The sequence below is a fragment of the Nocardia rhizosphaerae genome (genome assembly GCF_042650365.1).
In the GTDB taxonomy this organism is placed as follows: domain Bacteria; phylum Actinomycetota; class Actinomycetes; order Mycobacteriales; family Mycobacteriaceae; genus Nocardia; species Nocardia rhizosphaerae.
Window position 1 is genome coordinate 397196 of the sequence record NZ_JBHSBA010000015.1, and the last position, 42786, is coordinate 439981.

General features: G+C 70.4%; 42 protein-coding genes and 1 pseudogene (1 of these 43 running past the window's edge). 27 read left to right on the top strand and 16 right to left on the bottom strand.

Annotated features, from left to right (window positions below):
- The 3 genes in view from ACFOW8_RS23985 to ACFOW8_RS23995 are tightly spaced (at most 5 nt apart) and all read right to left on the bottom strand, a layout consistent with a single transcriptional unit that may run on beyond the window.
- A protein-coding gene (locus tag ACFOW8_RS23985) for an ABC transporter permease (RefSeq protein WP_378553711.1) crosses the window boundary here: on the bottom strand, positions 1-990 show its 5' portion. The gene continues 171 nt to the left of window position 1, outside the view; only the first 990 of its 1161 coding nucleotides appear in the window; the start codon lies at positions 988-990; its stop codon lies off the left edge, out of view.
- On the bottom strand, positions 987-2570 hold the full coding sequence (locus ACFOW8_RS23990) for an ABC transporter ATP-binding protein (protein WP_378553712.1): 1584 nt from the start codon (positions 2568-2570) through the stop codon (positions 987-989). The genes ACFOW8_RS23985 and ACFOW8_RS23990 overlap by 4 nt, the downstream gene beginning before the upstream one ends.
- Positions 2571-2575: 5 nt before the next feature.
- Positions 2576-3568, bottom strand: a complete 993-nt coding sequence (locus ACFOW8_RS23995) for a BMP family protein (RefSeq protein WP_378553713.1) — start codon at positions 3566-3568, stop codon at positions 2576-2578.
- A gap of 135 nt (positions 3569-3703) precedes the next feature.
- Between ACFOW8_RS23995 and ACFOW8_RS24000 the strand changes: the two genes are divergently transcribed.
- Positions 3704-4450 carry a GntR family transcriptional regulator gene (locus ACFOW8_RS24000; RefSeq protein WP_378553714.1) on the top strand — a complete coding sequence of 249 codons (747 nt, stop codon included), beginning with the start codon at positions 3704-3706 and terminating at the stop codon, positions 4448-4450.
- 188 nt (positions 4451-4638) lie between these two features.
- Here ACFOW8_RS24000 and ACFOW8_RS24005 read toward each other — a convergent pair whose 3' ends face one another.
- The gene (locus ACFOW8_RS24005) at positions 4639-5523 is read right to left on the bottom strand and encodes a LysR family transcriptional regulator (protein WP_378553715.1); all 885 of its coding nucleotides are present in this window, start codon (positions 5521-5523) and stop codon (positions 4639-4641) included.
- A gap of 71 nt (positions 5524-5594) precedes the next feature.
- Between ACFOW8_RS24005 and dapA the strand changes: the two genes are divergently transcribed.
- Together dapA and ACFOW8_RS24015 are read left to right on the top strand one after the other, a co-directional pair.
- Positions 5595-6488 (top strand): 4-hydroxy-tetrahydrodipicolinate synthase, encoded by an 894-nt coding sequence (gene dapA / locus ACFOW8_RS24010; RefSeq protein WP_378553716.1) that lies wholly within the window; start codon positions 5595-5597, stop codon positions 6486-6488.
- 65 nt (positions 6489-6553) lie between these two features.
- Positions 6554-8080 (top strand): DHA2 family efflux MFS transporter permease subunit, encoded by a 1527-nt coding sequence (locus ACFOW8_RS24015; protein WP_378553717.1) that lies wholly within the window; start codon positions 6554-6556, stop codon positions 8078-8080.
- A 53-nt stretch (positions 8081-8133) separates the two neighbouring features.
- Here ACFOW8_RS24015 and ACFOW8_RS24020 read toward each other — a convergent pair whose 3' ends face one another.
- Positions 8134-8565 (bottom strand): type II toxin-antitoxin system Rv0910 family toxin, encoded by a 432-nt coding sequence (locus ACFOW8_RS24020; protein ID WP_378553718.1) that lies wholly within the window; start codon positions 8563-8565, stop codon positions 8134-8136.
- 279 nt (positions 8566-8844) lie between these two features.
- Here ACFOW8_RS24020 and ACFOW8_RS24025 point away from each other — a divergent pair, with 279 nt between their 5' ends.
- The 6 genes from ACFOW8_RS24025 (at position 8845) to ACFOW8_RS24050 (ending at position 13352) form a co-directional block, all read left to right on the top strand.
- Entirely contained in the window at positions 8845-10230 is a 1386-nt protein-coding gene (locus ACFOW8_RS24025) for an ATP-binding protein (protein WP_378553719.1), read from the top strand.
- Entirely contained in the window at positions 10208-10618 is a 411-nt protein-coding gene (locus tag ACFOW8_RS24030) for a roadblock/LC7 domain-containing protein (RefSeq protein ID WP_378553720.1), read from the top strand. The genes ACFOW8_RS24025 and ACFOW8_RS24030 overlap by 23 nt, the downstream gene beginning before the upstream one ends.
- Complete coding sequence (locus ACFOW8_RS24035) at positions 10618-10968, top strand: DUF742 domain-containing protein (RefSeq protein WP_378553722.1); 351 nt, start codon at positions 10618-10620, stop codon at positions 10966-10968. Before ACFOW8_RS24030 ends, ACFOW8_RS24035 begins: the two co-directional genes overlap by 1 nt.
- Positions 10943-11545: a GTP-binding protein gene (locus tag ACFOW8_RS24040; RefSeq protein ID WP_378553723.1), complete on the top strand. Its 603-nt coding sequence runs from the start codon at positions 10943-10945 to the stop codon at positions 11543-11545. Before ACFOW8_RS24035 ends, ACFOW8_RS24040 begins: the two co-directional genes overlap by 26 nt.
- 32 nt (positions 11546-11577) lie before the next feature.
- The gene (locus ACFOW8_RS24045) at positions 11578-12747 is read left to right on the top strand and encodes a cytochrome P450 (RefSeq protein ID WP_378554654.1); all 1170 of its coding nucleotides are present in this window, start codon (positions 11578-11580) and stop codon (positions 12745-12747) included.
- A 212-nt stretch (positions 12748-12959) separates the two neighbouring features.
- The gene (locus tag ACFOW8_RS24050) at positions 12960-13352 is read left to right on the top strand and encodes a hypothetical protein (protein ID WP_378553725.1); all 393 of its coding nucleotides are present in this window, start codon (positions 12960-12962) and stop codon (positions 13350-13352) included.
- Positions 13353-13404: 52 nt separating this feature from the next.
- On the opposite strand, the gene ACFOW8_RS24055 is transcribed toward ACFOW8_RS24050, so the two are convergent.
- On the bottom strand, positions 13405-15942 hold the full coding sequence (locus ACFOW8_RS24055) for an ATP-dependent Clp protease ATP-binding subunit (protein ID WP_449289778.1): 2538 nt from the start codon (positions 15940-15942) through the stop codon (positions 13405-13407).
- 341 nt (positions 15943-16283) lie between these two features.
- On the opposite strand from ACFOW8_RS24055, the gene ACFOW8_RS24060 reads away from it, so the two are divergent.
- A complete protein-coding gene (locus ACFOW8_RS24060; protein WP_378553727.1) occupies positions 16284-18350 on the top strand; it encodes an AMP-binding protein in 2067 nt (688 codons plus the stop codon).
- A 150-nt stretch (positions 18351-18500) separates the two neighbouring features.
- Here ACFOW8_RS24060 and ACFOW8_RS24065 read toward each other — a convergent pair whose 3' ends face one another.
- Complete coding sequence (locus ACFOW8_RS24065) at positions 18501-19304, bottom strand: VOC family protein (protein ID WP_378553728.1); 804 nt, start codon at positions 19302-19304, stop codon at positions 18501-18503.
- Positions 19305-19604: 300 nt separating this feature from the next.
- Between ACFOW8_RS24065 and ACFOW8_RS24070 the strand changes: the two genes are divergently transcribed.
- Positions 19605-21596: a CocE/NonD family hydrolase gene (locus tag ACFOW8_RS24070; protein WP_378554655.1), complete on the top strand. Its 1992-nt coding sequence runs from the start codon at positions 19605-19607 to the stop codon at positions 21594-21596.
- A gap of 95 nt (positions 21597-21691) precedes the next feature.
- Positions 21692-22174, top strand: a complete 483-nt coding sequence (locus tag ACFOW8_RS24075) for a gluconokinase (RefSeq protein WP_378554657.1) — start codon at positions 21692-21694, stop codon at positions 22172-22174.
- Here ACFOW8_RS24075 and ACFOW8_RS24080 read toward each other — a convergent pair.
- The 3 genes from ACFOW8_RS24080 to ACFOW8_RS24090 form a co-directional block, all read right to left on the bottom strand.
- Positions 22165-22911, bottom strand: coding sequence for a M50 family metallopeptidase (locus ACFOW8_RS24080; RefSeq protein ID WP_378553729.1), 747 nt, complete (start codon positions 22909-22911; stop codon positions 22165-22167). The genes ACFOW8_RS24075 and ACFOW8_RS24080 overlap by 10 nt on opposite strands.
- 9 nt (positions 22912-22920) lie before the next feature.
- On the bottom strand, positions 22921-23526 hold the full coding sequence (locus ACFOW8_RS24085) for a pyridoxamine 5'-phosphate oxidase family protein (protein ID WP_378553730.1): 606 nt from the start codon (positions 23524-23526) through the stop codon (positions 22921-22923).
- Positions 23527-23594: 68 nt separating this feature from the next.
- The gene (locus ACFOW8_RS24090; protein ID WP_378553731.1) at positions 23595-24587 is read right to left on the bottom strand and encodes an LLM class flavin-dependent oxidoreductase; all 993 of its coding nucleotides are present in this window, start codon (positions 24585-24587) and stop codon (positions 23595-23597) included.
- Positions 24588-24808: 221 nt separating this feature from the next.
- Between ACFOW8_RS24090 and ACFOW8_RS24095 the strand changes: the two genes are divergently transcribed.
- On the top strand, positions 24809-25813 hold the full coding sequence (locus tag ACFOW8_RS24095; protein WP_378553733.1) for a hypothetical protein: 1005 nt from the start codon (positions 24809-24811) through the stop codon (positions 25811-25813).
- A 9-nt stretch (positions 25814-25822) separates the two neighbouring features.
- On the opposite strand, the gene ACFOW8_RS24100 is transcribed toward ACFOW8_RS24095, so the two are convergent.
- The gene (locus ACFOW8_RS24100; RefSeq protein WP_378553734.1) at positions 25823-26371 is read right to left on the bottom strand and encodes a hypothetical protein; all 549 of its coding nucleotides are present in this window, start codon (positions 26369-26371) and stop codon (positions 25823-25825) included.
- 108 nt (positions 26372-26479) lie between these two features.
- Between ACFOW8_RS24100 and ACFOW8_RS24105 the strand changes: the two genes are divergently transcribed.
- Positions 26480-27631 (top strand): sensor histidine kinase, encoded by a 1152-nt coding sequence (locus ACFOW8_RS24105; protein WP_378553735.1) that lies wholly within the window; start codon positions 26480-26482, stop codon positions 27629-27631.
- Complete coding sequence (locus ACFOW8_RS24110; protein ID WP_378553736.1) at positions 27628-28269, top strand: response regulator; 642 nt, start codon at positions 27628-27630, stop codon at positions 28267-28269. The genes ACFOW8_RS24105 and ACFOW8_RS24110 overlap by 4 nt, the downstream gene beginning before the upstream one ends.
- On the opposite strand, the gene ACFOW8_RS24115 is transcribed toward ACFOW8_RS24110, so the two are convergent.
- Positions 28261-28422 carry a hypothetical protein gene (locus ACFOW8_RS24115; RefSeq protein WP_378553737.1) on the bottom strand — a complete coding sequence of 54 codons (162 nt, stop codon included), beginning with the start codon at positions 28420-28422 and terminating at the stop codon, positions 28261-28263. The genes ACFOW8_RS24110 and ACFOW8_RS24115 overlap by 9 nt on opposite strands.
- Before the next feature lie 279 nt (positions 28423-28701).
- On the opposite strand from ACFOW8_RS24115, the gene ACFOW8_RS24120 reads away from it, so the two are divergent.
- Positions 28702-28983 (top strand): hypothetical protein, encoded by a 282-nt coding sequence (locus ACFOW8_RS24120; protein ID WP_378554659.1) that lies wholly within the window; start codon positions 28702-28704, stop codon positions 28981-28983.
- A gap of 30 nt (positions 28984-29013) precedes the next feature.
- Here the strand turns inward: ACFOW8_RS24120 and ACFOW8_RS24125 are convergent, their stop codons facing one another.
- The 3 genes from ACFOW8_RS24125 to ACFOW8_RS24135 form a co-directional block, all read right to left on the bottom strand.
- Positions 29014-30315, bottom strand: a complete 1302-nt coding sequence (locus tag ACFOW8_RS24125; protein WP_378553739.1) for a serine hydrolase domain-containing protein — start codon at positions 30313-30315, stop codon at positions 29014-29016.
- A gap of 35 nt (positions 30316-30350) precedes the next feature.
- Complete coding sequence (locus ACFOW8_RS24130) at positions 30351-30740, bottom strand: VOC family protein (protein WP_378553741.1); 390 nt, start codon at positions 30738-30740, stop codon at positions 30351-30353.
- Positions 30741-30847: 107 nt separating this feature from the next.
- The gene (locus ACFOW8_RS24135) at positions 30848-31522 is read right to left on the bottom strand and encodes a PaaI family thioesterase (protein WP_378553742.1); all 675 of its coding nucleotides are present in this window, start codon (positions 31520-31522) and stop codon (positions 30848-30850) included.
- Positions 31523-31659: 137 nt separating this feature from the next.
- Here ACFOW8_RS24135 and ACFOW8_RS24140 point away from each other — a divergent pair, with 137 nt between their 5' ends.
- Positions 31660-32142 (top strand): hypothetical protein, encoded by a 483-nt coding sequence (locus ACFOW8_RS24140; RefSeq protein ID WP_378553743.1) that lies wholly within the window; start codon positions 31660-31662, stop codon positions 32140-32142.
- Positions 32143-32191: 49 nt separating this feature from the next.
- Here ACFOW8_RS24140 and ACFOW8_RS24145 read toward each other — a convergent pair whose 3' ends face one another.
- Positions 32192-33199, bottom strand: coding sequence for a YeiH family protein (locus tag ACFOW8_RS24145; protein ID WP_378553744.1), 1008 nt, complete (start codon positions 33197-33199; stop codon positions 32192-32194).
- A gap of 107 nt (positions 33200-33306) precedes the next feature.
- Between ACFOW8_RS24145 and ACFOW8_RS24150 the strand changes: the two genes are divergently transcribed.
- The 10 genes and pseudogenes from ACFOW8_RS24150 to ACFOW8_RS24195 all read left to right on the top strand — a co-directional run.
- Entirely contained in the window at positions 33307-33891 is a 585-nt protein-coding gene (locus ACFOW8_RS24150) for a YdcF family protein (RefSeq protein WP_378553746.1), read from the top strand.
- Positions 33892-33898: 7 nt separating this feature from the next.
- Positions 33899-34840 (top strand): LysR family transcriptional regulator, encoded by a 942-nt coding sequence (locus ACFOW8_RS24155; protein WP_378553747.1) that lies wholly within the window; start codon positions 33899-33901, stop codon positions 34838-34840.
- Positions 34841-35133: 293 nt separating this feature from the next.
- On the top strand, positions 35134-35934 hold the full coding sequence (locus ACFOW8_RS24160) for a GntR family transcriptional regulator (RefSeq protein ID WP_378553748.1): 801 nt from the start codon (positions 35134-35136) through the stop codon (positions 35932-35934).
- Between the two features lie 21 nt (positions 35935-35955).
- Positions 35956-38621 (top strand): annotated as a pseudogene (locus ACFOW8_RS24165) (fumarate reductase/succinate dehydrogenase flavoprotein subunit).
- Entirely contained in the window at positions 38621-38848 is a 228-nt protein-coding gene (locus ACFOW8_RS24170; protein WP_378553749.1) for a 4Fe-4S dicluster domain-containing protein, read from the top strand. Before ACFOW8_RS24165 ends, ACFOW8_RS24170 begins: the two are co-directional and overlap by 1 nt.
- Positions 38849-38862: 14 nt before the next feature.
- The gene (locus ACFOW8_RS24175) at positions 38863-40284 is read left to right on the top strand and encodes an ABC transporter substrate-binding protein (protein WP_378553750.1); all 1422 of its coding nucleotides are present in this window, start codon (positions 38863-38865) and stop codon (positions 40282-40284) included.
- Positions 40285-40315: 31 nt separating this feature from the next.
- Entirely contained in the window at positions 40316-41176 is an 861-nt protein-coding gene (locus ACFOW8_RS24180) for an ABC transporter permease (RefSeq protein WP_378553751.1), read from the top strand.
- Positions 41173-41928 carry an ABC transporter ATP-binding protein gene (locus ACFOW8_RS24185; RefSeq protein ID WP_378553752.1) on the top strand — a complete coding sequence of 252 codons (756 nt, stop codon included), beginning with the start codon at positions 41173-41175 and terminating at the stop codon, positions 41926-41928. Before ACFOW8_RS24180 ends, ACFOW8_RS24185 begins: the two co-directional genes overlap by 4 nt.
- Positions 41925-42260 (top strand): ferredoxin, encoded by a 336-nt coding sequence (gene fdxA, locus ACFOW8_RS24190; RefSeq protein ID WP_378553753.1) that lies wholly within the window; start codon positions 41925-41927, stop codon positions 42258-42260. The genes ACFOW8_RS24185 and fdxA overlap by 4 nt, the downstream gene beginning before the upstream one ends.
- Positions 42257-42786: FAD-dependent oxidoreductase (locus ACFOW8_RS24195; RefSeq protein WP_378553755.1), on the top strand; the 530-nt coding region annotated here is incomplete at its 3' end. The genes fdxA and ACFOW8_RS24195, both read left to right, overlap by 4 nt.

Here is a 42786-nt window from a genome sequence, read left to right on the forward strand (position 1 = left end):
GGCCAGCTGCAGGTTGATCCCGCCGGAGACCAGGAATCCGAGCAGCAGCGACACCGCGACGACGGCGGCCAGTGAACCACGGGCGAGCAGGCCGACCACGAGGCCGGAGAAGCCGTAGCCGGAGGAGAAGCCCTCCGCGAGCACGAACGGTGCCGTCGCCACCAGCAACCCGCCGGCCAGACCGGCGAAGGCGCCGGCGCCGGAGAGACTGAGGAAACGCAGCCGCTGCACCGGAACGCCGAGCCGGGCCGCCGCGTCGGGGTTGAGCCCGACCGCGCGCAGCCGGGTGCCCAGGGCGGTGTGCCGCAACAGGATCGCGGTGCCGAGCGCCGCGGCCACAGCGATCCACAGCGCGATGGTCGCCGGTGACCGCTCGATCCCGAGCAGCGGCAGATGCGCGGCGGCGGTGAGCGGCTCGGACTGCGGCAGCGTCTCCGAGGAGGTGACGGGCTGGCGCAGTAGCGCGGGCTCGTGCACGACGAGCAGCACCGCCGCCAGCCCGACGAAGTTGAGCAGCAGCGTGGTGATGATCTCGCTGGTACCGCGCCGGACCCGCAGCCAAGCGGCGATCGCGGCCCACAGCCAGCCCGCCGCCGCGGCGCCGAGCAGCACAGCGGGCAGGGTGATGGCGGCCGACGCGCCGGTCAGGGTGGTGCCGATCGCGGTGGCGGCGATGCCACCCGCGCAGATCTGGCCCTCGCCACCCACATTCACCAGGCCGGCCCGGTGCGCGATGGTGAAGCCGACCGCGACGAGCATCAGGGTCGCCGCGACATTGAGCGAGGCGCCGATGGCGTAGTCGGTGCCGAACATGCCCTCCCACAGCGCCGTCATCGTCGCGCCGGGGGCCGCGCCCGCCGCCGCGGCGAGGAGCAATCCGATCAGCCCCGCCGCGACCATGGCCGCGACGGCGACGACGACCGGCTGGTGCGCCCACCGCCGCAGCTCGATCCGCCGCGGCGCCGGGCGTTTCACTTTCGTGGCGGTCATGCCGATACTCCCATCATCAACTCGCTGATCTGGTGTGCCGCCGTGGGATCGGCGGTCTCGACGGGTCCGGCCAGCGCACCACGGAAGGCCACGAGGACCCGGTCGCACAGGGCGAGCAACTCGGGGACTTCGCTGGACACCACGAGCACGCCGCAACCGTCGGCGGCCGCGCGCCGCAGCTGGGCGAGGACGAAATCGACAGCGCCGATATCCAATCCGCGCGTCGGCTGCCCGGCCACCAGACATCGCAGGTTCGCCGCGGACAGTTCGCGAGCCAGCACCACCTTCTGCTGGTTGCCGCCCGACAGCGACCCCATCCGCACCGTCGGTCCGGCCGCGCGCACGTCGAACCTGGCCAGCTCGGCGGCCGCGGCACGCCGCATCGCCCGCTTGTCGAGCAGGCCGAAGCGCCGGAACCGGCCGAGCTGTCCGAGGAAGAGGTTCTCGGCCAACGTCATCTCGGCGACCATCGCGTCGCGATGGCGGTCTTCCGGGACGACGCCGAGTCCGAGCCGGGTCCGGGTCGCCGGTGTGGCCGAGGTGATGTCGATGCCGTCGAGTGTCACCGTGCCCGCGTGTGCGGGGGCGCTGCCCGCGAGCAAGGCGAGCAGTTCGCTCTGGCCGTTGCCTTCGACGCCTGCGATCCCGACGATCTCCCCCGGTCGCACGCTCAGCCGCGCGCCGTCGAGGGCCGTGCTCCCGTCGCCGCGGCGCATGGTGACCGACTCGACCGCGAGAACCGGGGTGGCTGTGTGGTTCTCAGCCACCTCGGGTGCGGCGGCGCCGGGGGTGGGTGGCGTGGTGCGCGGTGCCTGCTCGGACTCGAGCCCGATGGTCGCGGCGACTGTCGGGTCGAGATCGGCGGCGGTGCGGCCGACCATCGCGGTGAGCAACTGGGCGATGCTGGTGTTCGACATCCGCCCGCCGCCCGCCACGGTGCCGCGCCGCAGCACGGTGGCGGCGTCGGCGACCCTGGCCACCTCGCCGAGCTTGTGCGTCACCAGCACCACCGCCTTGCCGTCGGCGGCCACCGCACGGCAGGTGTCGATCAGCGCGTCGATCTCGGCGGGATCGAGCACACCGGTCGGTTCGTCGAGCAGGACCAGCGATGGATCACGCAGCAGCGCCTTGACGATCTCGACCTTCTGCCGCGCGCCCACCGGCATCGTCGACACCTGCTGGTCGAGCTCGACGCGCAGCCGGTAGCGCTGCGCGATCTCGTCGAGCCGGGTGGTGAGCTCGCCGCGCCGCATCCGCGCGCCCCGCTGGGTGAGCAGCAGGTTCTCCGCGACCGTCATGGTGGTGACCAGGCTGAAGTGCTGATGCACCATGGCCACCCCGGCGGCCATCGCGGCGGCAGGGGAGTCGGGGGCGAAGTCGGTGCCGCGCAGGGTCATCCGGCCGGTGTCGGGGCGGTAGCCGCCGAAGACCAGATTGCACAGCGTCGACTTGCCCGCGCCGTTCTCGCCGAGGACACAGTGCACCGTGCCCGATTCCACGGTGACGTCCACATCGTGCAGGGCCGCGACGTCACCGAAACTCTTGCCCAGCCCCTGCAGGGTCAACGCGGGAGTGTTCATGGCGGTCAGTACGGCTGCACCGCGCCGGTGGCCAGCGCCGACTTCGCCTTCGCCAGTGCGTCGGCGACGGCGGGATCGGTGCTGCACAGCACGAAATCGGTGCCGTTGTTGGGCGAGGTGAGGCCGAACCGGACGTTCTCGGCCTGCCAGCTGCCGTCGAGCACGGCCTCGACCGCATATTCGAGTTCGGCGCCGATATCGGTGTGCACATAGCCGAGATAGACCGGGTTGGTGCAGTCGCCGGGGATCGGGCCGCCGACCATGCTCGCGCCGGATTGCGCCGCGGCCTGCTCCATGCCCGCCTTGCCGAGGTTCACGATCTGGCCCAGGGCGCCCGCGCCTGCGCCGTAGTCGGCCAGTGCGGCTTGCTTGGCCTTGGCCGGGTCGTTGAAATCGCCGACGTACTGCGGGGTGAGCACCTCGACATCGGGCTTGGCGAAGCGGGCGCCGTTGCCGAAGGCGAGGGCCGCGTTGACGATCGCGGGCAGCTCGACCCCGCCGACGAACGCGACCGCGCCGGTCTTCGAGCCCGCCGCCGACACGGCGCCGGAGAGGAACTCCGCCTCGGCCTGCTGCGGGTCGTAGTAGGCGAGATTGGCCATCGGCTCGGCGTCGGCGGGGCCGCCGATCTCGACGAACTTCACGTCGGGGAACTGCGGGGCGACCTTGCGCACGTCGGCGTCGGTCTGCCCACCGAGTGAGATCACCAGATCGTTGGTGGAGGCGAAGCGAACCAGGGCCTGCTGGTAGTCGCTGGCCGCGACCTGCTCGACCTTGCTCAGCTCGACCTCGTCGCCGAGGGCGTCGGCGATGCGCTGATAGCCGAGGTAGCCGGACTGCATGAAGCCGGTATCGGAGAGCGAACCGGGGAAGAACACGCCGACCTTCAGCTTGCCGTCCGCGGCGGTCGAGTCGGCGGAACCGCAGGCGGACAGCAGGGCGGTGGCCGCGAGGGCGGCCGAGCCGAAGGCGAGCGCGCGCCGAGTGGACTTGTGCACGGGTACTCCTTGATCTGACGAACCGCTCAGTTAGCGGTATACCGTTAAATGTCAGCCTGGAGCCCGTTGATGACAGGCGGATTACCGAAACGTAAGAAACGGTCGCATGCGGGGCACGCGGCTACCGTTGTAGGCGTGGCGGAAGGGAAGGACGGTGTGGTGTCGGTAGAACCGGCGAAGAAGTCGCTGCGGGATCGGGCCTACGAGGAACTGCGGGACCGGATCGTGGATCTGCGATTGAGTCCAGGCCAGCGGCTGGTCGAACGGGACCTCGCGACCGAGCTGGCGATCTCGCGGATCCCGCTGCGCGAGGCGCTGCAGCTACTGGAGCGGGAAGGGTTGGTCGTCATCGTGCCGCGTCAGGGCGCGATCGTGGCGCCGTTCACCGTCACCGACGTGCGGGACCTGTTCGACGTTCGGGAAAGCCTGGAGGTGCTGGCCGCGCGACTCGCGGCCGAGCGTGCCGACCCCGCCGACCTGGCGGCGCTGCGGGCGCAGCTCGATGCCGCGCGCCGGGCCACCGCCGCGGGAGATCAGGCCGCGATCGCCGCCGCGAACGCCGGTTTCCATGCCTGCATCGTCACTGCCTCGGGTAACCCACTGCTGCAATCGTTGCTGCGGCCCTTGGAGTCCCGGGTACGCTGGCTGTTCCACCTCACCAAGGAACGTGACCCCGGCACGCAGTGCGACGAACACGAGGACCTCTATACCGCGATCGCGGCCGGTGACGCCGCGGCCGCCGCCGAGATCGCCTACCGGCATGTGGCCTCCGGCCGCGAGCCGAGCTTGGAACTCTCGGCGCAGTGGGCCATGCCCGACATCGACCCGGTCTCGGCGACCAGGACCAGACAGCGCGCGCCACAGCGAGAGAAGTCGGCCTGACCCGGCTTCCGGGTCGCGGTCGGGCAACCGGCCTGACAGCGCGCCGGGTGTGTCGAAGCGGCGGCCTTCCTCCGTCCGTGGAGCGGGATCGCCCCCGATGTCTCCTGACGCGGAGTCGGGCGTCGCGCACCGCAAGGCTCGGCGGCGCAACCGGCCTCGGCGCGTCCTGGATCTCGCGTGGGTGTGATTCAGCCGAGTTTCGTCGCCGCGGCATGCAGGGCGGTGCGGGCCGCTCGGACGGCGGGGTGTTCGGCGGTGCCGTCGCGGAAGGCGAGGTGAGTGCGGCGGCGGGTGGGCAGCGCGGTGAGGTGGACACCCTTGGGCGGGGTGTGCAGGGCCATGGCGGGGACGATGGCGGTGCCCGCGCCCGCCGCGACCAGGGCGAGGACGGTGTCGAAGGCGTCGGCGTGGTGACGGATCCGCGGCGCGAAACCCGCTGCCTCGCAGACGCGAAGGGTGGCGGTGTGGCACAGGGTGCCAGGGGTGCCCGCGATCCAGGCCGCGGTGTGCTGGGTGGGCAAGGGATCGTCGGCGGGCACCGGTTCGGGGGTGGCCAGGTAGACGGTCTCGTGGTGTAGGGGCTCGGTCGGCAGGGCCGGGTCGGCGGGGGCGGGGACGAGGTCGTAGTCGTGAGTGAGGGCGATGTCGAGGGTGTTCGCGCGCAGGGCGTTCGCGACATCGGCTGGATCGAGTTCGGTGACGGTGAGCTCGAGCCGCGGGTGCTCGGTGCTGAGCCGGACGAGCGCGGGGGACAACAGCGAGCGGGCCGCGGTGGGAAACGCGCCGATCCGCAGCGTTCCGACGAGTTCGCCGCGCGCGCACGACAGCTCGGCATCGGCGCGTTCCAGGGCGGCCAGGATGGTCTCGGTATGGCCGACGAGCAGCTGGGCCGCGGGTGTCAGGGTGACCCGGCGGCCCGTGCGTCGCAGCAGCGACACTCCTGCCTCGCGTTCCAGGGCGGTGAGCTGCTGTGAGACGGCGGAGGGGGTGTAACTCAATGCTTCGGCCACCGCGGCGATGGTCCCGCGGTGGGCCAGCTCGCGGAGCAGACGCAGCTTACGGACATCCAGCATCAGTTCAGCTTATGCTCGACGTCAATAACGTGAACTGGACCTGATGCTATACCTGGCCCGACCATAGGCGTATGACTTCGCCGCACGGGCTCTTCGTCCCCCTGATCACTCCGTTCACCGCCGACGGCGCGCTCGCTCGCACCGCCCTCGAACGCCACGCGCACGCCGTGCTCGACGCGGGCGCCACCGGGCTGGTCGCGCTCGGCACCACCGCCGAACCCTCGGCCCTCACCCCGGCGGAACGAGAGGAGGTGCTCGGCATCTGCGCCACCGTGTGTGTAGAGCGCTCCGCACCGCTGATCGTCTGCGCGGGTGGCTACGCCACCGCCGAATCCGTCCGCGCTGTCGGCGAACTCGCGCATCCGGCCGCGGCGGTCCTCTCGGTGGTGCCCTACTACGTGCGTCCGAGCGAGGAGGGCGTGATCGCGCACTTTGCCGCGCTGGCCGCGGCGAGCCCGGTGCCGTTGGTCATCTACGACGTGCCGTATCGCACCGCACGTCCCCTCAGCGGTGACACGCTGGTGCGGCTGGCGGGGATTCCGAATGTCGTCGGCTTCAAGCACGCCGTCGGCGGTGTCGACGCGGCGAGCACCGAACTGCTGGCGCGCGCGGGATCGGTGACCTCGGTGCTGTGCGGTGACGACCGCTTCGCCTCGGCATTGCTGGCACTCGGCGCCAAGGGCGGCATCCTGGCGGCGGCGAATGTCGCGCCCACCGAGTACGCCGACCTGGTCGCCGCCTGGCTCGCCGGTGACGCCGCCCGCGGGCGCGCGCTCGGCCACCGGCTCGACGCGCTCGCCGCCGCCCTGTTCGCCGAGCCGAACCCGACGGTGATCAAGGCGGTGCTGGCCGAGCAGGGCCGCATTCCCAGCGCGGCGGTGCGCCTGCCACTGCTGCGGGCCTCGGCCGACGCGGTCACCTCGGCGCTCGTGGCGGCGGGGCGGGCAACCGCCGCTCCCGTATGACCCGGCAACTCCACGAGCAATATTTTTCACTGGTCTTGTGTTCGGGTAAGTGGCACGCTTAACCGGTGACGAAACCTCCGGATATCGGCGCGGCCGAGGCTGCCCCCGACAAACTCGATGCCGCCGTTCTGAAAGTGGCGGGTGTGGTCGTCCTCGGCGCGGTGATGTCGATTCTCGACATCACCGTGGTCACGGTCGCGATCCCCACCTTCATGACCGATTTCCAGTCCTCGGTGGAGGTCGTCGCCTGGACCATGACCGGCTACACCCTGGCGCTGGCCTCGGTGATCCCGCTGACCGGCTGGGCCGCCGACCGGTTCGGCACCAAGCGGCTGTATCTGGCGGCACTGAGCTTCTTCATCATCGGCTCGGTGCTGTGCTCGATGGCATGGAGCATCGAGTCGCTGGTGGCTTTCCGGGTGATCCAGGGCATCGGCGGCGGCATGCTCATGCCGCTCGGCATGACGATCATGACCCACGCCGCCGGTCCGCAACGGATCGGACGGGTGATGGCGGTGCTCGGTGTGCCGATGCTGCTCGGCCCGATCTGTGGCCCGATCCTGGGCGGCTGGCTGATCGACTCGTTCAGCTGGCACTGGATCTTCCTGATCAATCTGCCACTCGGCCTGATCGCGCTGGTGCTGGCCTTCGTCGTGTTCGCGCCCGACCAGCCGAAGCCGTCGGAATCGTTCGACTTCGTCGGTATGCTGCTCGCCTCGCCGGGTCTGGCGCTGTTCCTGTTCGGTGTCTCCTCGATTCCGGAGAAGGGCACCGTGCTGGCCGGGCGGGTGCTGATCCCGGCGATCGTCGGCGCGATCCTGCTGGTGGCGTTCGTCTTCCACGCGCTGCGCACCGAGCATCCGCTGATCGACCTGCGCCTGTTCGAGAACGTGTCGCTGCGCTACTCGGTGCTCACCATGTCACTGTTCGCGACAGCGTTCTTCGGTGCAGGCTTCCTGCTGCCGAACTATCTGCAGCAGGTGCGTGGGGAGACCGCGTTCGACTCCGGTCTGCTCATGGCGCCGCAGGGCATCGGCGCCATGCTCACCATGCCGATCGCCGGATTCCTGGTCGACAGGATCGGGCCGGGCAAGATCGTGCTGGTCGGCATCACGCTGATCACCGCGGGCCTGGCCGGGTTCACCCAGCTCGGTCCCGACACGTCCTACCTGCTGATCGGCGCGGCGCTGGTGGTGATGGGTCTCGGGATGGGCGCCACGATGATGCCGGTGATGACCGCCGCCATCCAGACCCTCACGCACGCCCAGGTCGCCCGCGGCTCGACGCTGATGAACATCGTCAACCAGACCGCCGCATCGATCGGCACCGCGACCATGTCGGTGGTCCTGGCCGCCCAGCTCAACGATCACGACGAGGCGAAGATGGCGATCGCGGCGACCGTGAATCCGGAACTGGCCGCCCAGATTCCGCCCTCGATCGTCGAACAGGGGCTGGAGCTGGCCGCCGACGCGTTCAGCTCCACCTACTGGGTCACCGTCGTGGTCGCGGCGCTCACCTTGATTCCGGCGTTCTTCCTGCCGCGGAGCAAGCCGAAGGCGCCGGTCGATGCCGAGGCCGTCGCGCTGGTCTGAGCAGCACACCGCGAGCTCGGACGGAACACGGTGTCCGTCCGGGCTTTCGCGCGTCAGCCGTAGAGCTTGACGAACGCCTCCAGCGATCGCTCGATATCGCCGCGCAGGGCCTTGGCCACCGCCGAGCCGATCGGGCCGAACAGCGGCGCGCCACCCAGGTCGATGTCGACCCCGACCCGTGACCCGTCGCCGGCCGGCTCGACCTGCATGGCGAGGCCGAACTTGGTACCGCCGATTCCGGCGCCGCTGAGCGCGAGGCGCCGCGGCGGTTCGGCGGTGCGCACCGTCCAGGTGACCTTGTTGCGGAACCCCTTCACCCTGGCGATGCCGACCAGCACGGTGCCGGGGGTGAGGTCGGCGGGCAGCTCGCCGCGCCACGCCTCGTGAATGGTCAGCCAGTCGCCGAGGGTCGGCAGGTCGGCCGCGTGCGCCCAGGCTTGGTCCGGCGGGACGGGGACATCGACGGAGAGCTTCAGTTTCGCCACGTCCGGATGGTATCCGGTACCCGTGGTTCCGTCTCGATCGGTCCCGCGCGCCGCGTGAGGACAGGGCAGGAGACAGTTATGCGGGTTCGGAATTATGATGCCGGACAGGATGATCCGCGGCGGGGGTTGCCCGGTGCTGCTAATGTGTGCGAGTCGCGGGCAGCGAGGCAGGTGAAGCGGATATTCGCGCCTGCCGCACGCCTCGCGCGAACACCTCGCCGGGCCGACCGGTGAAGGCCCACCGGCTCAGCGGTGAGGTCGACGACGACGAAAGATCTGATGAACTCGGGAATCGCGGTGCTGTTACTTGTTATCGGAGCGCCGCTGTTGCTGCTGGCGCTGGCCGTGACAATCCTGGCCATGCGCAACGAGCGCCAGCAACGGCGCCGCGCCGACGCGGCCATCCGGGAGCGAATCGCCTGCGAGAACGCGCTGATCCAGCTGGCGCACACCACCCTGCCCGCGATCACCGACGCGGTGCGCAGGCACGATATCCCGTCCGTCACCGTGGATGTGCCCGCGGAACTGCAGGACTCGAAATACGCCGAGGTGCTCGCCGGTATCGCCGTCGGCCACGCCGACGATCTGCGTGTCGTCGCCGAGGAGACGAGGGCGATGGTCGAGCGCTACAGCGAGCAGCGCAGGCTCGCCGAGGTGCAGGCCGCGCAGGAGGCCGCGCGAGCCGAGGTGGCCGCGTCCTCGCGCGCCGCGACCAGCGCCGCGGTGCGCTCGTTCGGCACCTCGGTGGTCAGCCTCGGCACCGATCTGGGCCAGGTGGTCAGTACCGCGCTGCGCGAACACCGCGACGACGCCATCTACGAGACGCTGACCCGGATCGACCACACCGTGCAGCAGATGATCCGCCAGGCGCAGTCCTATGTGATCGTCTCCGGCGGCCTGCCCGGCAGGCGCTGGCCGCAGCAGTCGCTCACCGATGTCGCAGGCGGTGCCACCGGCCGGGTGCGGGAATACCTGCGGGTGCGGGCCGGTCAGTCGGACCGGGTGGTGATCAGCCGGGCGGTCGAACCGCTCGTGCACACGCTGGCGACTCTGCTCGACAACGCGCTGCGCTACTCGCCGCCCTCGTCGTTCGTCGAAGTCGGGTTCCAGGAGGGACATCACGGCATCACCGTGATCATCGACGACGCGGGTATGCGGATGAGCCCGGAGCAGCTGGAAGACGCCAGGCAGGTGCTCAGTGGCGAACGCGCGGTCGACATCCACGATCTGGGTCCGGCCCCCAAGGTCGGCTTCCCCGGAATCGCGGCACTGGCCCGCCGGTACGGCTTCTCCGTGCACGTCGACGGACCCAATATCTTCGGTGGGATGCGGGCCATGGTCTATGTGCCCTCGGCGCTGCTGGTCAGCGGTGCTGCGGCGCGGCTGCCCGAGCCGGATCTCGCCGCGCCTGCCCACGTGCCGGTGCCGGTTCCGGCGCCCGCCGACAACGAAACCAGGGGAGCGGAGATCCACGAGATCACCAGTGGGGGATTGCCCAAGCGCCGCCGCAGGCCGGTCGCGCCGGAGCAGGCGGGCGCGCCCGCCGAGGCCGGGCATGCCCGGCCCGACCTGGCCGCTGCCTGGCACAGCGGCTCCCGCAGCGGCCGCGCCGCGGCCGAGCGAACCACGGAAGGAACAGCCGATGAGCACACCGGTGGCCGATAGCACCAACCGATTGGCGTGGCTGCTCGAGGACCTGCAGATCCCCGGCGTCCGCTTCGCGGTGCTGCTGTCCGATGACGGACTGCGCATCGCCCATTCCCGTGGCGTGGCGAAGGACGACGCCGAACGGTTCGCCGCCGGTGCCTCGGGGCTGCGCTCGCTCGGGAAGGCACTCGGCGAGTTCTGCGGAGGTCCGTCGAACGCGGTGCGCCAGAACATGACCGAATACGACGAGGGCATGATCATGATCACCGCGGCGGGCGCGGGCGCGCTGCTCGGGGTGGCGACGACGACCGATGTCGATGTCGCCCTGGTGGCTCACCGGATGAACGAGCTGGCCTCGCGGGTCGGCCACGAGATCGGCAGCGCGCCGCGCCTCGGTGGCCGGTAATGAGCCGGGGCAGGCGCGATCCCGACCTGGTCAGGTCGTATGTGCGGACCGGCGGCCGGGTGCGGGCCGCGCATGAACTGGATCTGGTGACCCTGGTGCGCGCGGTCGCCGACGCGCGCCCCGATCACCGGCCCGACGAGCGCCGGGTACTCGCGCTCACCAGCAAGCGTGGCGCGCTGTCGATCGCCGAGCTGTCGGCATATCTGGACCTGCCTGCCTCGGTCGTGAAGATCATCGTGTCCGACCTGCTCGACAGCGGACACCTGCACTGCCCCACCCCGGCCGAGGTGAAGCCGGAACTCGCGTTGATCAAGGAGGTGCTGCATGGTCTCCGTGCCATCGCGGGCTGAGATCGATTACGTCCCCGAGACCGTGACCAGATCGGTCAAGATCCTGGTCGCGGGGAACTTCGGGGTCGGCAAGACGACCTTCGTGTGCGGAGTGTCCGAGATCAGGCCGCTGCGTACCGAGGAGACCATCACCGAGGCCAGCATCGGCGTCGACGATCTGGCCGGTCTCGGCAGCAAGGTGCAGACCACCGTCGCGCTGGACTTCGGCAGGCTCACCCTGAATCCGCAACTGGCGCTGTACCTTTTCGGCACGCCGGGCCAGGAACGGTTCGCCCCGCTGTGGGAGGAACTGGCCCGCGGCGCGCTCGGTGCGTTGGTACTGGTGGACACCCGCCGCATCGAGAAGGCCGACGACGTGCTCGCGGCCCTGGAACGGCGTGGTGTGCCGTACGCGGTGGCGGTCAACGAGTTCGAGGGATTCCGCCGCTACCCGCTCGAGGAGGTGCGCGAGGCACTGGACCTGGCGCCGGAGACACCGGTGATCGCCGTCGACGCCCGGCGCCGCGACCACGGCCTGCGCGCGCTGATCACCCTGGCCGAGTACCTGTTCCAGCGGCACGAAGCGACGGTGTCGTGACGCTCGACCCCCTCGTCGCCGAGCGGGTTCCGATGTACGCGCCGGAATTCGCCGCCGATCCGCAGGCGGCCTACCGGCGGATGCGGGAGCGTTTCGGTCCCCTGGTACCGGTGGAATTGGCGCCCGGGATCCGGGCCACCCTGGTGATCGGATATCACACGGCGGTACGGATCCTCAACGATCCCGAACACTTCCCGGCCGATCCGCGAATGTGGCAGCGCGATATCCCGCCGGACTGCCCGGTACTGCCGATGCTGCAGTTCCGCCCGGCCGCGCTGCGCACCACCGGTGCCGAGCACGCCAGGTACCGGCAGGCCAACGTCGCCGCGCTGGCCGGGGTCGACCTGTACGCCATGCACACCACGGTCGAGCAGTTCGCCATCCCGCTGATCAACAGCTTCTGCGCGCGCGGCAGCGCGGATCTGCTGAGCGAGTACGCGTTCCCACTGGTGTTCCAGGCGCTCAACGCCATGCTCGGCTGCACGCCGCAGATCGGGCAGCAGGTCGCCACCGGGATGGCGCAGATCTTCGAGGGCGACGACGCCGAGGCAGGCAATGAGCTGCTCTCCTCGGCGCTGACCGATCTGGTCGGCCTCCGGCAGCGTGAGCCGGGCGAGGATGTCGCCACCCGCCTGTTGCAGCACTCGGCCGCCCTCACCGACGAGGAGCTGGTGCATCAGCTGCTCGTGCTCTACGGCGCCGGGATCGAACCGATGCTCAACCTGGTGGTGAATACGCTGCGGTTGATGCTCACCGACGACCGGTTCGCGGGCAATGTGCTCGGCGGCAGCCTGTCCACCCGCGACGCGCTCGACGAGGTGCTGTTCACCGATCCGCCGCTGGCCAACTTCTGCATGACCTACCCGCGCCAGCCGACACTGGTCGAGAACACCTGGCTGCCCGCGCACGAACCGGTCGTGATCAGCATGTCGGCCTGCAACAACGATCCGGCCATCGCGGGCCGCGACGTGGTCGACAATCGGGCCCACCTGGCCTGGAGCGCGGGGCCGCACGGCTGCCCAGCCAAACCGGTGGCCTACCTGATCGTGCAGGACGCCATCGACCAGCTCCTCGACGCCCTGCCCGAGCTCACCCTCGCGGTCCCCGCCGATGACCTCGTCTGGCGTCCCGGCCCGTTCCACCGCTCCCTGGCCGCCCTGCCGGTGACCTTCCCGAAGACCCCGCCGCTGCCGATGCCGTGATCGGTGATTCCGGTGCCGTCGCCGCAATCACCGGCGGAGCTCTGTGGCGTCGTGCGCTGTTCGCCCGCCCAACACCCCCGCGCTCTGGTCGCGGGCCTAGCGGGTCGGCGTTTCGTGTGTTCTCCCACCATCGACCGCGCGATGGGGTGAGGATGGGGATCGATCAGCCGGCCTCGCGTTCGGCCGGCCCCCGCAGCACAAGGACGTGAGATATGAGTGACAGGACCCTCGCCTTCGCCATCGCGGCCACCGGAACGGCGTTGCTGGCCATGACGATCGGCGCGCCCACCGCGGGTGCGGCCGTTTCGCAACTGACCGTCGACCCCGGTCTGAGCGTCGGCAGCTCGACCAATTACGGCACGGGGTGCACCCACCACCTGGTCGCCCGGCTCAGCGTCGGCATCGAACCGGTCGCGTTCTACGACAACGGCGCGCTGCTGGCCGTTGTCGCCCCGACCGACGGCATCGCCACCATCGACTGGGTGCCGACGAGCACTGGACCGCACACCATCGCGGCCCTGCAGGGCGGCGTCGGACGCGGCTTCGACCTGCACGTCGGCCGGGGCTACCGGTTCGGCGAGTCCTGCGTGGTCACCGGCGGCTGACCCGATCACAGCGGTGGCCCGGTCCAGCCGGACCGGGCCACCGCTACCGCCACTATTTCCTGGCCGCGGTCTTCTTGTCCTCGCTCTTCTTCTTGGCCGGCTTCTTGGCCTGTTTCGGCGCCGCGCCGTTGGTCTCGGCCTTGACCGGCGCGGCCGCGGTGACGACCAGGTCGTCGCCCGCGGTATCCACCCGCACCGTCGCACCCGGTTCCAGACCGCCGTCGAGGAGCAGCCGGGAGATCCGGTTGTCGAGTTCGCGCTGCACCGTCCGGCGCAGCGGCCTGGCACCGAATTCCGGCTGGAAGCCCCGTTCGCCGAGCCAGTCCACCGCCGTGTCGGTGATGTCGAGCTCGATGTCCTGAGCGGCCAGCATCCGCCGGGTCTTGTCCAGGATCAGGTTCACGATCCGTTCGAGCTGGGTCTTGTCGAGCCGGTGGAACACGATCTGCTCGTCGATACGGTTGAGGAACTCCGGCCGGAAATGGCCACGCAGCCGCTCCTCCAATTCGGGCACGATCGCGTCGACATCGCCGTCGGGCGCCGCCAGGATCAGATCGGACCCGATATTGGAGGTCATGATGACGATGGTGTTCTTGAAATCGACCGTGCGGCCCTTGGAATCGGTGACCCGGCCGTCGTCGAGCAACTGCAGCAGCACATTGAACACATCCGGGTGCGCCTTCTCGACCTCGTCGAACAGGATCACCGAATACGGCTGCCTGCGCACCTTGTCGGTGAGCTGGGCGGCATCGTCGTAGCCGACATATCCGGGCGGCGCGCCGACGAGGCGGGAGACGGTGTGCTTCTCCTGGAACTCGCTCATATCGAAGCGGATCAACCGGTCCTCGTCCCCGAAGACCGCTTCGGCCAGCGCCTTGGCCAGTTCGGTCTTGCCGACACCGGTCGGGCCGAGGAACAGGAACGAACCGATCGGCCGGTTCGGGTCCTTGAGCCCGGCTCGCGCGCGGCGCACCGCCTCGGCGACCGCGACGATCGCCTCGTCCTGCCCGATCACCCGCTTGTGCAGCACGTCTTCGAGCTGGAGCAGCCGCTGCTTCTCCTCGGCGGTGAGGTCGGCGACGGGAATGCCGGTCTGCCGGGAGATCACCTCGGCGATGGCGACCACGTCGACCTCGGGTTCGCCCGCCAGCTCACCGGATTCCGCCAGCTCCTCCTCCTTGGCCGCGATCTCGGCCTTCAGCGCGGTGGCCTTCTCGTAGTCCTCGTTGTCGACCGCGGCGTCCTTCTCCCGGTACAGCCGGGCGATCTCCTCGTCCTTGGCCTTGAGTTCGGGGTCGGGCGTGCCGGAGCGCAGCCGCACCCGCGCGCCCGCCTGATCGATCAGATCGATCGCCTTGTCCGGCATGAACCGGTCGGTGATGTAGCGATCCGACAGCTGGGCCGCGGCGACCAGCGCCTCGTCGGCATAGCGCACCTGGTGATGCTCCTCGTACACGTCGGCCAGCCCACGCAGGATCTCGATGGTGTCCGCGACCGAGGGCTCGGCCACCAGCACCGGCTGGAATCGCCGCTCGAGCGCGGCGTCCTTCTCGATGTGCTTGCGGTACTCGTCGATGGTGGTGGCGCCGACCACGTGCAGTTCGCCACGGGCCAGCGCCGGCTTGAGTAGATTGCCCGCGTCCATCGAGCCCTCGCCGCCGCTGCCCGCGCCGACGATCGTGTGCAGTTCGTCGATGAACACGATCAGTTCGTCGGAGTGCGCGCGCACCTCGTCGAGGATCTTGGTCAGCCGCTCCTCGAACTCGCCGCGGTACTTGCTGCCCGCCACCAGCGTGCCGACATCGAGGGCGATCACCCGGCGGTCGGCCAGCGTGGACGGCACATCGTTGTTGACGATGCGCTGGGCCAGTCCCTCCACGATGGCGGTCTTGCCGACGCCGGGATCGCCGATCAGCACCGGATTGTTCTTGCGTCGCCTGGACAGGATCTCGACGGTCTGCTCGATCTCCTCGGCCCGGCCCACCACCGGATCGACCAGACCCTCGCGCGCCTCGGCGGTCAGATCGCGGCCGTATTCGTCCAGCGTCGGGGTATCGGACTTCTGCTTGCGCTTGGCGGGGCCACCCGGCGTGGCAGGGCCGGTGGTGGCGCCGGTCTGGGACGCCGCGATGCCCGCCATCAGCGCCTGGGCGGCAATGCTGTCGGACAGCGAGGCGATGCCGAGCAGAATGTGCTCTGGCCCGATGTAGCTGCTGCCGGACTGGGCGGCTTGGCGCTGGGCGGCGCGCAGGGCCGTCTTCGTGCCGGGGCTGAGTGTGATGTCGGCCAGATCGTCCGCACTGGGCGCGCCGGTGTCGAGGTAGTCCTGCATCTGCTCGGCAACCTGGTCGGGATCGAGGCTGAGCTCGGCGACGATGCTGCGGCCCGGCTCCGCCTCGGTGGCCGCGTAGAGCAGATGTTCGGGGGTGATCTCCGGATTTCCCCATTCCTGGGCGGCCTCGCGCGCGGTGCCGATGAGCAGTTTGGCGTTGTCGGTCATGAGTCGGCCCAGGTCGATGCGCTGTACCGGCGGTTTCGCCGACATGCCCGGGCCGAAGAAGCGCTGGAAGATGTCATCGAAGGAATTCATCGAACCTGGCCAGCTCGCTGTCATATGTCCACACCTCTTCGCTCGACGTGCCGCGTGCCGCGGCGACTCCTGCAGATCGGGTTGGTACTGCTGGCAATACTTCGGCATCCCCGCGCCGGGTGCAAGCAGTTGGACAGTTTCACATCGGCGACGTCGCGCGGTATGGCGCGCGAGACAAAGTCCGGTGGAACACGTCCCAAACCACCGGTTTTGTCTGATTCTTGATCCTGGAGCGGCACGGACAGGTAGCGTGACGACCCGCGTCGCGGCATCGGCCGCTGCGCCCAGATTTGCCCGCCGACCGAGCTGGTCGAACAGGCCGACGGGGAAGAGCACGGAGTTTGGTCACCGACGTCATCGATGTCACCGCGGATTTCACCATCGCGCGGCAAGCACTGTGGGATGTACTGCTGGATCCGCAGAGTTATCCGCGGATGTTCACCGGGATCGGCGGGTGTGACCACGTCGAGGGACCCGACGGGTCGGTGATCTGGCAGGTGCGTGCAGGCTCGGCGGCGGCCGGGATCGTCGAACACGACCTCGTGCTCGAGATCGGCCGCTGGTACGAGAGTTTCGAACTGCGCTGCTCGGCACTCGGCAGTTTCGTCGCGGTGCGTCTGCGCGGCGACGAGCGCCGCACCCGCCTCGACATCACCCTCTTCGCCGCGGGGAAGATGCATCCGGCGCTGGCCGGGCGCGGCAATGCCGCGGTCACCGACTGGGTCAGAGCCGGGCTGCGCCGCACCGCCGACCTGATCGGGGGCACCAGATCCTCGGTGGTGGTCAATGCCGAGCGTTCGATGCTGCGCCGCAACGCCGGGGTCGCGCGCAGTATCGCGGCGACCGGGCTGGTGCGCGCCGAACCGCTCTCGATCGTGAAACAGCTGCGCTCGGTCACGAAATGGGGATTCAATCTGGCCGGTGGCTACGCCGCGGGCGCGGCGCACGCGCCGGAGCGGCTCGCGCTGATCGATGCCGCGAGCACCCGCACCTTCGCCGAGGTCGACGCCAGATCCACCGCGCTGGCCGCGGCGATGCACGCGCTCGGCCTGCGCGCGGGTGACGCCATCGGCCTGCTCGCCCGCAATCACGCCGGGATGGTCGAAACCATGGTCGCCGCGGGCAAACTCGGCGTCGACGTGGCATTGCTCAACGCCGGGCTGTCGGGGCGGCGGATCGAGGAGATCGTGCAGCGGCACCGGCTCACCGCCGTCTATGTCGACGGCGAGCTCGAGCAGCTGATCCGCTACCTGCACAGCGCGATTCCCCGCATCACCACCGACGACCGGCCGCCGCACCCCGACCGCACCACGGTCGCGGATCTGATCGAGCTGGCGCCGGGCGAGTTCCCGATTCCGGCGCACCCCGGACGGCTGATCGTGCTCACCTCGGGCACCAGCGGATCGCCCAAAGGCGCCCGTCGACCGCACGCCAAGGGTTTCGGCACCATCGCCGCCCTGCTGTCGCGGATTCCGCTGCGCGTCGAAGAGGTCATGCTCATCCCGGCGCCGCTGTTCCACACCTGGGGCCTGGCCGGGCTGCAGCTGAGCACCGCACTGCGCGCGACCGTCGTGCTCAGCGACGGCTTCGACGCGCTCGACTGCCTGCGTGCTATCGCCCGGCACCGGATCACCACCTTGATCGTGGTGCCGACCATGGTGGAACGGCTGCTCGATCTCCCCGCCGAGGCGCGCGCCGAGATCGACCTGTCCAGCCTGCGGCACGTGGTGAGCTGCGGTGCGCCGCTGGCCGGCGCGACCGTGCTGCGCTTCCTCGACACCTTCGGCGACGTGCTCTACAACGTGTACGGCTCCACCGAGGTGTCATGGGCCAGCGTCGCCACACCCGCCGACCTGCGGGTCTCACCGACGACCGCGGGCAGGCCGCCGCTCGGCACCAGGGTGGCGGTACTCGGTCCCGACCTGCGGCCGGTGCCGGTCGGGGTCACCGGACACATCTTCGTGGCCAATCACATGCTCTTCGACGGCTATGTGAACGCGGCGCCGCCGGAGGAGGCCGACGGCATGCTCGACACCGGCGACCTCGGCTATCTCGATGCCGCGGGCAGGTTGTTCGTGGCCGGTCGCGACGACGAGATGATCATCTCCGGCGGCGAGAACGTCTTCCCGCGCCCGGTCGAGGAGGCGCTGGCACACCTGCCGCAGGTCTCCGAGGTGGCCGTGGTCGGGGTGCCGGACCGTGAGTTCGGGCAGCGCCTGGCCGCGTTCGTGGTGAAACGCGAAGGGGCAGGCCTGGATTCGGACATGGTTCGCACCTACATCCGCAACCGGCTCAGCCGCTTCTCGGTTCCCCGCGACGTGACGTTCCTCAACGCCCTGCCCCGCGGGGAGACCGGCAAGATCCTCAAGCGGGTGCTGGTGCCGACGGAGTCCGCGCTGAGCGAGTAACTCCTTCGCGTCGACGACAGTCACCGGCGGCGTACACAGCCGGTCGCGGGCGCGCAGCCGTAGCGGCCGGTCTCGCTGTTCGACGAGACCATGCCGCTGCCCCGCGACATCACCGGAGCCGGGTACGGCAGCGCGCCCGCGGGCCCGGTTTCAGGAACCCGTCGGCACCTCACCCACGGCCTTGGCCGGATCGATGACCCCGAACACCTCACCCTGGGGCGCCTGCAGGATGCCCATCCGGCCGAACGGGCTGTCGTCGGGGCCCATGATCACCGAGGCGCCCAGCTCGGTGGCCTTGGCCAGGGTGCCGTCGGTGTCGTCGACCTGGATCCAGCTGAGCCAGTAGGTGGGCGTGTTCAGCGCCGAGGCGTCCATCATGCCGCCGACCTCGTCGCCACCACCGGGCAGCTTGAAGGTGGAGTAGGTGAAGTTCTCGCCGTCACCGATCTCGGTGTAGGTCCAGCCGAAGACCGAGTGATAGAAGTCGTGCGCCTGGTCGTAACCGCCGGTGTGCAATTCGTTCCAGCAGTAGGCGCCGGGCTGGTTGAAGATCCCGGCGCCGGTGTGCGCCTTGGCCTCCCAGACCCCGAACACCCCGCCGGTCGGGTCGGCGCCGACGAACATGCGGCCGACGTCGAGCACGTCGAACGGTGGCATGAACACCTGTCCACCGGCCCGGCTCACCTTCTCGGCGACCTCGTCGGCGCGGTCGGCAGCGAAGTAGGTGGTCCAGGTGGACGGCATCATCTTCATGTTGTCGGGCTTCGGGCCGATGCCCGCGGCGGGTTTGCCGTCGAGCATCGCCATCAGGTAACCGCCCGCGTCGGTCGGCCCGTCCTGGACGTCCCAGCCGAACAGGGCGGTGTAGAAATCGCGAGCGGCGGCGGTGTCGTCGACCTGGCAGTCGATCCAGCAGGGTGTGCCCTGCGGCCAGGCTTCGTCACGTGTCGGCATGTCGAACGTCCTCCTCGGCGATGGATGGGAAAGCAGGCCGGAACCGCTCCGGCATACGCACAGTCAACCACCGGCTACCGACACGTTGTGCGCGTTTGCGGGCCGCTGAACTGGAACAACGTGTTGTCACTGCGACAGGCCGAGCGGGCCGGAGCTGCCCCGGCCGACTCGGCGGCGCTGTTACGGTTTCCGCGCCGATTCTGCGGTGGCCAGGGCAACGAGTGCACACGAACCGGTCGGGGAGCGACATACATGGTGGGTAGAGGTTCCGAACGTGGGTTCGTCCGGATAGCGGTGACGATGCTCGCGCTGGTCGTCGTGCTCTGCTGCGGCGGTGGCCCGGCGGCGGGAGAACCCGCCGACGCTCCGGCAGCGCGCTGGACGGCGTTGCACGACGGGCCAGGTGCCTATCCCGAGGTGCGGATGGAACGCGGGGTCGAGATCACCATGAGCGACGGCGTGGTCTTGAAGGCCGATGTCTACCGGCCCGCCGATGCCGCGGGGGTGATCGAGCAGCGGCCACTGCCGACGATCGTCAGTCTCACGCCCTATTCGAAACTGATGACCGGGCTGATCGAATCGGCGGCCGCGATCCCCGGCCTGCAGGAGACCGCCGTCGACATCGTCCGCAGGCTGAACCTGTCGGCCACCCCGATCAGCGGTTTCGGCGATCTGATGCAGGCACTCGACGGCGGCATGATCCAGACGATGCTCGGGGTGGATCGAAAACTCATCAGGGCCGGCTACACCGTCGCCGTCGTCGACGTCCGCGGAACCGGCCTGTCCCAGGGCAAATGGGATACTCTCGGCGCCCGGGAACAGCTCGACACCCGTGAGGTGATCGAGTGGGCGGCACGTCAGCCGTGGTCCAACGGGCGCATCGGCATGAGCGGCGGCTCCTATTCCGGCATCAATCAATTGCGCGCCGCCGAGAACGCGCCGGCCCCGTTGCAGGCGATCTTCCCCGTCGAGCCGGGCAGCGACCTCATGCGCGATGTGGTCGCACCCGGCGGTGGTGTCGGAACCACCTTCCTGCCGCTGTGGCTGAACTCGGTGAACCAGCTCAAACTCGTGCCGGATGTGGCGTCGATGGCCGACGGCAGTTTCGACTGGACCTGGTTCCACGATCGTCTCGCCGACCCGACAACCAACTTCGATCTGCTCGCCCAGTCGCTGCTCACGCCGTCGCTGTCGGACCTGCCGCCCGCGCTCGACGGCGCGCTCGACGAGACCTCGGCCTTCCGTGAGGCGATCATGGGTCACCCGGAACAGGTGACTGTGCCGACCTTCGTCTACGGCGGCTGGCACGACATCTTCGCCAACAGCGCGACCAAACTGTACGAGCAGATTCCGCTGCCCGCCGGGCGCAAGCAGCTCGTCGTCGGCGACACCTATCACGCCAATCCCGGTGCGGGCACCGGTGTTCCCGGAGCGCCGCCGCGGCTGGACGTGCTGCAGCGGGCCTGGTTCGACAAGTGGCTCAAGGACATCGAGAGCGGGATCGACGATTTCGGCCCGGTGACGGTGAAACAGCAGGGCGGCAGCTGGGTGACGCTGCCGGAATTCCCGATGCCAGGGGTCACGCACCGGCGGGTGTACCTGTCGGCCGCGCCGAGCGGCAGCACCGAGGACAGCCGCCACGACGGCTCGCTACGCGCCACCGGGCCCGGTACCGTCGAGGATCTCACCGTGGCCCCAGGGCTCAGCACGATGTGCTCGCGCGACGCGGCGCAGGGCTCGGCCGGCATGACCGCGGCGCTCGACATCTGTGCCAAGGATTCCCGGATCGCCGAACGCAACGCGCTCACCTTCACCAGTGCGCCGCTGACCGAGCAGACGGTGATCTCCGGGCCGATCAATGTGCGGCTCAACACCGTCCACGACGCCGCTGACGGCTTCTGGCACGTCACCGTCAACGACGTCGCCCCCGACGGCACGTCCACCGTGCTCACCACCGGCCAGCTGACCAGCTCGATGCGCGCGATCGACGAACGCCGCAGCGCCCGCTCGGTCAACGGTGACCTCACCGCGCCGTTCAACCCGCTCACCGTCGACCGGCTGCTGCCGGTGGTACCGGGTGCCCCGACCGCGCTCGACGTGGCGATCATTCCCACCCAGGCGGTCCTCGCGCCGGGACACCGGCTGCGCATCGACGTCTACGCGGGCAACGCGCCCAAGGCACTGCCCTTCCGGCCGATGCTGAACGCGACCGAACTCGCCCCGCAGCATCTGCGGCTCGATCCGGCCGCACCGAGTTTCGTCAACCTGCCCACCGACCGCCCGATTCCCTGAACTCCACGATCGTGGACCACCCGGCCCGTACGGTGGGGTGGCCTGCTGGTTCCGACGCGGAGGAGGGTGCGGTGGCTCAACCTGTCATCGTCGTGATGGGGGTGTCCGGGTGCGGCAAGACGACCGTCGGGGCGTTGCTCGCCGAACGGCTCGGCCTGCCCTACGCCGAGGGCGACGATTTCCATCCCGTCGAGAACATCGAGAAGATGGCGGCGGGGATCCCGCTCACCGACGCCGACCGCCTGCCCTGGCTCGATATCGTCGCCGACTGGCTCGGTGCCCACCAGCGCTCCGGTGGGGTGGCGTCCTGTTCGGCGCTGCGCCGCCCCTACCGTGACCGGCTCCGCGCCGGTGCGCCGACCACCTACTTCGTCCACCTGGCCGCGGGACGGGAGGAACTGCTGCGCCGGATGACGGGCAGGCTCGGGCATTTCATGCCGACCGCACTACTGGACTCCCAGCTGGACACCCTGGAACCACTGGAACCGGACGAACCGGGGGTCACCCTCGACGCGCTGGCGTCGCCGACCACGCTGGTGACCGAGTCGGTCGACGCCTGGCGCGCCGATCACCGCTGAAGCAGCGGGTGCAGCTGCTCGACCGGCGCCAGCAGCAGCGCACCGCCGACCACCAGCGCGGCCAGGCACAGCACGGTGAAGAACAGCACCCACAGCAGCGCGGGCAGATGGGTGAGCCGGGCCAGCTGATCGGCATCGGAATCGGTGCGGCCCGGCTGCCTGCGGCGGCCGCGCTGCAATTCGACGACCGGGCGCACCGCCGCGGCAAGCAGGAACCACGCGGCGAGATAGGCGAAACCGGCCTGCAGCAGGTCGGTGCCGAACCAGGAGACTCCGAACACCAGCGCGCCGAGCACGGCCACGGTGAGCAGGCCGTACACATTGCGGACCTTGATGAGCACCGCGGCCAGCATCAGCAGGGTCGCCCACAGCATCAGCGTGACCCGGCCGGTACCGAGCAGGGCGGCGTAGCCGAGCCCGAGTGCCGCGGGCGCCGGGTAGCCCGCCGCGGCGGTGAGGATCATGCCGAGTCCGGTCGGCTTGCCGCTGGACACAGTGAGCCCCGAGGTGTCGGTGTGCAGGGTGATCGCGTGCAGTCTGCGGCCGGTGAGCAGGGCGACCAGCGCGTGCCCACCCTCGTGCACCACCGTCACCGCCGCGCGGGTGAGCCGCCACAGTGGCCGGTAGCCGACCAGGATCAGCGCCGCCGCGGCGGTGACCAGCACCAGCCACCAGGCGGGCGCGGGCGCAGTGGCCAGGAGTCGATCGAGCAGCGCGCTGGCGGATCCGGTGTGCACCGCCGCACTCTAGCGGGTGCGCGGCCCCGGCGCCGGTTCGCGCGAAACCTGGGACGGCAGGGGATGATCGGGTTCCAGCGCGGGCAGACCGTCGATGCTCACCGCGTTGTCGCCGGCGATGCGACGGGCGAAGTCGGCATCGGTGCGCCGGGTATGGGCCTCGTCGAGGACACTCCGCTCCGCCACCAGATCCAGCTGGGGGACCGACCAGCCGCACGAATCGGCGATCCGATCGACCGAGATCGTCACAATCGCGCGAACTCCGGTGTGGCCGGTACCGAAATGTCCTGCCAGCGTGGCGAATTCGGCATCGTCGGGCCGGACCACCCGACCGGCACCGAACAACCGCAGAATCCGCGCGACGCGGCCGAACGAGCAGAACATCACGGTGATCCGGCCGTTGTCGCGCAGGTGCGCGATGGTCTCCGAACCGCTGCCGAACAGGTCGAGGTAGGCGATGGTGTGGTCGTCGACGACCGCGAAGGTGTCGCGATATCCCTTGGGGGACACATTGACATGGCCGCCGGAGGAGGGCGCGGTGCCGACGAAGAACATCGGCTGGTCGCCGATGAACGCGCGGAGTTTGTCATCGATGCGGTCGAACACCTTGGCCATCACACACTTCCTGCGTCCCACCAGGCGGTGGGCTCCCCGTGCCCATCGTAACCAGCCGGAATCTCGCCTCAGCCCTCGAGCGCCTTGCGGGTGAGTTCGATGGATCGGATTCTGGCGTCGATGTCGTAGACGAGGGTGTTGAGCATCAGTTCGTCGGGCGCGGTCTCGGCCAGCAACCGCGCGGCCTGCGCGCGCACCGTCTCGGGCGAGCCCTGCAGTTGACCGGCCTTGCGCTGGTCGGCGAAGCGGCGCTCGGCGTCGCTGCCGGGGAAGGCGGCGGCCTGCTCCGGCGTGGCCAGTGCCTGCGGCCTGCCCGCGCGCAACTGGGCGAAGGCGAGATCGCGGGGCGCGGCGAGGCGGTCGGCGGCGGCGTCGGTGTCGGCGCAGATCGCCGAGGCGGCGACCATCGTGTACGGCTCCGGCCTGCTCGGCGTCGGCCGGAAATTGTCGCGGTAGAGCGCGAGGGCGGCGGCGGTGTTGTCCGGGGCGATGTGGTGGGCGAAGGCGAACGGCAGCCCGAGTACCGCGGCGACCTGGGCACTGAAACCGCTGGAGCCGAGTAGCCAGATCTCCGGTTCGGCGTCGCGGCCAGGGCTGGCGACGATGCCGTCGGGGTCGGTGCCGCGGAAATAGCCGATGAGGTCGGTGAGTTCGCGGGGGAACGCGTCGGCGCCGAGACCGTCGGCGAGGCGGCGCAGGGCGCGCGCGGTCACCGGGTCGGTGCCGGGTGCCCGGCCGATGCCGAGGTCGATCCGGCCTGGATGCAGGGACTCCAGGGTGCCGAACTGCTCGGCGACGACCAGCGGCGCGTGATTGGGCAGCATCACCCCGCCGGACCCGACCCGGATCCGTGCGGTCGCCGCCGCCAGGTGCGCGAGCAGCACGGCGGGCGCCGCGCTCGCGATCCCGGGCATATTGTGGTGTTCGGCCACCCAGAACCGGCGAAAGCCCAGCTCTTCGGCGCGCTGGGCCAGCTGGGTCGTGGCGTGCAACGCGGCGCCGGTGGTGGTGCCCGCCTGCACCGGCGCCAGATCCAGAACCGACAGCGTGACCCTGCTCATGAGCCTCCTCGACCGTGCACGGAACCCCCTGCACGAGGCCAACCCGCCGCGTCCCGCCGGTATTTCCGGCTCCCCGGTGGCAGCGGGACGCCGGTCGACCGATTTGCTGGAAAGGCACTGGCAGACAAGCGTTTTCTGTCATACCCCCTCGGTATCGTGGAAGAGGTCACAACGAGCCCGGCGCGAAGGTGGCCGGGCGGTGCGAGAACGGGGGCACGGGGATGAGTGACGACCGTGGCGAGCTGCAGCCACCGAGCAGGCATGGAACCACCTGGCGGGAATCGGAATACCGGGTCCTCGCCGACGACCTGCGCGCCGGAGCCGAGCTGGCGCGCACCGCGCGGACGGTGGGCCGCACCGAATCCGCGGTCCGCGCCGCGCTCCGCAATTTCGTGCCGCCCGAGGAACGGGTGCCCGCGGCCGAACGCGAACGCTGGATCCGGGGCCGCCTGGTGGCCGAACCGGAATGGGACTGGTGGGCGGTGGTGGTCGACCAGCACCGGCGCTCACGCAGCGGGCTGTGGTTCACCCGGCACGAGCACTGCGCCCGGATCGGCTGGCGCAGACGTACACCGATGACGGCGCTGGCCCAGGAACTGGGCACCTCGGAGCTGTCGGCCGCCGAACTGCTGCGCTCGCTCGGCCTGGTGAACAGCATCGAGGAAGCCGCCGACCAGCTGGGCGCCACGCCGGGTCTGGCGCTGGCCAAGCGGGTCGCCGCCCGCCGCGACGACGCGGTCGGCGCCAGGTGGATTCTGGTGATCGACGGCGCGGCAGGCACGACCCGTCCCCGGCAGGCCCCGGTCCGCAGGCAGGTCTCGCTGCACGAGTCCCGCGCCGCCGCGGAAGCCGAACGCGATCGGGTACTGGCCTGGCACGCGCGCGTCGGGATGGGCGAGCCGCAGCAACCGGTGTGGTGGACCATCGCCGAACGCGGTCTCGGCGCCACCACCGGGCCCACCCGCTGCGGCACCTTCGACCCCGCCGCGCCCTTCGGCGGCCCGGTCCGCGCCGAGGCGCTCACCGTGGGCGATGTGATCCGGGTGGCGGTCTCCGACGGCGGGTTCCTGCAGGACCGGATCACCGCGATCACCCAGCGTGGACCCGGCGCCCCGATCGTGGTCGATCTGGCGCCGGTGGCGAACTCGCGGGTGCGGCGGGTCGTGGAGTTCACGCCGGGCGAGATGGTGGATGTGGTGCGCGGGCTGGCCGAACACGCGAGCTGAGCGCACCGATCAGCCGCGTCGCGATCCGGTGACCCACACCGGACCGGTGAGCAGCCAGATCACCGTGATCACGCCCAATGTCGCGAACACCTCCGAGAGCTGTGCACGCTGCTGGGCATCGGCCACGGTGGCGCCGAGCACCGAGGTGAGCAGGGCGGCGATGGCGGCGGCGCCGAGCCAGCGGGCGAAGTCGGCCCACTCCTTACGGGTGCGCTCCTGGCCGGATTTCGGCACCCGAACCGGCGCGGGGCCACCGGCGAACCGATGCGCGAACCGCTCGTCGAGCCACCGGATCATGCGGTGGCCGAACATGACGGTGCAGCCGAGGTAGATGCCTGCCAGCCGGTGCGCGAACCCCACCTCGCCGCCGCGGTGCAGATCGAGGGCCACCGCGACCACCAGGACCACATCCAGCACCGGGACCAGCGCCAGCGTCACCAGGCCCGCGCGGCGCAGGCGCGCGACGTAGCGCAGCAACAGGCCGGCCACGACCAGCACCCAGAAGCCGATCTCGCAGGCCGCGATCGTGAGCAGCACGGGATTGTTCAGTTCCGCCATACCGGCACTGTGCCGGACCGACCGCTGCGCCGTCGTCCCGCTGTGGACGGGCACGCGGTCCGTCGTTCGGGGGACCCGGCCACCGGTGGCGGTGTGCTGAAATGAGGAATGCCACCGACCCGCCGCACCGTCCTGGATCGGCTCGCGGAGGTCGCCGACAGCTCCACCGCGGCCGCCGTCGCGGTGTTCCTGGTCGGGCTGCTGTTGTGGGCGGCCGGTGGCTGGGCGATGGTGCAGGACCACGACCTGTACTCGGGGCCGGTGAAATTCGGGCTGCTGTGCGCGGCGTTCGCGATCCAGCTCACCGCCCAACGCAGGCCCGCTCTCGCCTTCGGCCTGATGGTCGCGCTACTCGCCGGGGATTTCGCCTTCGGGCCCTCGCTGCCGCTGTGGATCGCGCTCACCGACGTGATCTTCCTCGCGGTCGTCGGCGGATCGGACCGGCTCGCCGCGGTCGTCGGCTGGTTCGCGGTGCTGGTCACCGCGGGCGGGGCGATGGTGGCGCTGGTCGTTCTCGGCGTCAGGGCGGCCATGTTGGCCGGGCTGATCGGCATCGCCCTCACCTGGTCACCCCTCGGCTACGCGCGGGCGGTGCGGGCCTCCCGGCGGATGGCCGACGCGGAACGACACGCCGCGCGCGCCGAACTGGCCGCGCTCGATGCCGAACGCTCGGCCGCCGTCGGTGAGGAACGCCGTCGGGTGGCGCGCGACCTGCACGACACCGTGGCCGGTCACTTGTCCGCGGTCGCGATCCTGGCCGAGGTGGCGCAGAAGAAGCCAGGCGACACCGACGTCCTGCGATCGATCCGAGCGGGCAGTCTGGCCGCGCTCGACGAGATGCGCGCGACCATCGCCCTGCTCACCGCGCCCGACGATCGCGCTGTCACCGCGCGGCTCGCCTCGCTGGACGGCCTGATCGACGCCGCCGAGGCAGCGGGCGGTTCGGTGACCGTGCGCCGCCCGCCCGACCTCGATCTGCCCACCGCCGTCGAGGCCGTGCTCACCCGCATCCTCGGTGAGGCGATCGCGAACGCCACCAAACACGCACCGGGCGCGCCGCTGCGGATCGATGTGCGCCGTGAGGCGGGCTCGCTGTTGCTGACCGCGACGAATCCCCTGCTGCCGGGGCGGGCCCGCGGAGAGGGAAACGGAGTGCGCAACATGGTCTTCCGGGCCGAATCGCTGGCGGGCACGCTCACCGCGGGCGCTGAGGACGGTCACTGGTCGGTGCGCGCGCGACTGCCGCTGGTGGACCGGTGACGGTCACCGTCGTGGTGGCCGACGATCACGCCACGATCAGAGCCGGCATCACCATGCTGCTCGAGACCTCCGGGCGGATCCGGGTGGTCGGCGAGGCGGGCGACGGCGTCGCCGCGCTGCGCCAAGCTCGCGCGCTCGGCCCCGACGTCGTGCTCATGGACGTGCGCATGCCGCGCGTCGACGGACTGGAGGCCACCGCCGCGGTGGTCGCCGAGACGAGCGCGAAGGTCCTGGTGCTCACCACCTTCGCCATCGACGAGTACGTCCTCGGCGCGCTGGCGGCGGGCGCGAGCGGGTTCCTGCTCAAGTCCGTCGGCGGCGACGAGTTGGTGCGCGCGGTGCTCGCCGTCGCCGAGGGCGACGCCGTCCTCGACCCGAAGGTGACCCGCGCGGTGATCGCCGCGCTCCCACGGGTGCCGGAACCCCCGCCCATCGACCTGTCGGCGTTGACCGAGCGGGAGAGTCAGGTGCTTGCGGGGCTCGGGGCCGGATTGTCGAACTATCAGATCGGCACCCGCCTGCACATCGGCGAGGCGACAGTGAAGACGCATGTCTCGCGGGTGCTGACGAAGCTGGGGGTGCGGTCCCGGGTGCAGGCGGCGGTGATCGCGACCCAGGCGGGCCTGGAACTACCCTGACCGGACGGTCAGCGCGAGTTCCGGATCGGGCCGTTCCGGACGGATCCGGCGTGATTCAAACCAATAAGTCAGCGAAACGGTGGCGTAGGACGCCACCACCACAGCGGTGGTCATCGACACGAACGCGATGATCAACGGAATCAGGAAAGCCATGTGCCCTCCCCGCGGTACGGTGGATGTGCGATGAAGGTGATGGTCAGCGCCACGTCGCGCCACTTCTGAACAAGCCCCGCGTCTTCGATGGTAGGGCTTGGGCGCGCCGAGGGCACGGCCCGGCGGGTGTGACGGCGGTCATGGTTTCCCCGGAGTGTCGTCCACCGCATCGAAGCGGCCTGAGGTTGAATGTTCAATGGATCTGGGGTTCCAGCGCGTCACGAAGTTCTCGACATCGGCATCACCACCTACATCCGACGAAGGAGCACGATCGTGAGCATGATCCTGGCTGTGTTGGACAGTGCCGTTCTCGCGCAGGTCGGCAATCCCACACCGGAGGCCCCGCCGATGGCGGACAAGATCCTGCAGATGGGCCGGTACTTCACCTGGATGATCCTGCTGTCCGGGGTCACCGCCATCACCTACGGCGGCGGCCGCTTCGCTTGGGAGAAGTGGAGCGGCGGCGGCCTGCAGTCACCGAAGATGATCGCCAGCGCCATGGCCGGCGGTGCGGTGGCCACGAGCGCGGGCACGATCATGAACGCGGTGATCGGCGGCTGACCCCGGCACCGGGTGGGGTGGTCGGCGTCCTCACCCGAGGTCGAGCCACCCCGGGGTCCGGTCCAGCGGAGACATCGCCGCGGACACCTGGGCGACCAGCTGCCACGGGCGGTTGACGTCCGTGCTCGCCTTGCCGCTGGTGAGGACGGCGCCGGAGAGTCCGCGTGCGGGGTCGGCCCAGCCGTACTGGGTGGTCAAACCGCTGCGGCCGAAATGGAATCGGGTGTCGCGGCCGAACTTCGAACGGCGGCCGCCGAGTTCGAAACCCGCCCGGCTGACCCGGCCCGCCGCGCCGAGCATGCGGTCCGCGGGCCTGATCGCCGCCCGCAGCGACCCGGCCTCGACGATCCGCACGCCGTCCAGTTCGCCACCGCGCGTGAGGATCTCGTAGAAGCGCGACAGCTCCGCCGCGGTGGTGACCAGATTGCCGGAGGGGAGTTCGGCGGTGAGGAAGGCATCGGCCTGTGCCTTCGAGGCATTGTCCATCCGGCCACCGAGCGCCTTACGCGCGAGGAAACCCGCCACCCGTGACGGCGGCGGACCGGTCTTCACACTCGGCACCACCTGGTCGACCTCGGCCGGGGCGACCCCGAAGTTCGTCCAGCGGAACCCGAGCGGGCGCAGCACCTGCTCGGCCAGATGGTCGCGCATCCGGCGGCCGGTGGCGCGCTGCACGAGCAGACGCTGGATCAAGCCGCCTGTCAGCGCGTGATAGACCCGGAACCGCCCCGGCGGCCAGCTCGGCACGAGATCGGCGAGCGCGGCGACGGCGAGTTCCTCGTCGAGGACGGCCGCGGTACCCGAATGCGGTGCGGTGATGAACGGGATGCCCGCCGAATGCGACAGCACGTCACTGATGGTGATCCGGTCCTTGCCGTGCGCGGCGAACTCGGGGATGTACCGGCAGACAGGGTCGTCGAGCGCGAACGCGCCCTGCTCGGCCAGCATCGTCATCATGGTGGCCGCCACGCCCTTCGCGGTGGAGAAACCACATAACGGCGTCTCGGGGGTGACGAGGACCTTCGCCGCGTCCGGCCCGTCGCCGGGTGCGTTGCCCCAGCCGTGCCCGATCGCGCGGTTGAGCAGCACCCGGCCGTCGCGGCGCAGGCACACCTGGATCGCGGGGGTGGTGCCGAGACGGTACCACCCCCGCACCGACTCCCAGATCGCCGCGACGGCGGGTGCGAGCGATGCGGGTGTGTCCTCGTCGCCGATCGTGGTCACCGCGTCCAGATCGGCGGGGACGGTGACGAGCCGACCGGGATTCGCGCTCGTGCTTCCGTTACGCCGAGGCTCGGTTCCGGCTCGACCTCGATAGCTACGCTCGCTCATCCAGCCACCCTACCGACGGCGCCGGGGGCGGCTGGTCAGGCGAAGGTGCCGGCCAGGACGCAGAACTCGTTGCCCTCCGGATCGGCGAGGACGACCCATGTCTGCTCGCCCTGCCCGACGTCGGCGTGGCGGGCCCCTAGGTCGAGCAGGCGGCGCACCTCGGTGGCCTGGTCGACGTCGGTGGGATTGACATCGATGTGCAGGCGGTTCTTCACCGCTTTTCCCTCGGGCACCCGGAGGAAGCCGAGCGTGGGTGGCACCGGGCCGGGCCGGGACTTGCCCTCCGGCACCAGCGGCGAGCCGATGGCGACGTAATCTTCGCCCTCGGCGTCTTGGACCTCGTAGCCGAGCACCGCACACCAGAAGCGGGCCAGTGCGGGTGGGTCGGCGCAGTCGATCGCGATCTCGGTGAACTTGCTGGTCATCTCGAATCCTCCCCGTCCGATTGGCGACGTTCGCGCCGAGCGTAGCCCCGGGCACCGACAGCCGGGCGCGGGCCGGTGTCAGCCCGCGACGCGGCGACCGGTCCTGATCAGGGCTGGCCGGGGTTGAGCATGATGAACAGGCCGTTGGCCTCGGCGCACAACCGCTCGCCGTCGTGCATGGTGGCGCGCAGGTAGACCTTGCGGCCGTCGACTCGCTCGACCCACCCGCGAATCGTCAGCTCACGGTTGAGCGGCGTGATCGAGCGATAATCGATGGTGAGCGAGGCGGTGCGGGTGACGGCCCTGGTGTGCACCGCCGCGGTCATGCCGAGGATGTCGTCGAACGCCACCCCGATCTGCCCACCGTGCGCGGCGCCGTTGCCACCGAGGTGGAAGGTGCGGAAGGTCAGCTTGGCGCTCACCCCGTCGGCGTCGGCGCTGTCGACGGTGTACGGCGGCAGGGTGATGTTGCCGCGCGATGGCAGGTCGGTGCGGGTCCAGCTGGGCGCCGACCACTCGTCGACCACGGCCTCGTCCAAGCGGGCGTTGAGCTGTTCGAGCGTGGCGATCGCGTCTTTGGCCAGCTCGTCGGACGGGTTGATCAGGCGCGCCTTGTCCATCAGCACGCGCACCTGCTCGATCAGTTCGCCGTAGTGCGGGCCGCCGATCGTCTTGTCCCGCATCTTGTTCGCACGCTGCTGGATCAGCTCGGTCATCGGCCGGAACCCGCCCTCGTGGTGCTCTGCGTCCGGCAGCGAGTTGCCGACCTGTGTATCGTCCATATGTAACACGTTATCGCTGCCGAGCTGGATCGACGCGCGGGGTGTCCCGGTTCGGCCGGTCGCGGTGACCTGGCTCACTCGCCGACCCGGCGTGGTGCGCCTGGTCGTTCCACCCGCCGATCCGGCACACTGGCCCGATGGTTTCCGAGGGTGAGAATCCGCCGCAGGTCGTCGTCCACGTCGGCGACGGGTCGGACGCGCCGCGGGCGGTCGATCCGGCCGACCCCGGCACCGAGGCCACCGATCCCGCGCCCGACCACCCGTTCCTGCTGCTCACCAGGTCCGGCGCCGACCACATCCAGGCCCGGTATCTCGACGACGGCACCTACGAGCTGGAACACACCGCGGGTGTCGACCGCTACCAGCTGTTCACCGGCGACGCACTGCTGGTCCGTGACATCGTCTGGTCCTGGATCCAGGGCGACGACTGGTGGTGCGACACCGTCGCCTGGACGGTGGTCGACCCCGCTGTCGCCGAGCTCGACGCGCTGCGCGCCGAGTTGTCCGGCATGCTCGACGGGATGTCGGCGCTGGACGCGGTCACCGACGACCTCGACCGGGCCCTGGCCCGAGCCGACGAACTTCTCGGTGCCGACCAGGATTCCAGCGAATCGACCTGAGCCCGGCGTCGTTCGCGCTCCATCGGCCGTCCCGACCGGTCCGGCCCGATCACCACCAGCCGGTCAGCGCCATGAGTGCGAGGCTGGTGGTGCCGAGGATCAGGCCGAGGACGCCGCCGAGGATCAGCGGGCGTGGGCCCGCGCTGCGGAGGCGGTCGAGGCTGAGTGAGGTGCCGATGGCGGCGAGCACGGCGGCGATGAGCCAGCCGCTGACCGTGCCGAGCGGCGCGGTGAGGGTGCTCGGCACGATCCCGAGCCCCGCGACCACGGAGGCGACGAGGAACAGGATCACGAACAGCGGCACCGCCCGGTGTAGTGCCACCGCGCCGGTTCCGTCGTCGGCGACGATCCGCCGGCGGCCCAGATGCAGGCCGACGCAGAGCGGGATGATCGCCAGGCTGCGCACCATCTTCACGATCACCGCGAACTGCGCGGCACCGGCTCCGAAGACGACACCGGCCGCCAGCACCGATGACGTGTCGTTGATCGCGGTGCCCGCCCACAGGCCGAACGCGTCGGGGGACAGGCCGATGGCCCGGCCGACCGGCGGATACACCAGCACCGCAACGATATTGAAGATGAAGATGGTGCCGAGCGCGTAGGCGACACGCTGTTTGTCGGGGCGAAGCACCGCGGTGGCCGCGGCGATCGCCGAGGCACCGCAGATCGTGGTCCCGACCGCGACCAGCGTCGCGGATTCGCGATCGACGGCCAGCATCCGGCCGACGACGAAGGCCGCGATCCCGCCGATCAGCAGCGTCGGGAGCAGTACCACCGCCGTCTCGCGCCCCACGTTCAGTACCGACCCCAGCGGCAACCCGAGTCCGAGCAGGACGATGGCGGCGCCGAGCAGCCGGGTACGGGCGAGCTCGAGGCCCGGCTCGAAATCGCCGCCGCGGCCGCCGGCACGGCGCAGCGCGACACCCGTGGCGGCACCGGCACCCAATGCCAGCACGGGGGCGCCGATCATCGGCATCGCCGTGCCGAGCGCCGTCGCGGTGGTAGCGAGCAGGCCGGCGAGGGCGAGGCCGGGAGCGAGGGTCGGTACGCGGTTCACCTCTTCACCATCGCGCCGGAACCGACGCCGAGGTAGCGGCCGAGTTCGGAGGTGCTCATAATCGTGGCTTATGGCCAGTCGGTGTCTCGGTGTGATTTGCTGAAGGTGTGCGCAAAGCAACCGGGTTCGGGCTCGCGGCCGTGGTGGGATGGCTGCTGTGGGGCGAGTGGGCCAACTGGCGGGCGTCGTGGCGAGGCATCGGATCCGGGCGGACCGGGACCGAAGCCGTAGTGGTCCTCGGCTATCGCAACGCGGGGGAGCGGGCGAACGCGATGAACCGGTGGCGGGTGCGCGCGGCCCTGCGCTCCATCGACCCCGCCGCGCCACGAACCCGGCTGGTGCTGTGCGGCGGCGCGGTCGCCGGGCCGGTCACCGAAGCGGCGCTGATGGCCGACTACGCCAGGGGTCGCGGATACCTGGGCGAGCTCGTACGGGAGGAAGCGAGCCGATCCACCTGGGAGAACATCGCTTTCGCGATTCCGTATCTGCGCGACGTGGACCGGATCAAGATCGTCTCCCTGCCCACACACGCCGCGGCCGCCCGCGGCTACCTGGCGCAACAGCGTCCCGAGCTCGCCGCCCGTCTGGTGCGGGGACGGGAGTACCGCTGCGGTGAATGGCTGCCACTGAAGCCGGTGGTGGCCCTGTACGGGGTGGCCAAAACGCTGCGCGGCGGCCCCGATCGCCCATAATCGGCTCATGACCCTGCCGCCCGCCGCCCCCGACCTGGAGGTCCTCGACCTGCTGGTGTCGGTGGCCGAGCTGGGCAGCCTCGGCGCCGCTGCCCGCAGGCACGGCATCAGCCAGCCCGCCGCGAGCATGCGGATCAGCGCCCTGGAACGCCGGTTGCGGGTGAAGCTGCTCGATCGGGGACCGACCGGTTCGGCGCTCACCGACACCGGCCGTGCCGTGGTCGAGCGGGCGCGCACCGTGCTGGCCGCAGTGGGCGAGCTGGTGGACGAAGTCGACCGGTTGCGTGCCGAGCAGGCTCCGCGGCTGCGCATCGCCGCCTCGAAAACCATTGCCGACCATCGTATTCCGCACTGGCTGGCGGCACTGCGCACCGACCGTCCCGAGGTGCTCGTCTCGCTGGAGGTGGAGAACTCCACCCAGGTCGCCGCCCTGGTGCGCGACGGCGTCGCCGATCTCGGCTTCGTCGAAGGGCCGCACCCACCCGCCGGGCTCGGCAGCAAGATCCTCGGCACCGACGACCTGGTCGTCGTCGTCGCGCCGGACCACCCCTGGGCCCGGCGTACCACGCCGGTCGCACTCGCCGAGCTCGCCGGGACCGCCCTGCTGTGGCGTGAGCCCGGTTCCGGCACCCGAGACACCGTCTGGGATCTGCTCAGCACCGCCGCCACTCCCGCGGGGCCCGCCGCCGAACTCGGCTCGGCCGCCGCCATCGTCGCCGCCGCCCGCGCCGGGATGGCCCCGGCCGTGCTGAGCCGCCTGATCGCCGCCCCCGACCTCGCCACCGGTGCCCTCGTCGCCGTCCCCGCCACCGATGCGGCCCGCCTCACCCGTAAGTTCCGCGCCATCTGGCGCCGGACCACCCCGCCCGCGGGCCCCGCCGAACTCCTCGTCGACCGCGCCGCCCGCCTCGAGATCGCCCGCGCTCCGGCGGCCGGTTCCGCCGGATGACGCGGGCGGCGAGCCGTACGCCCGGAGTACCAGGACGCGCGCCTGGGCGCGGCGGCCCACGATGTCCGGCGATCTGGACTGGGTCGGGCACGATCCGCCCTCAGGCACGACCCCAACTGACCGCGGGCCGACGGCCTCGCGCAACCCGTGCGCACCGGGCCGCGGTGGTGGGATTGCCGAAGACTCCGGTATCAGTGCAGGTAGCGGGCTCGAGGTGGGGCGGGTAACTGGCGTAACCATGTGGTAATTGCCCGAAACGTCCGCCGTAACGCGGTGTTCGCAGCATTTCCGGCATGACAGCCACCCCTTCCCCTTCGGCCCGGCCTCGGCCCCCCGATCCCGGTACGGGCCGGCGCAGCGCACCGGCCCGCCGTATCCGTGACATCCTGCGGGCCCGTATCCGCAGTGGCGTGTACGGCAGCCGCCCACTGCCCGCCGAGGCCCAGCTCGCCGCCGACTTCGCCACCAGCCGCAATATCGTCCGCGACGCGCTCACCCTGTTGCGCGACGAGGGCCTGATCGACCGGGTTCCCGGGGCGGGCACGTTCGTCGTCGCGGACAAGGCCGTGCAGGGTCTCGATCGGCTGCGTGGGCTCGCCGAAACCTTCGAGACCCGTAGCGACCGGGTCGTGAACCGGGTCCTGCTCGCCGAGGTGGTGCCCGCGACACCGCTGGTCGCCGAACGGCTCGAGCTCGACGCGGGCGATCCGGTGGTGGCCCTGGAACGGGTGCGCTACCTCGACGGTGCCCCACTGTCACTTGACGCCAGCTACCTCACCGCTGATATCGGCATTCCGCTGCTCGACCAGGACCTCACCGGCTGCGACGTGTTCGGGCTGCTCGAATCCGAACTCGGCCTTCCGCTCGGCTCGGCCGCGGTCGCCATCGAAGCGGTCGCCGCGGATCCGACGGTCGCCGGGCTGCTCGGTGTGCGCGCCGGTTCGCCGCTGCTGTTCCAGGAACGGCTCACCTACACCGACTCCGGCCGGCCCGTCGACCTCGAGTACATCCGCTACCGCGGCGACCGGTTCTCCCTGTCCGGGCGGCTACACCGCGTCCCGGTGACTCCGCGGCGCGCCGTCGCCCGCGACTGACAACGAAAGGGGCTGATTCCCATGGAGATTCCTCCGCTCACCGACCGTCGAGAGCTGCACTGCGATGTTCTCGTCGTCGGCGGTGGTACCGCGGGCACGATGGCCGCGCTCACCGCCGCCAGACACGGCGCGCAGGTGTTGCTGCTGGAGAAGGCGCATGTGCGGCATTCCGGGGCACTGGCGATGGGCATGGACGGCGTCAACAACGCCGTGGTGCCGGGCAAGGCCAGTCCGGAGGACTACGTCGCCGACATCACCGTCGCCAACGACGGCATCGTCAACCAGCGCACCGTCTACGAGACGGCGACCCGCGGCTTCGAGATGGTGCAGCGGCTCGAGGGCTACGGCGTGAAGTTCGAGAAGGACGAGCACGGCGAATACGCGGTGCGCAAGGTGCACCGGTCCGGCTCGTACGTGCTGCCGATGCCGGAGGGCCGCGACGTGAAGAAGGTCCTCTACCGCACGCTGCGGGCCCGCGACGTGCGCGCCAAGGTGACCATCTCCAACCGGGTGATGCCGGTGCGGGTGCTCACCGAGAACGGGCGCGCGGTGGGCGCCGCCGGGTTCGATACGCGCACCGGCGAATTCGTGACCATCTCGGCGGGTGCGGTGATCCTGGCTGCGGGCGCGTGCGGCAGGCTCGGGCTGCCGTCCTCCGGGTACCTCTACGGCACCTACGAGAACCCGACCAACGCCGGCGACGGCTACGCCATGGCCTATCACGCGGGCGCCGAGCTGTCGGGCATCGAGTGTTTCCAGATCAATCCGCTGATCAAGGACTACAACGGACCGGCGTGCGCGTATGTCGCCAACCCGTTCGGCGGCTACCAGGTGAACGCCGAGGGCAACCGGTTCGTCGACTGCGACTACTGGTCCGGACAGATGATGGCCGAGGTCAAACGCGAGCTCGACAGCGCGCGCGGCCCGATCTACCTGAAATTGAGTCACCTGCCCGATGCCACGATCCGCGAGATCGAAGGGATCCTGCACACCACGGAGCGGCCGACCCGCGGCACCTTCCATGAGGGACGCGGCACCGACTACCGCACCCGCGACATCGAGATGCACATCTCCGAGATCGGTTTGTGCAGTGGGCATTCCGCCTCCGGCGTGTGGGTCGACGAACACGCCGCCACCACCGTGCCGGGACTGTACGCGGCCGGCGACATGGCGCTGGTTCCGCACAACTACATGATCGGGGCGTTCGTCTACGGTGACATCGCCGGCGAGCACGCGAGCGCCTACGCCGCCGGAGCGAGCCGTCCCGAGCTGCCCGCCGACCAGATCGAGGCCGCCCACGAGCTGATCTACCGGCCGCTGGGCAATCCGGACGGACCGCCACAGACGCAGGTCGAGTACAAGTTGCGCCGGTTCGTCAACGACTATCTGCAACCGCCCAAGGCCCAGTCCTATCTCACTCTCGGTGTGGCCGCGTTCGAACGGATGCGCGCGGAGATCGCGGGTATGGGCGGGCAGACACCGCACGAACTGATGCGCTGCGCCGAGGTGACCTTCATCCGTGACTGCGCCGAGATGGCGGCCCGCGCCTCGCTGCGCCGCACCGAGAGCCGGTGGGGGCTCTACCATCAGCGCGCCGACTGGCCCGCCCGCGACGACGCGGAATGGTTCTGTCACCTCAACCTGTATCGTGGCGCGACCGGGGCGATGGAGTTCCGCACCAGGCCGGTGGCTCCCTATATCGTCCCGGTTCCCGGATTCGTGCGTCCCGACGGCGTCGCCGATGTCGCCGCGCCCGAACTCGTCGGCGCGTGGGGTGCGCGATGAGCGCGCGCCTGCTGGCCTTGCTCGACCTGGCCGACGAATGTCCCGAACTCGACGAGCTGACCCCCTATCTCACCGACCCCGATCCCGAGGTCCGGCGCACCGCGCTGTCGGTGCTCAGCGAGACCACCGACGCCTGGGCCGAGGCGGCGCCGATCTTCGCCGGTGCGCTCGCCGACGCCGATGTCGATGTGCGGCACGCCGCGATCGGGCTGCTCACCGAGCTGCTCGAGGTGCTGGTGCCGGGGCCCGAATTCGATGCGGCGCTGCGTGGTTCGGTGTCCGCGCCGGAGCCGGCGGTGCGTTCGGCCGCGATCGAGGCGCTGTGGCGGCACCGCAGGGTCGGCGCGGCGGAACTGCTCGCCTGGCTGGCCGATCCGAATGTCGCGGTGCGGCGCACCGTGGTGGGCGGGCTCACCTCCGTCGACGCCATCGACGAACTGGCGGCGGCCGCGACCGACGAGGACCAGAACGTGCGCATCGGTGTGGCGAAAGGCCTCGCCGCCGTGGGCGACCCGCGCGGTGCGGTGACCCTGCTCGCCCTCGCGGCCGACCCCGAACCGCTGGTCAGGGCCGCCGCGCTGGCGAGTCTGGCGGGCACCGGGTGCGACGACACGGCCGCGGGGATCGCGGCCGCGGCCCTGGCCGACCCCGCCTGGCAGGTCAGGCAGGGGGCGGCGATCGCCCTGGCGGCGGCCGATCCCGATCTGGCGGCGGCACCACTGCTCACCGCCGTGTCCGACCCCAATCTCGATGTCCGTAAGGCGGCGGTGCGAGCGCTGGCCGAGCGGATCGCCGAGCGCCGTGACATAACCGCGGCGCTGCAGCGGGCACTCGACGACCCGGACGCCGACGTCCGCGCGTTCGCCCGCATCGGCATCGCCAACTCCGGAAAGGAACTCTGATGGCCCAGGCCAATGCCCGCGTCGACGTCCCTGTGTCGGTCGACGAAGCCACCTGTATCGACGGCTGCACCCTGTGCGTCGATATGTGTCCCCTCGATTCCCTTGCCATCCACCCGGATTCGGGCAAGGCCTACATGCACGTCGACGAGTGCTGGTACTGCGGGCCGTGCGCCGCGCGGTGCCCGGTCGGCGCGGTCACCGTGAACATCCCGATCCTGTTGCGCTAGAGGAAGACCCGATCATGAGAACCACCTGTACCCGCCTGACCGCCCTGCTGCTCGGCAGCGCCGCGGTCGTCACCCTCGCCAGCGGCTGCGGCGCCGGTGACGACGGCAAGACCGTCACCGTGAACATCGGCTACCAGTCCAAGACCATCAACACCGTCACCGCGGGCACGCTCCTGCGCGACCGCGGCACCTTCGAAGCCGAACTCGCCGAACTCGGCAAGGCCAAAGGTGTGACCTACAAAGTGGAGTGGAAGGACTTCGCCGCGGGCCCGCCGCTGACCGCGCAGATGCTGGCGGGCCAGGTCGACATCGGTTCGATGGGCGACGCGCCGATCCTGGTGAACGGCTCCAAGACCCGTGATCACGCCGACGTGAAGTCCGAACTGATCGCCGTCACCGGCTACAACCTGCGCGGCTCGCTCAATCAGGTGGTGGTGCCGACGGATTCGCCCGCGGCGACCATCGCGGACCTGCGCGGGCAGGTGGTCTCGACCAGCGTCGGCTCGGCCGCGCACGGCATGCTGGCCACCGGGCTGGCCTCGGCCGGGATGACCCTCGACGACGTGCAGGTGCTCGGCCAGGACCCCGCGGTGGGTGCCTCGGCACTGCAGGGCGGTCAGGTGGCCGCGCTCGCCCAGTTCGTGCCGTGGCCGCAGAAGCTCGTCTTCGACGGCAGCGCGCGACTGCTGCACGACGGCGGTGCCGCCGGCATCGCCACCTTCCACGCGGTGGTGGCCAACGAGCAGTTCGGGGTCGAGCATCCCGATGTGGTCGCCGCGTTCCTGACCGCGCAGCGCAAGACCACCGACTATCTGAACCAGAATCCGCTCGCGGCGGCGCTGCAGGTGGCCGAGGCGACCGGGCTGCCGCCCGAGGTCGTCTACCTCTACAACGGGCCCAACGGCCTGGTGAACTTCGATCCGACGATCAAGCCACAACTGGTCACCGCGCTGGGCGAGCTGCTGCCCTTCCTGCAGAGCCTCGGCGCGCTCTCGGATCTCGACCTCGGCGAGTTCGTCGATGACCGCTACCTGCGGACGGTGTACGGGGACGAGTACGACGCGGCCGTCGCCTCGGTCGCCGCGCCCGCCCCGCTGACCGGCGCGGACACCGTGTGCGGCGGAGCGGTCGACGGGCTGGCCACCGCCTCGGAGGTGTGGTTCGCCGACGCGGAGACCACCGCGGTGGCCAAGACCCCGACGTGCCTGCTGCGCCGAATCGGCGCCGAGAGCGCGGCTGTGCGCGCGGCCTACGTGCCCGACCACGGCACCGGGATCCGATTGTTCGCCGAGGCGGCCACCTGGGTCAGCGACCCGGCTGCCGGACCGGACGATCGGTTGCTGCCCTTCGCGATCCGCGCCGACGCGCAACAGTACGCGGCCGCGCATCCCGGCGCGACCGTGCTCGACTACCAGGCCGCGCTGACCGCGCGCTAGCCCACCGGCACGCCAGAACAGGAGGCCAGACATGACCGTTTCCGCGACCCTCACCGCCCCTGCCGCGGCCGCGGGGGACACCGCACCCTCGATCACCACCCGCACCCGACTGCCGGTACCGCCCACGGTGCGCCGCGCGGCCCTGACCGCGGTGCCGCTGACGGCGCTGCTGCTGGCCTGGTACGTGCTCACCACCAACGAGGTGGTGCTCTGGTTGCGGTTCGACAAGATCCCCACGCCGGCCGAGGTGCTGGACGCGCTGCGCACCCAGTGGGGATCGGCGAGCTACTACCGCGACATTCTCGCCAGCACCCGCCGCATCCTGGTCGGTTTCGGGCTCGCCACGCTGTCCGGGGTGCTCGTCGGGATGGCGGTCGGCCGTTCGGCGCTGGTCAGCGCGCTGGTGCGGCCGGTGCTCGAGGTGTTCCGGCCGATCCCGGCGATCGCGCTGGTGCCGCTGGCGATCCTGCTGTTCCCGACGGGGGAGCAGGGCATCGTGTTCATCACCTTCTTCGCGGCGTTCTTCCCGGTCGCGGTGAGCACCATCCACGCCATGCACGCGCTGCCGCGGGTGTGGGAGGAGGCCGCGCACACCCTCGGCGCGCGCCGCCGCGACATCCTGTTCCAGATCGCGTTGCCGGGGGCGCTGCCCGGCATCTTCTCCGGCCTCTCGGTGGCCATGGGCGTGGCCTGGATCTGTGTGATCAGCGCCGAGATGATCTCCGGACAGTTCGGCATCGGCTACTTCACCTGGCAGTCCTACGGATTGCTCGACTATCCGGGGGTGATCGTCGGGATGCTCACCATCGGGTTGCTCGGCTGGTTCACCGCGTGGCTGGTCGAACTGGCGGGGCGCCGGGTGAACCGGTGGCTGCCCAGGGCGCAGCGATGAGCGCCGGCGCCGCGGTGCGGCTGGACGGGTTGCGCATCGCCTACGGCACGAGCCTGGCCGCCGAGGTCGATCTCGACATCGAGGCGGGACAGATCATCGTGCTGCTCGGTCCGTCCGGGTGCGGCAAGTCGACGGTGTTGCGGGCGATGGCCGGGCTGCTGCCGCCGGTCGGCGGCACGATCACCGTGGACGGCGCGGCCGCGGCACAGCACTGCTCGATGGTCTTCCAGGAGGACGCGCTGCTGCCGTGGCGGACCGCGCGCCGCAATGTGGAGTTCGCGCTGAAGCTGCGCGGCGTCTCGCGCCGCAACCGCCGCACCGAGGCGCAAGAGCTGCTGAATCTGGTGGGGCTCGACGACTTCGGTGACCATCTGCCCGGTGCGCTGTCGGGCGGCATGCGCCAGCGGGTGCAGCTGGCGCGGACCTTGGCCGCCCAGCCGCGGGTGTTGCTGATGGACGAACCGTTCGGCGCGCTGGACGCGCAGACTCGCGCCGACATGCAGCGCTTGCTGATCTCGGTGTGGCAGCAGCGCCGGACCACGGTGCTGTTCGTCACCCACGACGTCGACGAGGCGCTGCTGCTCGCGGACCGGATCGTGCTGCTCACCCCGCGACCGGCCCGGATCCAGCGGGTGATCGAGATCGAGAGCCCGCGGGCGCCCGGCGCGCGATTCGAACCCGAATTCGCCCGGCTGCGTTACGAAATCCTCGCCGCGCTCGGCGAGCCGAACGAGAAGGAACTACAGCCATGACTTTCGTCATCGGAGCGGCTTGCGTGGACGTGATGGACCGCGCCTGTGTCGAGGAATGCCCGGTCGATTGCATCTACACCGGCGACCGGATGGCCTACATCCATCCCACCGAGTGCGTGGATTGCGGTGCGTGCGAACCGGTCTGCCCGGTCGAGGCGATCTATCTCGACGCGGATCTGCCTGCCGGACAAGAAGATTTCGTCGCGGCCAACGCCGCCTTCTTCGCCGAACCGCTGCCCGGTCGGGCAGCGGCGCTCGGCTCGCCGGGCAGCGCCGCGAAAGTCGGTGATCTCGGGGTGGATACACCGTTCGTCGCGGAGTACGGGAAATGACGGGGTCGCATCGCCTGCGGGTGGCGATCGTGGGCGCGGGACCGGCCGGTATCTACGCCGCCGACGCGTTGATGAAGTCCGACGCCGAGGTGAGCATCGACCTCTACGAGCGCATGCCCGCCCCGTTCGGCCTGATCCGCTACGGTGTCGCGCCCGACCACCCGCGCATCAAGGGCATCATCACCGCCCTGCACAAGGTGCTCGACAAGGACCAGGTGCGCCTGCTCGGCAATATCGATTACGGCACCGACATCACCCTCGACGACCTGCGTCAGTTCTACGACGCGGTGATCTTCTCCACCGGCGCCAACGCCGACCGCGCCCTGCCGATCCCCGGTATCGACCTCGACGGTTCCTACGGTGCCGCCGACTTCGTGTCCTGGTACGACGGGCACCCGGATGTGCCGCGCTCGTGGCCGCTGGAGGCGGAGAAGGTCGCCGTGCTCGGTGTCGGCAACGTCGCCTTGGACGTGGCGCGGGTGCTGGCCAAGACCGGTGACGAGCTGCTGCCGACCGAGATCCCGCC

Coding starts and splice junctions, on each gene's coding strand:
- ACFOW8_RS23990 (WP_378553712.1), bottom strand. CDS start 2,570: ATGAACACTCCCGCGTTGACCCTGCAGGGGCTGGGCAAGAGTTTCGGT.
- ACFOW8_RS24005 (WP_378553715.1), bottom strand. CDS start 5,523: ATGCTGGATGTCCGTAAGCTGCGTCTGCTCCGCGAGCTGGCCCACCGC.
- dapA (WP_378553716.1), top strand. CDS start 5,595: ATGACTTCGCCGCACGGGCTCTTCGTCCCCCTGATCACTCCGTTCACC.
- ACFOW8_RS24025 (WP_378553719.1), top strand. CDS start 8,845: ATGAACTCGGGAATCGCGGTGCTGTTACTTGTTATCGGAGCGCCGCTG.
- ACFOW8_RS24030 (WP_378553720.1), top strand. CDS start 10,208: ATGAGCACACCGGTGGCCGATAGCACCAACCGATTGGCGTGGCTGCTC.
- ACFOW8_RS24035 (WP_378553722.1), top strand. CDS start 10,618: ATGAGCCGGGGCAGGCGCGATCCCGACCTGGTCAGGTCGTATGTGCGG.
- ACFOW8_RS24040 (WP_378553723.1), top strand. CDS start 10,943: ATGGTCTCCGTGCCATCGCGGGCTGAGATCGATTACGTCCCCGAGACC.
- ACFOW8_RS24045 (WP_378554654.1), top strand. CDS start 11,578: ATGTACGCGCCGGAATTCGCCGCCGATCCGCAGGCGGCCTACCGGCGG.
- ACFOW8_RS24050 (WP_378553725.1), top strand. CDS start 12,960: ATGAGTGACAGGACCCTCGCCTTCGCCATCGCGGCCACCGGAACGGCG.
- ACFOW8_RS24055 (WP_449289778.1), bottom strand. CDS start 15,942: ATGAATTCCTTCGATGACATCTTCCAGCGCTTCTTCGGCCCGGGCATG.
- ACFOW8_RS24065 (WP_378553728.1), bottom strand. CDS start 19,304: ATGCCGACACGTGACGAAGCCTGGCCGCAGGGCACACCCTGCTGGATC.
- ACFOW8_RS24070 (WP_378554655.1), top strand. CDS start 19,605: ATGCTCGCGCTGGTCGTCGTGCTCTGCTGCGGCGGTGGCCCGGCGGCG.
- ACFOW8_RS24075 (WP_378554657.1), top strand. CDS start 21,692: ATGGGGGTGTCCGGGTGCGGCAAGACGACCGTCGGGGCGTTGCTCGCC.
- ACFOW8_RS24085 (WP_378553730.1), bottom strand. CDS start 23,526: ATGGCCAAGGTGTTCGACCGCATCGATGACAAACTCCGCGCGTTCATC.
- ACFOW8_RS24090 (WP_378553731.1), bottom strand. CDS start 24,587: ATGAGCAGGGTCACGCTGTCGGTTCTGGATCTGGCGCCGGTGCAGGCG.
- ACFOW8_RS24095 (WP_378553733.1), top strand. CDS start 24,809: ATGAGTGACGACCGTGGCGAGCTGCAGCCACCGAGCAGGCATGGAACC.
- ACFOW8_RS24100 (WP_378553734.1), bottom strand. CDS start 26,371: ATGGCGGAACTGAACAATCCCGTGCTGCTCACGATCGCGGCCTGCGAG.
- ACFOW8_RS24105 (WP_378553735.1), top strand. CDS start 26,480: ATGCCACCGACCCGCCGCACCGTCCTGGATCGGCTCGCGGAGGTCGCC.
- ACFOW8_RS24115 (WP_378553737.1), bottom strand. CDS start 28,422: ATGGCTTTCCTGATTCCGTTGATCATCGCGTTCGTGTCGATGACCACC.
- ACFOW8_RS24120 (WP_378554659.1), top strand. CDS start 28,702: ATGATCCTGGCTGTGTTGGACAGTGCCGTTCTCGCGCAGGTCGGCAAT.
- ACFOW8_RS24125 (WP_378553739.1), bottom strand. CDS start 30,315: ATGAGCGAGCGTAGCTATCGAGGTCGAGCCGGAACCGAGCCTCGGCGT.
- ACFOW8_RS24130 (WP_378553741.1), bottom strand. CDS start 30,740: ATGACCAGCAAGTTCACCGAGATCGCGATCGACTGCGCCGACCCACCC.
- ACFOW8_RS24135 (WP_378553742.1), bottom strand. CDS start 31,522: ATGGACGATACACAGGTCGGCAACTCGCTGCCGGACGCAGAGCACCAC.
- ACFOW8_RS24140 (WP_378553743.1), top strand. CDS start 31,660: ATGGTTTCCGAGGGTGAGAATCCGCCGCAGGTCGTCGTCCACGTCGGC.
- ACFOW8_RS24155 (WP_378553747.1), top strand. CDS start 33,899: ATGACCCTGCCGCCCGCCGCCCCCGACCTGGAGGTCCTCGACCTGCTG.
- ACFOW8_RS24160 (WP_378553748.1), top strand. CDS start 35,134: ATGACAGCCACCCCTTCCCCTTCGGCCCGGCCTCGGCCCCCCGATCCC.
- ACFOW8_RS24170 (WP_378553749.1), top strand. CDS start 38,621: ATGGCCCAGGCCAATGCCCGCGTCGACGTCCCTGTGTCGGTCGACGAA.
- ACFOW8_RS24175 (WP_378553750.1), top strand. CDS start 38,863: ATGAGAACCACCTGTACCCGCCTGACCGCCCTGCTGCTCGGCAGCGCC.
- ACFOW8_RS24180 (WP_378553751.1), top strand. CDS start 40,316: ATGACCGTTTCCGCGACCCTCACCGCCCCTGCCGCGGCCGCGGGGGAC.
- ACFOW8_RS24185 (WP_378553752.1), top strand. CDS start 41,173: ATGAGCGCCGGCGCCGCGGTGCGGCTGGACGGGTTGCGCATCGCCTAC.
- fdxA (WP_378553753.1), top strand. CDS start 41,925: ATGACTTTCGTCATCGGAGCGGCTTGCGTGGACGTGATGGACCGCGCC.